54 protein-coding genes and 2 pseudogenes (1 of these 56 cut by a window edge) are annotated in these 56,482 nt (G+C 68.9%); 35 read left to right on the forward strand and 21 right to left on the reverse strand.

Features of this window, described 5'->3' with window-relative positions; all coding sequences use genetic code 11:
• Nucleotides 1-225, reverse strand: a pseudogene (locus GPY60_RS14545) (Cro/Cl family transcriptional regulator); the annotation flags it as partial.
• On the opposite strand from GPY60_RS14545, the gene GPY60_RS27430 reads away from it, so the two are divergent.
• The 3 genes from GPY60_RS27430 to GPY60_RS14560 all read left to right on the forward strand — a co-directional run bounded on the left by GPY60_RS27430 (nucleotide 151) and on the right by GPY60_RS14560 (nucleotide 6,653).
• A complete protein-coding gene (locus GPY60_RS27430; RefSeq protein WP_197283684.1) occupies nucleotides 151-4,833 on the forward strand; it encodes a PE family protein in 4,683 nt (1,560 codons plus the stop codon). The pseudogene GPY60_RS14545 and the gene GPY60_RS27430 overlap by 75 nt on opposite strands.
• A gap of 602 nt (nucleotides 4,834-5,435) precedes the next feature.
• The gene (locus tag GPY60_RS14555; protein ID WP_156688377.1) at nucleotides 5,436-5,825 is read left to right on the forward strand and encodes a hypothetical protein; all 390 of its coding nucleotides are present in this window, start codon (nucleotides 5,436-5,438) and stop codon (nucleotides 5,823-5,825) included.
• A gap of 183 nt (nucleotides 5,826-6,008) precedes the next feature.
• Nucleotides 6,009-6,653 carry a dihydrofolate reductase family protein gene (locus tag GPY60_RS14560; protein ID WP_156688378.1) on the forward strand — a complete coding sequence of 215 codons (645 nt, stop codon included), beginning with the start codon at nucleotides 6,009-6,011 and terminating at the stop codon, nucleotides 6,651-6,653.
• 16 nt (nucleotides 6,654-6,669) lie between these two features.
• On the opposite strand, the gene GPY60_RS14565 is transcribed toward GPY60_RS14560, so the two are convergent.
• From GPY60_RS14565 to GPY60_RS14575, 3 genes are all read right to left on the reverse strand, one after another.
• Nucleotides 6,670-7,161: a hypothetical protein gene (locus GPY60_RS14565; protein WP_156688379.1), complete on the reverse strand. Its 492-nt coding sequence runs from the start codon at nucleotides 7,159-7,161 to the stop codon at nucleotides 6,670-6,672.
• Between the two features lie 84 nt (nucleotides 7,162-7,245).
• A complete protein-coding gene (locus GPY60_RS14570; RefSeq protein WP_156688380.1) occupies nucleotides 7,246-8,058 on the reverse strand; it encodes a DUF1906 domain-containing protein in 813 nt (270 codons plus the stop codon).
• Between the two features lie 56 nt (nucleotides 8,059-8,114).
• Nucleotides 8,115-8,762 (reverse strand): TetR/AcrR family transcriptional regulator, encoded by a 648-nt coding sequence (locus tag GPY60_RS14575; RefSeq protein WP_255457245.1) that lies wholly within the window; start codon nucleotides 8,760-8,762, stop codon nucleotides 8,115-8,117.
• A gap of 175 nt (nucleotides 8,763-8,937) precedes the next feature.
• On the opposite strand from GPY60_RS14575, the gene GPY60_RS14580 reads away from it, so the two are divergent.
• Nucleotides 8,938-9,492: a pyridoxamine 5'-phosphate oxidase family protein gene (locus GPY60_RS14580; RefSeq protein WP_156688382.1), complete on the forward strand. Its 555-nt coding sequence runs from the start codon at nucleotides 8,938-8,940 to the stop codon at nucleotides 9,490-9,492.
• A gap of 110 nt (nucleotides 9,493-9,602) precedes the next feature.
• Here GPY60_RS14580 and GPY60_RS14585 read toward each other — a convergent pair whose 3' ends face one another.
• A complete protein-coding gene (locus tag GPY60_RS14585) occupies nucleotides 9,603-11,399 on the reverse strand; it encodes an acyl-CoA dehydrogenase (RefSeq protein WP_156688383.1) in 1,797 nt (598 codons plus the stop codon).
• 42 nt (nucleotides 11,400-11,441) lie between these two features.
• Nucleotides 11,442-12,722 carry a PE family protein gene (locus GPY60_RS14590; RefSeq protein ID WP_156688384.1) on the reverse strand — a complete coding sequence of 427 codons (1,281 nt, stop codon included), beginning with the start codon at nucleotides 12,720-12,722 and terminating at the stop codon, nucleotides 11,442-11,444.
• A 206-nt stretch (nucleotides 12,723-12,928) separates the two neighbouring features.
• Between GPY60_RS14590 and GPY60_RS14595 the strand changes: the two genes are divergently transcribed.
• From GPY60_RS14595 to GPY60_RS14605, 3 genes are all read left to right on the forward strand, one after another.
• Nucleotides 12,929-13,165, forward strand: a complete 237-nt coding sequence (locus GPY60_RS14595) for a hypothetical protein (protein WP_156688385.1) — start codon at nucleotides 12,929-12,931, stop codon at nucleotides 13,163-13,165.
• A gap of 11 nt (nucleotides 13,166-13,176) precedes the next feature.
• Entirely contained in the window at nucleotides 13,177-13,917 is a 741-nt protein-coding gene (locus GPY60_RS14600) for an SDR family NAD(P)-dependent oxidoreductase (protein WP_156688386.1), read from the forward strand.
• 166 nt (nucleotides 13,918-14,083) lie between these two features.
• Nucleotides 14,084-14,284 carry a long chain fatty acid-CoA synthetase Faa4p gene (locus GPY60_RS14605; protein ID WP_156688437.1) on the forward strand — a complete coding sequence of 67 codons (201 nt, stop codon included), beginning with the start codon at nucleotides 14,084-14,086 and terminating at the stop codon, nucleotides 14,282-14,284.
• A 14-nt stretch (nucleotides 14,285-14,298) separates the two neighbouring features.
• On the opposite strand, the gene GPY60_RS14610 is transcribed toward GPY60_RS14605, so the two are convergent.
• A complete protein-coding gene (locus GPY60_RS14610; RefSeq protein WP_156688387.1) occupies nucleotides 14,299-16,812 on the reverse strand; it encodes a glycogen/starch/alpha-glucan phosphorylase in 2,514 nt (837 codons plus the stop codon).
• A gap of 200 nt (nucleotides 16,813-17,012) precedes the next feature.
• Between GPY60_RS14610 and GPY60_RS14615 the strand changes: the two genes are divergently transcribed.
• On the forward strand, nucleotides 17,013-17,873 hold the full coding sequence (locus GPY60_RS14615; RefSeq protein ID WP_156688388.1) for an alpha/beta fold hydrolase: 861 nt from the start codon (nucleotides 17,013-17,015) through the stop codon (nucleotides 17,871-17,873).
• Here the strand turns inward: GPY60_RS14615 and GPY60_RS14620 are convergent.
• Both GPY60_RS14620 and GPY60_RS14625 read right to left on the reverse strand, forming a co-directional pair.
• Entirely contained in the window at nucleotides 17,863-18,567 is a 705-nt protein-coding gene (locus tag GPY60_RS14620; RefSeq protein WP_156688389.1) for a hypothetical protein, read from the reverse strand. The two genes, GPY60_RS14615 and GPY60_RS14620, sit on opposite strands and share 11 nt — an antisense overlap.
• A 39-nt stretch (nucleotides 18,568-18,606) precedes the next feature.
• The gene (locus GPY60_RS14625) at nucleotides 18,607-18,930 is read right to left on the reverse strand and encodes a DMT family transporter (RefSeq protein ID WP_156688390.1); all 324 of its coding nucleotides are present in this window, start codon (nucleotides 18,928-18,930) and stop codon (nucleotides 18,607-18,609) included.
• A gap of 100 nt (nucleotides 18,931-19,030) precedes the next feature.
• Between GPY60_RS14625 and GPY60_RS14630 the strand changes: the two genes are divergently transcribed.
• On the forward strand, nucleotides 19,031-19,453 hold the full coding sequence (locus tag GPY60_RS14630; protein ID WP_156688391.1) for a DoxX family protein: 423 nt from the start codon (nucleotides 19,031-19,033) through the stop codon (nucleotides 19,451-19,453).
• Nucleotides 19,454-19,469: 16 nt separating this feature from the next.
• On the opposite strand, the gene GPY60_RS14635 is transcribed toward GPY60_RS14630, so the two are convergent.
• Entirely contained in the window at nucleotides 19,470-19,715 is a 246-nt protein-coding gene (locus GPY60_RS14635) for a hypothetical protein (protein WP_156688392.1), read from the reverse strand.
• 120 nt (nucleotides 19,716-19,835) lie between these two features.
• Here GPY60_RS14635 and GPY60_RS14640 point away from each other — a divergent pair, with 120 nt between their 5' ends.
• Entirely contained in the window at nucleotides 19,836-20,636 is an 801-nt protein-coding gene (locus GPY60_RS14640) for an SDR family NAD(P)-dependent oxidoreductase (RefSeq protein ID WP_156688393.1), read from the forward strand.
• Nucleotides 20,637-21,578, forward strand: coding sequence for a phosphotransferase family protein (locus GPY60_RS14645; RefSeq protein WP_156688394.1), 942 nt, complete (start codon nucleotides 20,637-20,639; stop codon nucleotides 21,576-21,578).
• Nucleotide 21,579: 1 nt separating this feature from the next.
• Here GPY60_RS14645 and GPY60_RS14650 read toward each other — a convergent pair whose 3' ends face one another.
• Nucleotides 21,580-21,828, reverse strand: a complete 249-nt coding sequence (locus GPY60_RS14650) for a hypothetical protein (RefSeq protein ID WP_156688395.1) — start codon at nucleotides 21,826-21,828, stop codon at nucleotides 21,580-21,582.
• 224 nt (nucleotides 21,829-22,052) lie between these two features.
• Here GPY60_RS14650 and GPY60_RS14655 point away from each other — a divergent pair, with 224 nt between their 5' ends.
• A complete protein-coding gene (locus tag GPY60_RS14655; protein WP_231639661.1) occupies nucleotides 22,053-22,721 on the forward strand; it encodes an MspA family porin in 669 nt (222 codons plus the stop codon).
• 155 nt (nucleotides 22,722-22,876) lie between these two features.
• Here GPY60_RS14655 and GPY60_RS14660 read toward each other — a convergent pair whose 3' ends face one another.
• Nucleotides 22,877-24,172, reverse strand: a complete 1,296-nt coding sequence (locus GPY60_RS14660; protein ID WP_156688396.1) for an acyl-CoA dehydrogenase family protein — start codon at nucleotides 24,170-24,172, stop codon at nucleotides 22,877-22,879.
• Between the two features lie 12 nt (nucleotides 24,173-24,184).
• Nucleotides 24,185-25,015: an enoyl-CoA hydratase/isomerase family protein gene (locus tag GPY60_RS14665; protein ID WP_156688397.1), complete on the reverse strand. Its 831-nt coding sequence runs from the start codon at nucleotides 25,013-25,015 to the stop codon at nucleotides 24,185-24,187.
• A gap of 362 nt (nucleotides 25,016-25,377) precedes the next feature.
• Here GPY60_RS14665 and GPY60_RS14670 point away from each other — a divergent pair, with 362 nt between their 5' ends.
• A complete protein-coding gene (locus GPY60_RS14670) occupies nucleotides 25,378-26,334 on the forward strand; it encodes an LLM class F420-dependent oxidoreductase (protein WP_156688398.1) in 957 nt (318 codons plus the stop codon).
• On the opposite strand, the pseudogene GPY60_RS14675 reads toward GPY60_RS14670, so the two are convergent.
• A pseudogene (locus GPY60_RS14675) lies at nucleotides 26,331-27,167 on the reverse strand (oxidoreductase). The gene GPY60_RS14670 and the pseudogene GPY60_RS14675 sit on opposite strands and share 4 nt — an antisense overlap.
• 95 nt (nucleotides 27,168-27,262) lie before the next feature.
• Between GPY60_RS14675 and GPY60_RS14680 the strand changes: the two are divergent.
• Nucleotides 27,263-27,724, forward strand: coding sequence for a cyclic nucleotide-binding domain-containing protein (locus GPY60_RS14680; protein ID WP_156688399.1), 462 nt, complete (start codon nucleotides 27,263-27,265; stop codon nucleotides 27,722-27,724).
• A gap of 33 nt (nucleotides 27,725-27,757) precedes the next feature.
• On the opposite strand, the gene GPY60_RS14685 is transcribed toward GPY60_RS14680, so the two are convergent.
• A complete protein-coding gene (locus GPY60_RS14685; protein WP_156688400.1) occupies nucleotides 27,758-28,423 on the reverse strand; it encodes a nitroreductase family protein in 666 nt (221 codons plus the stop codon).
• Between the two features lie 4 nt (nucleotides 28,424-28,427).
• The gene (locus GPY60_RS14690) at nucleotides 28,428-29,927 is read right to left on the reverse strand and encodes an Hsp70 family protein (protein WP_156688401.1); all 1,500 of its coding nucleotides are present in this window, start codon (nucleotides 29,925-29,927) and stop codon (nucleotides 28,428-28,430) included.
• A 192-nt stretch (nucleotides 29,928-30,119) separates the two neighbouring features.
• Here GPY60_RS14690 and GPY60_RS14695 point away from each other — a divergent pair, with 192 nt between their 5' ends.
• From GPY60_RS14695 to GPY60_RS14755, 13 genes are all read left to right on the forward strand, one after another.
• On the forward strand, nucleotides 30,120-30,497 hold the full coding sequence (locus tag GPY60_RS14695) for an STAS/SEC14 domain-containing protein (RefSeq protein WP_231639666.1): 378 nt from the start codon (nucleotides 30,120-30,122) through the stop codon (nucleotides 30,495-30,497).
• Complete coding sequence (locus GPY60_RS14700) at nucleotides 30,494-31,003, forward strand: CAP domain-containing protein (protein WP_370462725.1); 510 nt, start codon at nucleotides 30,494-30,496, stop codon at nucleotides 31,001-31,003. Before GPY60_RS14695 ends, GPY60_RS14700 begins: the two co-directional genes overlap by 4 nt.
• 23 nt (nucleotides 31,004-31,026) lie before the next feature.
• The gene (locus GPY60_RS14705) at nucleotides 31,027-31,386 is read left to right on the forward strand and encodes a DUF732 domain-containing protein (protein WP_156688403.1); all 360 of its coding nucleotides are present in this window, start codon (nucleotides 31,027-31,029) and stop codon (nucleotides 31,384-31,386) included.
• Nucleotides 31,387-31,552: 166 nt separating this feature from the next.
• Complete coding sequence (locus GPY60_RS14710) at nucleotides 31,553-32,263, forward strand: MlaE family ABC transporter permease (RefSeq protein WP_370462728.1); 711 nt, start codon at nucleotides 31,553-31,555, stop codon at nucleotides 32,261-32,263.
• Nucleotides 32,260-33,117, forward strand: a complete 858-nt coding sequence (locus tag GPY60_RS14715; RefSeq protein ID WP_156688405.1) for an ABC transporter permease — start codon at nucleotides 32,260-32,262, stop codon at nucleotides 33,115-33,117. The genes GPY60_RS14710 and GPY60_RS14715 overlap by 4 nt, the downstream gene beginning before the upstream one ends.
• Nucleotides 33,118-33,126: 9 nt before the next feature.
• A complete protein-coding gene (locus tag GPY60_RS14720) occupies nucleotides 33,127-34,572 on the forward strand; it encodes an MCE family protein (protein WP_156688406.1) in 1,446 nt (481 codons plus the stop codon).
• Nucleotides 34,573-34,592: 20 nt separating this feature from the next.
• Nucleotides 34,593-35,621 (forward strand): MCE family protein, encoded by a 1,029-nt coding sequence (locus GPY60_RS14725; RefSeq protein ID WP_156688407.1) that lies wholly within the window; start codon nucleotides 34,593-34,595, stop codon nucleotides 35,619-35,621.
• Nucleotides 35,618-36,856 carry an MCE family protein gene (locus GPY60_RS14730; RefSeq protein WP_156688408.1) on the forward strand — a complete coding sequence of 413 codons (1,239 nt, stop codon included), beginning with the start codon at nucleotides 35,618-35,620 and terminating at the stop codon, nucleotides 36,854-36,856. The genes GPY60_RS14725 and GPY60_RS14730 overlap by 4 nt, the downstream gene beginning before the upstream one ends.
• Nucleotides 36,856-38,136 carry an MCE family protein gene (locus tag GPY60_RS14735; RefSeq protein WP_156688440.1) on the forward strand — a complete coding sequence of 427 codons (1,281 nt, stop codon included), beginning with the start codon at nucleotides 36,856-36,858 and terminating at the stop codon, nucleotides 38,134-38,136. The genes GPY60_RS14730 and GPY60_RS14735 overlap by 1 nt, the downstream gene beginning before the upstream one ends.
• A complete protein-coding gene (locus tag GPY60_RS14740) occupies nucleotides 38,133-39,266 on the forward strand; it encodes an MCE family protein (RefSeq protein WP_255457244.1) in 1,134 nt (377 codons plus the stop codon). Before GPY60_RS14735 ends, GPY60_RS14740 begins: the two co-directional genes overlap by 4 nt.
• Nucleotide 39,267: 1 nt before the next feature.
• Nucleotides 39,268-40,710, forward strand: coding sequence for an MCE family protein (locus tag GPY60_RS14745; protein ID WP_156688409.1), 1,443 nt, complete (start codon nucleotides 39,268-39,270; stop codon nucleotides 40,708-40,710).
• A gap of 71 nt (nucleotides 40,711-40,781) precedes the next feature.
• The gene (locus GPY60_RS14750) at nucleotides 40,782-41,246 is read left to right on the forward strand and encodes a mammalian cell entry protein (RefSeq protein WP_231639662.1); all 465 of its coding nucleotides are present in this window, start codon (nucleotides 40,782-40,784) and stop codon (nucleotides 41,244-41,246) included.
• Nucleotides 41,243-41,758 carry a hypothetical protein gene (locus GPY60_RS14755; RefSeq protein WP_156688411.1) on the forward strand — a complete coding sequence of 172 codons (516 nt, stop codon included), beginning with the start codon at nucleotides 41,243-41,245 and terminating at the stop codon, nucleotides 41,756-41,758. Before GPY60_RS14750 ends, GPY60_RS14755 begins: the two co-directional genes overlap by 4 nt.
• Nucleotides 41,759-41,917: 159 nt before the next feature.
• On the opposite strand, the gene GPY60_RS14760 is transcribed toward GPY60_RS14755, so the two are convergent.
• The 3 genes from GPY60_RS14760 to GPY60_RS14770 form a co-directional block, all read right to left on the reverse strand.
• Nucleotides 41,918-42,238, reverse strand: coding sequence for a hypothetical protein (locus GPY60_RS14760; RefSeq protein ID WP_156688412.1), 321 nt, complete (start codon nucleotides 42,236-42,238; stop codon nucleotides 41,918-41,920).
• A 72-nt stretch (nucleotides 42,239-42,310) separates the two neighbouring features.
• Complete coding sequence (locus GPY60_RS14765; protein ID WP_156688413.1) at nucleotides 42,311-44,593, reverse strand: carbon starvation CstA family protein; 2,283 nt, start codon at nucleotides 44,591-44,593, stop codon at nucleotides 42,311-42,313.
• Between the two features lie 40 nt (nucleotides 44,594-44,633).
• Nucleotides 44,634-46,157, reverse strand: coding sequence for an ATP-dependent DNA ligase (locus GPY60_RS14770; RefSeq protein ID WP_156688414.1), 1,524 nt, complete (start codon nucleotides 46,155-46,157; stop codon nucleotides 44,634-44,636).
• Nucleotides 46,158-46,263: 106 nt separating this feature from the next.
• Here GPY60_RS14770 and GPY60_RS14775 point away from each other — a divergent pair, with 106 nt between their 5' ends.
• On the forward strand, nucleotides 46,264-47,022 hold the full coding sequence (locus GPY60_RS14775) for an SDR family NAD(P)-dependent oxidoreductase (RefSeq protein WP_156688415.1): 759 nt from the start codon (nucleotides 46,264-46,266) through the stop codon (nucleotides 47,020-47,022).
• A 111-nt stretch (nucleotides 47,023-47,133) separates the two neighbouring features.
• Complete coding sequence (locus GPY60_RS14780) at nucleotides 47,134-49,299, forward strand: acyl-CoA dehydrogenase (protein WP_156688416.1); 2,166 nt, start codon at nucleotides 47,134-47,136, stop codon at nucleotides 49,297-49,299.
• A gap of 73 nt (nucleotides 49,300-49,372) precedes the next feature.
• Here GPY60_RS14780 and GPY60_RS14785 read toward each other — a convergent pair whose 3' ends face one another.
• Nucleotides 49,373-49,705 (reverse strand): Zn-ribbon domain-containing OB-fold protein, encoded by a 333-nt coding sequence (locus tag GPY60_RS14785; protein ID WP_156688417.1) that lies wholly within the window; start codon nucleotides 49,703-49,705, stop codon nucleotides 49,373-49,375.
• A 157-nt stretch (nucleotides 49,706-49,862) separates the two neighbouring features.
• Between GPY60_RS14785 and GPY60_RS14790 the strand changes: the two genes are divergently transcribed.
• The 5 genes from GPY60_RS14790 (at nucleotide 49,863) to GPY60_RS14810 (ending at nucleotide 54,476) form a co-directional block, all read left to right on the forward strand.
• Nucleotides 49,863-50,963 (forward strand): thiolase family protein, encoded by a 1,101-nt coding sequence (locus GPY60_RS14790; protein ID WP_231639668.1) that lies wholly within the window; start codon nucleotides 49,863-49,865, stop codon nucleotides 50,961-50,963.
• A 42-nt stretch (nucleotides 50,964-51,005) separates the two neighbouring features.
• The gene (locus tag GPY60_RS14795) at nucleotides 51,006-52,433 is read left to right on the forward strand and encodes a FadR/GntR family transcriptional regulator (protein WP_156688419.1); all 1,428 of its coding nucleotides are present in this window, start codon (nucleotides 51,006-51,008) and stop codon (nucleotides 52,431-52,433) included.
• A gap of 133 nt (nucleotides 52,434-52,566) precedes the next feature.
• On the forward strand, nucleotides 52,567-53,538 hold the full coding sequence (locus GPY60_RS14800; RefSeq protein ID WP_370462726.1) for an anti-sigma factor RsbA family regulatory protein: 972 nt from the start codon (nucleotides 52,567-52,569) through the stop codon (nucleotides 53,536-53,538).
• Between the two features lie 24 nt (nucleotides 53,539-53,562).
• Nucleotides 53,563-53,742: a hypothetical protein gene (locus GPY60_RS14805; RefSeq protein WP_156688420.1), complete on the forward strand. Its 180-nt coding sequence runs from the start codon at nucleotides 53,563-53,565 to the stop codon at nucleotides 53,740-53,742.
• Nucleotides 53,743-53,972: 230 nt separating this feature from the next.
• Nucleotides 53,973-54,476, forward strand: a complete 504-nt coding sequence (locus GPY60_RS14810) for a homocitrate synthase (RefSeq protein ID WP_156688421.1) — start codon at nucleotides 53,973-53,975, stop codon at nucleotides 54,474-54,476.
• Between the two features lie 9 nt (nucleotides 54,477-54,485).
• Here GPY60_RS14810 and GPY60_RS14815 read toward each other — a convergent pair whose 3' ends face one another.
• Complete coding sequence (locus tag GPY60_RS14815; protein WP_156688422.1) at nucleotides 54,486-55,967, reverse strand: cytochrome P450; 1,482 nt, start codon at nucleotides 55,965-55,967, stop codon at nucleotides 54,486-54,488.
• A gap of 117 nt (nucleotides 55,968-56,084) precedes the next feature.
• Between GPY60_RS14815 and GPY60_RS14820 the strand changes: the two genes are divergently transcribed.
• Nucleotides 56,085-56,482, forward strand: partial view of a TetR/AcrR family transcriptional regulator gene (locus GPY60_RS14820; protein WP_231639663.1) — the 5' portion only. 247 nt of this gene lie beyond the right edge of the window; only the first 398 of its 645 coding nucleotides appear in the window; it begins with the start codon at nucleotides 56,085-56,087; its stop codon lies off the right edge, out of view.

Raw genomic sequence — 56,482 nt, forward strand, 5'->3', positions numbered from 1 at the left:
GGGCCCGCCGGGCACCTCGGGGAGGCGGCGGGGGGGCTCCCGCGCGTGGTCGCCGTGGTGCAGCCGCGTCTTGTTGGTCAGCTCCTCGGCGGCGGTGTCCAGCTCGGGCGGGTAGTTCTGCCGCTGGTAGGAGTAGTCGCGCACCTCCTGGTGCGGCATGGGGAGGGACCCGGTGCCGCTGCCGTCGGAGCACCGCTCCTCGGTGGCGGCGGCCAGCTGGGCGGGAGCGGGGGCAGCGGCGGCAGCGCGACCACCTACGGCAGCGGCAACGCCCTCGGCGCCGCTGGACGCGACGGCACGATGGGCACCAGCGCGGGCGGGAGCGGAGGCGCGGGCGGCGACGCGACCATCAACAACACCACCTCGGCAGCGCACGCGATCGGCGGAGCCGGCGGCAATGGCGGCCCCGGCAACGAACAGTTCGGTAGCGGTTCGGGTGGTTCGGGTGGGCGCGCAACGAATTACGGACTGGGCGACGCCCACGGCGGAGCCGGCGGCGACGGTGGGTCCGCCGCCGCCGGCCCGACATGGAGCGCCGGTGGCGCCGGTGGTTCTGGCGGTGCCGCCTACGGTTACGGGACCGGGACCGCGGTCGGCGGTGACGGCGGGACCGGCGGTGAGGACACCGCTGCGACGGGCGGGCGCGGCGGTGACGGCGGTACGGCCTATGTCGGCGGGGATGGTTACCTCCCCTATGTCGGCCCCAACGGCGATGCCCCCTACGTAAACAACAGTGCCTCCACCGCTAGCGCGATTGGTGGCACCGGCGGCGCCGGTGGACAGGGCGCCCAAGGCGGTAACGCCGGCGCCGGCGGTAGCGCTTACAACTACGGGCTCGGACAAGCCACCCCCGGTATCGGCGGCAACGGTGGTGCCGGCACCGCACAGGGCGGTAATGGCGGCAGCGGTGGTAGCGCAGACATCGTTAACACCACGTCGACCGTCGATGCGGTGGGTGCGGCCGGTGGTGTCGCGGGCAGCGGTGGAGCGTCCAACGCTGGGTGGCAAAACACAGGCACTGGTGGTGTCGGTGGTAGCGGTGGCAGTGCTGTCACGTACGGCACAGGCAATGCTTACGGCGCCGATGGGCTCAACGGTTCCGACGGAATCAACGGTGGCGCCGGTGGGTACGGCGGCAGCGCAACCACGTACGGCACCGGAAACGTCCATGCCGGAAACGGCGCCAACGGTGGTAATGGCACCAACGGCGTTGGAGGAAGTGGGGGCGGCGGCGGTGGCGCCATCATCAACAACACCAACTCGACCGTGAGCGCCACCGGTGGCAACGGCGGGCAAGGTGGCAGCGGCACCTATGACGAGCGCTGGAGCGACTGGGGCATCTCGGGCCCGGTTACTGCCGGGGGCACCGGTGGTGGAGGCGGTTACGCCGCCACCACCGGCACCGGCGATGTCTACGGCGGCTTCGGCGGCGACGGTGGGACCGCCAACGGCGAAACCGTTGGCACTACCGCCACTGGTGGAACTGGCGGCTACGGCGGCGATGCATCCACGCGCGGCGCCGGAAACGTCACGGCCGGGGCCGCCGGCAACGGTGGCTACGGCACCACCACCGGTGGCGTCGGAGGGAATGGCGGCAGCGTCAGCATCACCGACACCGCCTCAAGCCGTGACGTATACGGCGGCATCGGCGGGTTCGGCGGAACAGGCGGAACCAACGGAGGCGCTGGCGGGGCCGGCGGGAATGCAGTCACTAACGGCTCTGGAAACGCCTTTGGCGGCGATGGACGCACTGGCACCGCCGGACCCAACGGGGGCTTCGGCGGAGACGGGGGCAACGCCACTATCTATAACGACGCTTCTACCGGACATTCGTTCGGCGGCGCCGGCGCCGATGGCGGCGCTGGAACGACCTCCGTTGGTGGTGCCGGCGGACGAGGTGGCGACGCTACTTCCAACGGTCTGGGGCAGGTCAGCGCTGGCGTCGGCGGCAATGGTGGCGATGGCACCTATCTTGGCGGTGCAGGTGGCCGCGTCGGCGATGCCTTGATCTCCAATAGTGCATCGGGCCACGACGTCGTCGGCGGTGCTGGCGGGTTCGGCGGCAACGGCCAGGCGGGCGGGCGAGGCGGTGACGGAGGCGACGCCGTCACCTACGGTTTCGGAACCGCAACCGGCGCCGATGGCCGCGACGGGACCATCGGCAGCAGTGGCGTCGGCGGCGGCGGCGCTGGGGGCAATGCGGTGATTGCCAACACCGGTTCCAACTCCAGCGCTGTAGGCGGTCACGGCGGATCGGGCGGCGGCGGAGGCAACGGCGGCGGCGCCGTCAACTATGGGTCTGGCTTGGCTTTAGGTGGTGATGGCGGTAGCGGCGCCAGCGGGACCGGAGGCGGCAACGGCGGTAATGCCGTTGCCCTCGGAATGGGAAATGCCGCTGCCGGCGACGGTGGAAACGGAGGAGAAGCACCCGGTGGCATAGGCGGACACGGCGGCACTGGCGGGAGCGCCTACGCGGGCAGCGCCGGAGGCGTCACCTACGACTTCGGCAGCCGCACCCCCTACGGCAGCCAAACCGCCACCAGACTTGACTACGGAAGCGACAGCTTCCAGTTCTACGCGCCTTATGGCAACTTCGATTACGTCAACCCCACATATCCCCGTCTCAACTCCACCGGGGGCATCGACTACTTCAACGGCAGTTCATCAACTGCGACTGCCGTTGCCGGGCACGGCGGTGCCGGCGGTGGCGGCTCCAGCGGGGGCGCTGGCGGCCCCGGCGGCACCGCCTACAACTACGGGCTCGGACAAGCCAACGCCGGAGTTGGCGGCAGTGGTGGGGACGGCTCGAGCGTTGGCGGCAGTGGTGGCAGTGGTGGTAGCGCATACATCGTTAACAGTGCGTCGACCGTCGATGCGGTGGGTGCCGCCGGCGGGTTCGCGGGCAGCGGCGGAGCGTCCAACGCCGGGTGGGAAACCCCGAACACTGGCGGTGCCGGTGGTAGCGGCGGCAGTGCTATCACCTACGGAACCGGCAATGCCTACGGCGCCGACGGGCTCAACGGTTCCAACGGGACTAACGGGGGCGACGGCGGGAACGGTGGCAGCGCAACCACCTACGGGACCGGACACGTTCATGCCGGAAACGGCGCCAACGGCGGCAATGGCACCAACGGGGTTGGAGGAAGTGGAGGTGGTGGCGGTGGCGCCATCATCAACAACAACGACTCGTCCGTGAGCGTCACGGGCGCCAACGGTGGGCAAGGTGGCAGCGGCACCCATGACGAGGTCTACAGCGACTGGGGCGTCTCGGGCCCGGTTACTGCCGGGGGCACCGGTGGTGGAGGCGGTTACGCCAGCACCACCGGCATGGGGCAGGTTACCCCTGGTGTGGGTGGCGACGGCGGTAGCGGCGGCGCTACCGGGACCGGCGGAGCCGGGGGGACGGGGGGCGGCGCCGTCATCGGCAATAGCATCTCTCCCGTCAACGCCGTCGGCGCCGCTGGCGGGAACGGTGGCACCGGCGCGACCGGTGGCGCCGGCGGTGCGGGCGGCAGCGCCATCACCTACGGCACTGGAAACGTCTCCCCGCACGCGGGGGCGACCGGTGGTGTCGGCAGTACCACGGGCGGCGCGGGCGGCACGGGTGGTACAGCGGTGATCGTCAACAGCGCGTCGGTAGCCGACGCACGCGGAGCAGATGGTGGGGCCGGCGGTTCAGGCGGCCAAACAGGTGGTGCTGGTGGGGCCGGCGGCGACGCGTACAACCACGGTAGCGGGCTGGCCATCGGAGCAGACGGCCACGAGGGGACCGCTGGAAACAACGGTGGCGCCGGCGGCGCCGGCGGGAGTGCGTACGCGTATGGCACCGGAGGGGTGATCGCTGGTGGGGGCGGTAACGGCGGAGCAAGCACCGGCACCGCCCTCGGAGTCAATGGGTTCAGCGGTGCCGGCGGTGCCGGCGGTGCCGGCGGCAACGCGGTCGTCAACAACACCGCCTCAACCGTCATGGCCCCTGGCGGCGACGGCGGACAAGGCGGCACCGGGGCCAGCGGCGGCGACGGCGGAGCGGGAGGAAACGGCACAACTTACGGGTTGGGCGCCGCCAAAGGCGGGGCTGGACACGGCGGCACCCCCGGCTCCGCCGAGTCCGGGGGCAGCGGTGGCAATGGCGGCAATGCCTACATCTACAACTACGCCTCCTCAGCGGACGCCACAGGCGGCCAAGCCGGCAACGGCGCCACAGGCGGCGACATCCCGCAAGGCTTTGCCAGTTCGGGCAGCAATGGTGGTAACGGTGGTTCGGGCGGAAGCGCAACTACCCAAGGCACCGGAAACGCCATGGGCGCCGACGGCGGCAGCGGCGGTGTTGGCATAGACGCGGGCGGCCGCGGAGGAAACGGAGGTGCGGCCAACGCTTCTACCGGAACCGCCCACGGCGGAGCTGGTGGTTCTGCTGGATGGGCAGGCCCTAAAGGGAGCGGAGGCTACGGAGGCAGCGGTGGAAACGCAACCAGCGGAACAGGAGACGCCATCGGCGGCCCCGGAGCGGACGGAGCTGCAGGTGGCGCGGCAGGCGGCTGGGGCGGAGCTGGCGGTTCTGCCATGACCGGCGGCGCAGGCAATGCCACCGGCGGTAATGGCGGGAACGGTGCTCCTGCGTGGTTACCTCCATCCAAGGCCCTGGACCTCACCGACCCTCAGTCGATCGCAGACTGGGCGAAGTTCGCGGCTGGACAGGGCATCGGAGGTGCCGGCGGAAGTGCAACGGTGACCGGCACCGGAACCGCCACTAACGGCACGGGTGGTGAGTTCGACGGCACCCTCAAGCAGGTTGCAATTAACGGCTTCAACCAAATCTTCGGTACCGACTGAGCATTGATGCCGCAACGGCCGCGCGAGCATCGTAGGCATGGTCGTAGGCGTGCAGGCACAGCTGCGTCTTGCCGCGCAGGCGCTGCTGGCACCTCAGCACTACATGATCCACGTCAGCACCACATGCTGACCGGTTGTCACCGTGGTGAGGTTGTCGCCAACATCGGTTGCGACCCCCGAGGTGCTGGGCTTTCCCGCGCCCGGTGGGTCGGACTGACGGGCGCTGGCGATATGTGGTGAAGCTCGGCGAGTATCCCGATCCGCGGAGTCAGTTCGACGCGATTTTGGACGTTTTGCCTAGCAACGATTCTTCGTAATAAAGCCGAATCATATTGCTAGGTAACCGTCTTGGTATGGTCGCTACGTAGCCGATGTTTCCCCGTATCGCCGGTGGGCTGGCTGCGGCCGGTGGCTCTTTCATGGTTGGTGGGTTCGCGAACCGGCGCGTCTCGAAACAATGATCTAGTCCGCGCCTCGCCGTCCGGACAATCTGGGATCCCCGGAGAGCGCCGCTCACGCGCTTGTCGAGTGCACCGCGTCCAGCGCAAGAATTTCGCAAACCACCGAAGCTAATCTCGCACCACCCGAGTAAGGAGCCAACGATGAGCACTTCTCAGCGTGCGAAGAAGATTATCGCCGGGGCATTGCGGTCGGGTGGTCTCGCGGTAGTCGGCCTGGCCATGGCCGCCGGCATCGCGCAGGCCCAGCCCGGTCCTGTGCCGCTCCATCCCGGCCCATTCCCCTCCGACGACAACGGTTGGGGTCCACCAAAAGAGTGGTGCCCTGGCGAACCCCTGCCGGCGACCGGCAATCACGTGACCGACCCGTTTCGTGGTTGGGATATGACGGTGTGTCACACCTATTACTACCTGTGGCCCGGGATGGGGAACGTGTCGAGCATGATTTGGGACGGGGATAACCCGCCGCCCAAGCCCCCGCCTCCGGTCGGCCTCTACTGCACCGATCACTGCTGGATCGGAAATCATCCCTGAGTCGCGTGTACTGAAAATCTTCGGCCACCGGCCGGGCTTCTTTCCTGAATGCTCATACAGCCGAACGTTCATGGCGAGCAAGCAGATCGCCGTGAACACCGGCTGGATGCGTCACGGCTGCGGCGATGAGTTTTCCCGGCTCGGAAAGTCTGACCACTGTCGTCGACAACATGGGAGGAACACGTGGGTCAGCTGCTCAGAGTGCAGAACTTCAACGTCTCGAGTGACGGAATTGGCGCTGGCGAGGACCAGAGCCTCGAGCGGCCGTTTGGCCACGTCGATCCCGAGAGGCTGTTCGCCTGGGCGGGGGCTACGGCGAGCTGGCCTACGCGCACGGACCCCGGAGGTAGCCGAGGCCTCGATGACTATTTCACCCGGGACTACGCACGCAACATCGGCGCCGAGATCATGGGCCGCAACAAGTTCGGGCCCCAGCGCGGGCCCTGGCAGGACCATGAGTGGCGCGGCTGGTGGGGTGACGAGCCCCCGTTCCGCACGCCGGTATTCGTCATGACCCATCACAACCGTCCTTCGTTCACACTCTCCGACACCACGTTCCATTTCGTCGAGGGCGACCCGGCTACGGTCCTCGATCAGGCGCGGGAGGCCGCGCGCGGCAAGGACGTACGACTTGGCGGCGGGGTGACGACAGTCCGGCAGTTCCTTGACGCCGACCTCGTCGACACGATGCATGTGGCAGTCTCGCCGGTCACGCTCGGGTCTGGACTACGACTCTGGGAGTCACCGGATGAGCTGCTCGACCGGTTTTATCTCGACGTGGTGCCAAGCCCGAGCGGGGTGACGCATCACCTGTTCTGGCGAAAGTGACACGGACCGTCGGGCCCTAGGCGCCGTTTTCCTCTTGCAGGGCTTGCATTGCCAAGTTGTCGATCAACTGCCGGCCCTCGGCGGTGCGTAACACAGGCAGCATCGCGGAGACCACACCGGCGGCGGTGAGCGCAAGGCGCACCAGACCGTCGGGCGGCCTGTCCGCTTCGCGGAGCACCGCATACTCCGCGCTGGGATCTCCCGAGTGTTGTGCCATCGCCATCCGGGCCACGAGCCGGTTGTCGCGGTCGAGGCCGATCTCCTCGTCGGTAGACGCCAGGGTGAACATTTCGCCGATTTCCGCGACCTCATCCGGTTCGCAGAGCTGAGCCACCAGCTGCCACAGGATCGAGATGGTGGCGCGGATCAGCTGTGGCAGCCGGTCGGCCGGGATGACTTCGTCGTCGACGATGACGCGCATGCCCGCTTCGTCGCCGCGCTCACCGTGCTGAATGAGTGCCAGTGCGCGACGGAAGTCCGCCGCACCCACGCTGTCGTCACCGCTCACCTTGTTCATCCTGCCGAAAGCATGCGACAGCAGCGAAAGTGGCTAGGGCACCGGTTTCCCACCGCGCGAAGGCCGGCTCCGCGCTCACGGGTGCAGGTTCCACTGGCCGCAATCCTCGGCGAGGACGTCGTTGACGTCGACTTCCTGTCCGCCGACGACGGGGCCCGGATTCGATGCCGTGCTGACGACGCGTTGGTAGAGCACCGCGGCGGGGTCGATCTGGCCGTGAGACCAGGCCTTGGTCTGCCACGCCCAGCGGTGGCCGGGGGTGCGCGAGTTCCCGATGACGCCGTCGGCGGCGGCCCATCGGCACACGTCGATACCGCCGTAGACGCCGGTGCGCTGCACCCCCAGCACCGAATTGATTCCGCGGAACCACTTGAGCGCCAGGTTGTTCCAGGTGTCGCGGCTGATGTCCTCGTCGATGCTGAAGAAGATCGGGGCGCTCTGGCCCCCGCCCGCCTCGGTATGCAGCTTCCAGGCGGTGTGGGCGTCGGCGACGCCGCCCTCGAATCCACGCCTGAAGTCCGAGGGTGCCGTGCCACCCGGCTTTCCGTATTGGTAATTGCTGACGATGATGAGCCCGGCCGCGGTCAGCTGCTCGGCGTAGGACCGCGTGATCGGCTTGGCGCCCATGGACGAGCCGGGACGCGACAGCGAGACGTAGTTGATGACCCCGGAGTGGCCGGCAGCTCGGATCTGCTGCGCCGGGATCTGGTGCATGGCGAAGTCGATCAACGTGGGGGTGGAGCCGACCGCCGCCCGGGCGGTGGCGGTTGCGCCCGCCGCGTAGAACGCGGGCAGGGCGGAGACGGCGATGGCGTATCGCAAGACGTCACGCCGGCGTATAGCGGGTGATTGCTGCTGAAGGCGCACCGTTACCGGCGAGTCGGGCATTGCGTGATGTTAAGTATGTGATTTTGTGCGCGAAAAGTAGCGTGTCGTACTCGATATCAAATCGGTTTTTGTGCTTCACCGGCCCGAGTCGTTGGCTGGTCCGCACGACCTCGTTCGCTGCCGCGTCGCTGCACCTCGGTCAATCCGAGAAGGATCAGGTCGAGTCCGAACTCGAATTCGTCCTCCAGAGGAACCGGCAGATGATCGGCGACGCGCGTGGTGGCCGGAAAGTCAACCGGGTTCAGGCCGCGAAATTCCTCCGACGCCGAGGCGTCCCCCGGCCCTGTCAGCTGAATGGCGAAGCCCAGTACGTGACGAGCCACCGTCGCGAAAGACCGCGCGGCAAGCGTCGGCGAGAATCCGTTGTCCAGGAGTAGGGCGATGACCCGTTCACGGCCCGCCACCGCATAGGGGCCCATCGGGACTTGCTCGACGAGTAGCGGAGCCACGTTCGGGTGGCGTCGCAGGGCGCCAAACGTCCTACGTGCGAACGCTTTACATTCCTCCTGCCACGTCATCGCACCAAGGTCGTCGTGGTCGACCTCGCTGAAGACGCGGTCGACCACCTGAGCCACCAGTTCCGAGCGGTTGCCGAAGTGCCGGTACAGCGTGGCGGTGCCCGAGTCCAGTCGCTGCGCAAGCGTGCGCATCGACAAGGCCTGCGCGCCTTGCTCGTCCACGATTCGCAAGGCAGCCGCGACGATGCTGTCACGGGGGACCGGCGGCCGTCCGGGTCCCCTCGACTGGTCTGCAACCGCGCGATTCGGCTCTGCCACAACCGTCAGTATGTCCGCGCTTGACGGCGGTCGCAATATCGGCAACACTGTATCCAATATTGCGGCGCCATCCGGCGTCGACCACAATCCAGGAGATCCTGCGATGTTGCTTCCACTCGCTACCGAGCCCTTCACGGCCCCCACCGACCGGGACATGCTTCCCTCAGAACGGCGAACGTTCGTTCGGACCCACCGAACCTGCGTTTTCGGCTACCGCCGTCGGCACGACGGCCCGGCGATGTCGATCGTGTACTACATACCGACCGACGACGACGAACTGTTGATCTCCACGATGGCGGGACGCGGAAAGGCGCGCGTCGTCGAACGTGATGGGAAGGTGAGCATTTGCGTGCTCGACGAACGCTGGCCCTTCGCCTACCTCCAGGTCTATGCGGACGCAATTATCGAGCGTGACCCCGAGCTGGTGGTCGATGTGATGATGGCCGTCGCCGGACGCATGTCCGGCCAGCCGCTGCCTGAAGAAGCTCGTCAGCAGGTCGAGAAGATGGCCGCCGAGGAAAACCGCGTTGTCGTTCGCTGTCGGCCGTACGCGACCTTCGCCCAACCGCCCCGCCACCTGCACCGCAATGACCAGGAAGAGCGGATCACCCACTGGACCTCGGGCGTTGTACCGTGGCACGCCCCCGACCCGGCGTAGGAGCGATGCGCACGCTGCTGCGCGATGCGCGGTTGATCTCGAGCACGTGACGAGCGAACTTGCCGAGTCGGGCGAGCGGCTCTTGCTGACGTGGGCGGCTCGACGGCGGACTAGAACCAGCCGTCGCGCATCTCCAGCGTGGTGCGGTCCAGGCTCTCCAGCAGGTCCAGCTGGGGACCGGTCTTCGGGAGCTCGTAGCGGTAGAAGTAACGCGCGGCCTGGCGCTTGCCGTCGTAGAACTCACCGTCTCGGCCGTGTGCGGCAAGCACCTGCTGCAGCCACATCCACGCCACCACGATGTGCCCGAAGGCCTCGAGGTAGATCACGCTGTTGGCCAGCGCCGCCTCGACGTCACCCGAGCCGAACATCGCGGCGGTGACCGACACCAGGCGCTGCCACGTGGCCTCGAGTTGGCCCGCCTGTTCGGCGGCGTCGCCGCCCGCGGCAACGGCCTCGGCCACGGTCCGGCCGATCTCCTCACCGATCGCCGCGAGGCCCGCACCGCCGCGCATCGTCACCTTGCGGCCCAACAGGTCGAGGCTCTGAATGCCGTGTGTGCCTTCGTGAATCGGGTTGAGGCGGTTGTCGCGATAATGCTGTTCGACGTCGTATTCGCGCGTGTAGCCATAACCGCCGTGCACCTGAATCGCGAGGTTGTTGGCCTCGAGGCACCACTGCGACGGCCAGCTCTTGCCGACGGGCGTCAGCATGTCGAGCAGCAGGGTCGCTCGCTCGCGCTCGTCGTCGGACTCCGCGCTGTGCTGGATGTCCATCAGCCGTGCGCAGTACAGCAGCAGGGCCATTCCGCCCTCGACATACGCCTTCTGCGCCAACAGCATTCGCTTGACGTCGGCGTGTTCGACGATCGGCACCTGCGGGGCCGACGGGTCCTTGGCCGTCACCGGGCGGCCCTGCGGGCGCTCGCGCGCGTATTTGACGGACTTGAGGTAGCCCGTATACCCGAGCGCCACCGCGCCCATGCCGACACCGAGGCGCGCCTCGTTCATCATCGTGAACATGTAGGTGATGCCGCGGTGCGGCTCGCCGACGAGATAGCCGACGGCTCCGGGCTTTCCGCCGGGCGTGAAGGTCCCGTCGCCCAGGCTGAGCACCGTGTTGGTGATGCCGCGTTGCCCCATCTTGTGATTGAGGCCGGCCAGCACCACGTCGTTGCGTTCGCCGATCGACCCGTAGTCGCCGACAAGGTACTTCGGGACGATGAACAACGAGATGCCCTTCGTGCCGGGCGGGCCGCCGGGGATCTTGGCGAGCACGAGGTTGACGATGTTGTCGGTGAGTTCGTGCTCGGCGCCCGAGATCCACATCTTCGAGCCGAACAGCCGGTAGGTGCCGTCTTCCTGCGGTTCGGCCCGGGTGAGGATGTCGGCCAACGACGAGCCCGCCTGGGTCTCGGAAAGCGCCATCGTGCCGGAGAACCGCCCGCTGAGCATCGGTTTGAGGAAAGACTCGACCTGCTCGTCGCTGCCGAAGTGCGAAAGTAGGTTGGCGTTGGCCATCGTCAGCATGAGGTACCCGGACGTGCTGATGTTCGCGGCGTAGAACCAGCCGATGCCGGCCTGGGCGACCACGGCGGGCAACTGGGCGCCGCCGAGCCGGTCGTCCAGCGCCATGGCCATCAGGTCGGCTTCGGCGAACGCGTCCCAGGCTTCCTTGACGTCGGGGATCAAGGTCACCTTTTCGCCGTCGAAGGTCGGTTCGTTGGCGTCGTTTTTCTTGTTGTGCGGCGCGAAGTAGCGCGTCGCCAGCTGCTCGCAGAGGTCGAGCACCGCGTCGAACGTCTCCCGCGAGTGCTCGGTGAAGCGTTCCCGCTTGGTCAACTCGTCGACCCGCAGCCACTCGAACAGGAGAAAATCCAGGTCGCGGCGCGACAACAGCACCGATTTCACGGTAGTGACTGTACGGCCGACGCCGACAGCGCGGAATCCGATCTACCCGGTGATGTGCAACGGGCCGATGCCGACGAGGTGGTCGCCGACCAGGCCGATACCGGTGTTGTAGTTGCCGAAGTTGAACAGGCCCTGGTTGAAGTTGCCGTGATTGCCGACACCCAGCAGGCCGAGCGGGCCGAGTGGGAAGCCGGAATTGCCTATACCGGCGTTGAAGAGGCCCACGTTGTCGATCCCAGTGTTGAACAGGCCGAGGTTCCCGAACATCGTGATGTTGTTGGGGTCGAAATCGAAGGTCGGGCTGACATTGCCGATGCCGATGTTGATATTGCCGGTGTTGAAGGCGCCGACGTTGTCGAGGCCGTTGTTGAACAGGCCGACGCCGCCGAAGAGGGTGACGGGGTCGGTGGGGGTGAAAGTGGGGCTGACATTGCCGATCCCGAAGTTGAGCGTGCCGGTGTTGAAGAAGCCGAAGTTCGCCTCGCCGACGTTGCCATAGCCGTTATTGGCCGCGGCCTGCGCTGCCGCCGCGGGCGACAGCCACGGGAGCCCGCTATCGCTGACGTGCAACGGCCCGATGCCGATGAGGTGATCGCCGACGAGGCCGGCGCCGAGGTTGTAGTTGCCGTAGTTGAACAGGCCCTGGTTGAAGGTGCCGTGATTGCCGACTCCCAGGAGCTGCAGGAAGCTCAGCGGCAGGCCGCTGTTGCCGACGCCGGCGTTACCCAGGCCGAGGTTGAGCGCGCCGGTGTTGAGAATGCCGACATTTTGCAATCCGCTGTTGAGGGCGCCGACGTTTTCGATCCCGGTGTTGAAGAATCCGAAGCCGCCGAAGGTGGTGACCGGGTTCGTGGGGGTGAAATTGGGGCTGACGTTGCCGACGCCGAGGTTGAGAGTTCCGGCGTTGTTGATGCCGAAATTGAGCGTGCCGGTGTTGAAGAAGCCGACGTTTCCCTCCCCGACGTTGCCGTAGCCATAATTCGGCAGGGCCTGCGCGGCCGCCGCGGCGACGCCCTGCGCCCCGCCCAGCAACGGCGCCACGTTGGCGGCCTCAGCGGCAACGTACGCCTCGGCGGCGCTGGTCAATCCGCCGACAAACTGAGCGTGAAACTCAGCAGCCTGGGCGCTGACCTGCTGGAAAGCCTCGGCATGCCCGGAGAACAGCGCCGCCACCACTGTCGAGACCTCGTCCGCGCCGGCCGCCGCCAGCGTGGTGGTCGGGCCCGCAGCCGCGCTGTTGGCCGCGCCGATCGCCGACGCGATTTTCGCCAAGTCTGATGCCGCAGATTGCACAATCGGTGGAATAGCAAATACAGCCGACAACGCAAAACCTCCCGCTTAACAGTGGTCCTTAGGAGCCCCCACAGTAGCGTTCGACACGTCTAATTTGGCGCGTGTTCACTTAGCCGTCCGCTGTGAATTGCTGTGAATTGCTGTGAAATTAGACCGACTCAGCAATGCGCGCATATTGACCGAGGTGTGCCCCGTGCGTGACCGCACCGCGACGGTGACCATGAACGCTCATCATCATGATGGTGCTGGCGGTACTCGCGGCCGTTCTGATGGCCGCAGGTGTCGGCTACTGCTGCGGCCGGCGCGCCGCGTCAACCCCGCCATCCTGGAAGCGGCGAACGAGCCGGGTCGCGCTCGGCAGACTCGCCCTCACCCTGCTCGTGTTGGTGACGGCGCGACGCGTCCGGCGGTACTTCCCGGCCGACGCGCCGCTGCTGCTGCGCGGGGGCCTGGCCCGGACGCGGTCCTACTGAGGCGGCGGAAGATGACAGCGCTGCAGGGCAAGGTCGCGCTGGTGACCGGTGCGTCGTCGGGCCTGGGCGCCGAGACGGCCCGGCTGTTCTCCCGCCAGGGCGCGACGGTGTTCGGCATCGGTCGCGATACCGGACGCCTGGCCGACGTCTTCGCCGACGTCGAACAGGGTTCCTACGCATCGGTGGATGTCGCGTCGGCCCACGCCTGCCGGGACGCGGTCGCGCAGTGCGTCGCGGAGTGGGGCGGGCTGGACATCCTCGTCAACGTCGCGGGGCGCCACCGGATGCGCCGAACCGAGTCCATGACCGACGACGACTGGGCCGAAGACCTCGCCGTCAACCTGAACGGGCCGTTCCATCTGTGCCGGGCCGCGTTGCCCCATCTGTTGGAGCGGGGCGGCAACATCGTGAACGTCAGCTCGATCGCCGGCGTCGAGGGCCAGGCCTACTCGGCGGGCTACTGCGCCGCCAAGCACGGCCTCGTCGGGCTCACCCGCGCACTGGCCGTCGAGTACACCGCGGATCGCTTGCGCGTCAACGCGATATGTCCGGGCGGCATGCTGACACCGCAACTCGAGCAGTTCAGCGCTCCGGAGAACCCGAACTACGACCTGATCATGCGCACCGCCGCGCCGCGCGGGATGATGGCGCCCTCTGACGTGGCGAACGTGATCGCGTTTCTCGCCAGCGACGCGGCGGCCGCCGTCCACGGTGCGGTCTATCGCGTCGACAACGGCAAGGGGGCGGGGTAGCCATGGCGAGCGGGGAGCCGCCGATTAGGTATCTGGGCCCGGGGCGCATTACTCTAGCCCGCGGTTCAACGTCGACTCAGGAATAGAGCCCATGCCTGTCCAGCCCACACTGCGGCACCCGCGAGCCCTGCGCAGCGGCCGTGCGCACCGCGTCCAATGCCCGACCATCGGTCAATGCTTCGACATCGAAATCAGTCGCGATCCGGTCGGCTGGCGCATCTGGATTCCCGAGATCGGTGGCGTCGCGCGCGCCGTCCGCCGCGACGCCGTCGAGTTGGCGGCGCGGGAATGCATCGCCGACCGCACCGGCATTCCGATCGGGTACGTCACCGTCTACGTAGCCCGCGAGACCGTCGGCGCCGAGTAGTTCCCCGAGCCGCCTCAGACCTTGACGGTCAGCGGCAAGACGTTCCAGATGTCGTCGCAGTACTCCGCAATGGCCCGGTCCGCCGAGAACTTGCCACTGCGCGCGGTGTTGAGGATCGATATCTTGGTCCACAGATCGCGGTCCTGCCAGGCGCCGCTGACCTGGTCCTGGCAATTCTCATAGGACGCATAGTCGGCGCAGACCAGGAACGGGTCGTCGTAGCGCAAGTTGTCCACCAGCGGCCGGAACACCTCGGTGTCGCCGTGCGAGAACTCCCCGCCGCCAATCAGTTCCAGCACCGTGCGGAGTTCATCGTTGGCGTCCACCCAGTCGGCGGGGGAGTATCCGCGTGCCTTGACCGCCACGACCTCCTGCTCGGTGAGACCGAACAGGAAGAAGTTCTGCGGTCCCGCCTCGTCACGCATCTCGACGTTCGCGCCGTCGAGCGTGCCGATGGTCAGGGCGCCGTTGATCATGAACTTCATGTTGCCGGTGCCCGACGCCTCCTTGCCGGCGGTGGAGATCTGCTCGGACAGATCGGCGGCCGGATACACCAGCTGCCCGTTCTGCACGTTGAAGTTCGGCAGGAACACCACTTTCAGGAACCGATTGAAGTCCGGGTCGGCGTTGACGGTCTCTCCGACCGCGGTGATGAGCTTGATGATCCGCTTGGCCATGAAGTAGCCGGGGGCGGCCTTGCCGCCGAAGATGAACGCCCGCGGCGGAATCGACAGGCCGGGGTTCTGCTTGAGCCGGTGGTAGAGCGCGACGATGTGCAGGACGTTGAGATGCTGGCGCTTGTACTCGTGAATGCGCTTGACCTGAACGTCGAACAGCCAGTCCGGGTCGAGGTCGACGCCCGTCACCGAGCGGACGTACTCGGCGAGGCGCGCCTTGTTGGCGCGCTTCACCTCGCGCCACTGCTGTCGGAAGGACGCGTCGTCGGCGAACGGCTCGAGCCCGCGCAGGCGCCCGAGGTCGGTGAGCCAGCCGTCGCCGATCGTCCGGTCCAGCAGCCCCCGCAGCCCGGGGTTGGCGAGCGCCAGGAAGCGGCGGGGCGTCACGCCGTTGGTCTTGTTGCTGAACCGCTCCGGCCACATCTCGTAAAAGTCTTTGAGGACGCTGTCTTTCAACAGCTCGGAGTGCAGGGCGGCCACCCCGTTGATGGCATGGCTGCCGACGGTCGCCAGGTGCGCCATCCGGACGTTCTTCTTGCCGTCCTCGCCGATGATCGACATCCGGCGGAGCCGGTCGCCGTCGCCGGGGAACCGGGCGTGCACCTCGTCGAGGAACCGGTGGTTGATCTCGTAGATGATCTGCAGGTGCCGGGGCAGCGACTCGGCGAACATCTCCAGCGGCCAGGTTTCCAGCGCCTCGGGCAGGAGGGTGTGATTGGTGTAGCCGAAGGTCGCGACCGTGATCTCCCAGGCCTCGTCCCACTCGAGGTGCCGCTCGTCGACCAGTAGCCGCATGAGCTCGGCAACGGCCACCGACGGATGGGTGTCGTTGAGCTGCAACGCGAATCGCTCGGGAAGCTCCCGGACCGACACGTCCGCGAGGTCGTCCACGATGTGCAGCACGTGCTGCAGGGAGCAGGACACGAAGAAGTATTGCTGCAGCAGGCGCAGCCGCTTGCCCGCCTCCGGCTCGTCGTTGGGATACAGCACCTTGGTGACCGTCTCCGAGGTGACCTCGTCCTCGACCGCCTTGTAATAGTCGCCGATGTTGAAGGCCTCCACCGCGAACGACTCGACGGCGCGCGCGCTCCACAGCGTCAGCACGTTGCACGTGTTGACCCCATAGCCCTGGATCGGCGTGTCGTAGGCGACGCCCTTCAGCACCCGCCCCGGGATCCACCGCACCCGGTCGTGGCCGTGCTCGTCGGTGTAGTGCTCGGCGAAGCCGCCCCACTTGACCAGGTAGCTGACATCGGGTTTCGCTATCTCCCAAGGGTTTCCCTTGGCCAACCAGTTGTCGGTCTTCTCGACCTGCCAGCCGTCGTGGATCTCCTGGTTGAAGATGCCGAATTCGTAGCGGATGCCGTAGCCGATCGCCGGCCGCTCAAGTGTGGCCAGCGAGTCCAGGTAGCAGGCGGCCAGCCGGCCGAGGCCGCCGTTGCCCAGCCCTGGTTCGTCCTCGCAGGCCAGCACCTCGTCGAGGTCCTGGCCCATGGCGGCCAAGGCCTCCCTCGCCGACTCCTCCAGGCGGAGGTTCAGCAAGTTGTTGCCCAGCTGCGGGCCCATCAGGAATTCGGCGGACAGGTAGCAGACGATCTTGCGGCCGAGGTCGAGTGAGGTCTGCGTGGACGCGACGCGGCGGTCCTGCATGCGGTCGCGCACAGCGAGCGCGAGCGCACGGTAGTAGTGCTCGGGCCGCAGGGCGGCGGCCGGGCGGCCGATCGAGTAGCGCAGATGGTCGGTGATCGCCCGCCGCAGCGCGTCCGCGCTCATTCCGGTGCGGGAGTGCTCGACCGGCCCGGCGCCCGTCGCGCCGATGCCGTCCGGGGCCGTCTGATCGACATCGGTCATGTGGAGTCCTCGTCCCTGAAAGCGGTGTCAGCACGTAACGCAGGGCGTCAGTCTGGCAGCGGTGCTTGCACACCGGGCGCGCAATTGACGTCCGAGACGTGAACGCCGAACCACGGGACGGCGTTGCGGTGACAGAAATAGAGTGCCGCCCGTCTCGGATCGTGGGGCTACGCGGGAGCCGCCGCGAATACATTCCGGTGATGAAACCGACCACGTTCGATGTCGACGGCCGGAAGGTTCACGCGATCGCCGCCGGCGACGGCGAGCCGGTGCTGCTCCTGCACGGCTATCCGCAGAGCGCGTCCTGCTGGCGCCACCAGATCCCGGCGCTGGCCGCCGATCATCGCGTCGTGGCGCCCGACTGGCCCGGCTTCGGGCGATCCGAGCCACCGGCCACGCCGCCGACCTACGACAACGAAGTCGACAGGCTCGAACGGCTCGTGCGGCGGCTCGGGTGGGAACGGTTCAATCTGTGCGCGCACGACTACGGCGGCTTCGTCGGGCTCGGTTACGCCATCCGCCACCCCGAACGGGTACTGCGGCTCGCGCTGCTCAACACCCGCGCGCACGGGATCTTCCGCCCGTCGTTCTATCGCTTCTCGGCGGGGCAGCACCGGATCGCGACGAGCCCCCTGCTGTCGGCCGCCGCGCGACGCCTGCCGCTGGCGGGGCTGCACCACGTGGCCCTGGCCCGCTACCGGCGGATCGGCTGCTTCGACACCGCGCTGGAAGGCGAATACCTGGGCTGGATGAGCACCCCGCGGGGGAGGCGCACGTACTGGGAGTTCTTCGCCCACTACCCGGTGCCCGCCGTCGGATGGCTGGGTGACGGGCTGGCGACCCTGCGGTGCCCCGTGTCGGTCATCTGGGGCGACCGCGATCCCTACATCCCGTTCGCCACCGCGCGCGAGCTGGCCGGCCGCATCCCGGGTGCGACGCTGACCCGCCTGGACGGCGCCGACCACTACGTCATGGAGGAACGCCCCCGGGAGGTGAGCGACGCGCTGACGAGCCTGCTGAGCCGCCCTGTCGCCGAGGACGCCGAATCCGCTAACCGGTGACGGTCATCTGGTCGTCGCCGCTGGCCCACGACCGGGTGAACAGATCGATCGGCACCCGCTCGTCGCGGCCGTCCTCGCTTCCGCTGTCGTTGAGGTGCACGAGGCCGGCCGCGGTGTCGACGCCCGTGACCACCACCGCGTGGTTGGCCTCGGGCTTGCCGTCGGGCGTCCAATCTTCGACCGGCTCACCCCAGATGACTTCGGAGTTGACCGCGACGATCACCTTGCGGCCCAACGCCAGATCCCGCTCGAGGGCCGCGATCCCCGTTGGGACGCCCGTTCGCGTGGCGCTGCTCCCGTCGGTGCTGACGGCATGAATGCCGTAGTGCCCCAACAGGACCGGCTCGTCGTCGAACGACGTGCCGCTTCCGGGCTTGCGCTTCTTCGGCTTGGTGTACACGGGACCGGGGTGGACGCTGCTCGGGATCGACTGCGCCACCCGGACGATGGCCTGCTCCGAGGGCTGGTGGCCGGTCAGTTCGCCGACCACGTCGGCGACCGCCATCTCGACGCAGTCGTCGTCGTACTGCTGGTAGCGCCAGAACGGGGCGGCCACGACGGGGTCCCCGTAGAGGGTGCCCGTCGGGCTCGGTGCGTCCGGAGCGGCGCGCGCCGCGCCCGTCACCGAAACGAGCGCCGCCGCACCGGCCAGCGCCAGCGCGCCGGCGGTTCCGATGAGGCGGGCGCCCGTCATGCGCTGTCTATCTGCGCAGCGCGGCCCCGCGTTACCCGCCTAGTGCGCGCCCGAGAGGTTCAGCGTGACGACGCCGGCGATGATCAGCGCCACGCCGACGACCTTGGCCACCGACACCGGGGAGCCCAGGAACACGACGGCGATCAACACGATGGCGGCCGTGCCGATCGCCGACCACAACGCGTAGGCGACATCGGTCTGCATCCCGCGCGAGATCGACCACGCCAGCAGCGCGAACGAGACCGCGTAGCCGGCCAGGCAGATGACGGTCGGCCACAGCCGCGTGAACCCCTCCGTGCGCTTGAGCAGGCTGGTGGCCGCAACCTCGGCGAAGATCGCACACAGGAGGAACAGATAGGTCAACGCGACTCCTTGGTCGAGAGGTACAGCTACGTATCTACACAACCGCGGTCGACTTCTGCCCACGGGCCGATCGACGGAGCCGCACCGTAACGTCTGACCGGTGACGGAAACTCTCGAACGTCGCCTCGGGCGCCTGGCCCCCGTCGTCGTCAGCCTGTTCCGGTCGGTCTACGGCTTCCTGTTCGCCGCGTGCGGCTCGATGATCCTGTTCGGGTGGCCCCTTCGGCCGCCGGCGCCCGTCGCGGCCGGAACCTGGCCCGTTTGGTACGCCGGCCTGATCGAGTTGGTCGCCGGCGCGCTGATCGCCGTGGGGTTGTTCACCCGCGCCGCGGCGTTCGTCGCCTCCGGTGAGATGGCGGTCGCGTACTTCTGGATACACCAGCCGCGGTCGCTGTGGCCGATCGCGGAGCCGCCCGCCGGCAACGGCGGGCTCCCGTCGATCCTGTTCTGCATCGGGTTCTTCCTGCTGGTGTTCGCCGGGGGCGGCAGTCTGGCGGTCGACGCCCTGCGGCGACGCCGCTGAGGCGAGCCGCGGGTCGCTACAACTCGCAGTGTTGGTGCGGTTCGGCATCGAAGCATGTCACCGTCCCGTAGGGGCACCGGGGCAGCTCGTCATGGCCGTAGTTGCGCCAGCCCTTCCGGAGCAACTTCCTGGCGAGGTAGCGCGCCGCCGTCACCGCCCTGGCCTTCTCGGGGGCCGGGTAGAGGCGGGGGTTGTCGTAGGCGTCGTAGATGTCCTCGGCGAGCCTGTCGATCAGTTCGATGACGATCGGTGGTGTGGCCATGACATCGGGGATTCCCGGTCTTTGGGCCCGCGGAAACTCCGGCGTTCCTCCGCGTGCCTATACTCCGATAACCGCGTTCTCCGATTAGGAGAGGCCATTTCCGGCGGGAAGGATGTGGACATGGGCGCTGGCCGGCCGTGCGACGGAATGGTGGCGCTGGTGACCGGAAGCAGCAGGGGGCTGGGGAAGGCGATCGCCGCCCGGCTCGCCGCCGCCGGCGCCACGGTGGCGCTGACCGCCCGCACCATGGATCCCGATCCCAAGTACCAGGGCTCGCTGAGGCAGACGTGTGACGAGATCGTCGCCGCCGGCGGTCGCGCGGTCGCGGTCCAGGCCGACCTGTCTCAGTCAGAAGACCGCGCAAGGCTTTTCGTTGATGTGGTGAGCGCCGTCGGCGCCCCCGACATCCTGGTGAACAACGCCGCCGTCACGTTTCTGCGGCCGCTCGACGGCTTCCCCGAGCGCCGGGTGCGGTTGATGATGGAGATGCACGTCATCGCGCCGCTGCACCTGAGCCAGTTGGCGATTCCCGCCATGCGCGAGCGGGGACGCGGCTGGATCCTGAACCTCACGTCGGTCGGGGGTGACCTGCCGCCCGGCCCGCCGTTCTCCGACTTCGACCGGTCCGCGGGGTTCGGCGTCTACGGGACCGCCAAGGCCGCCCTGAACCGGCTCACGAAAAGCCTTGCGGCCGAACTGTACGACGACGGCATCGCCGTCAACGCCGCGGCCCCGTCGAACCCGGTCGCGACCCCCGGCGCGGGCGCCCTCGACCTGGCCAAGACCGACACCGAGGACATCGAACTGATCACCGAAACCGCCTTCCGGTTGTGCACGGGCGACCCGAAGGTCATGACCGGGCGCATCGCGCACACCCAGCCCTTCCTCGCCGAGGTGGGCTGGTCCGCGGCGGCCCGCTGAATGGCGGGGATCGCCGGGCTGCGCCGCAGGCTCGCGGCCGCCGGCGTCACCGATCTGTCCCCGATGCCCGGGGGCGCGTCCAGCCTGACGTTCAAGGGTTCGCGCGACGGCCGCGCCGTGGTGATCAAGGTGGCTCCGCCCGGCGTCGAGCCGATCGGGCACCGCGACGTGTTCCGTCAGGCCCGCATCATGAAAGCCCTTGCAGCGACGCCGGTTCCGGTTCCCGAGGTGCTCTGGGAGGACGCGGGAAGCCCGCCGCTGTTCGTGATGTCGCGCGTCGAGGGGGAGTGCACCGAACCGCTATTCGACGGGTGCGTGCCCGGCGAGGTTCTCGCCGACCGCTACCGCGAGGCGTGCCGGACCATGGCCACGCTGCACAACCTTTCTCCGGCCGGCCTGGGCCTGGGTGACGAACCGGTGATCGACCCGGCGGCGGAGGTGCACCGCTGGTGTGCCACGCTGCGGACCGTCGACCCGGCGCTGGTGCCGGGATGGGAGAGCGCGCGCGACGCGCTATTGTCCTGCGCGCCAACGGCTGTCGGGCCGAGTGTGGTGCACGGCGACTTCCGGCTGGGCAACCTGATCGCCGTCGGGCCGCGCGTCGCTGCGGTCATCGACTGGGAGATCTGGTCGATCGGCGACCCGCGCATCGACGCGGGCTGGTTCCTCATCAACTGCGATCCCGAGACCTATCAACGGGTTCCGGAGTCGGCCGGCCTGGCGCCACCGACGGCCGAGCTCGCCGAGGACTACCGGGGCGCGCTGGCCGCGGACGTCGCCGACCTGGCCTGGTTCACCGCGTTGGCGTGCTTCAAGTCGGCGGCGACATGGTCGCTCATCGTCAAGCACAACAGGCGACGGCCCGCCCCGAGAGAAGATCTGGAGGCCATGGCCGCCACCCTGCCGACGCTGTTGGACCGCGCGCGGTCGACGCTGGATTGAGCTAGTGGCAACGCACGTACGTGTTCTCGCAGTACATCCCGGTACCGCCCCAGGCCTTCGAGGGGCGGCCTTCGTCGTGCGTATCGACGAATGTGTCCGGCGTCTCGGTCAACACATTGTCGATGATGGGGCTGGCGGGGCCGACAGGGTTGGCGGGGTCGTCGGCCCTCGCCATGCCGGAGCCCGCGGTCAGGGCCAGCACGCCCATCGCACCGGCCAGGATGCCGGATCCGAATGTCTGACGCTTCATCGCGCGCTCCCTGCCGTTGATGTCAGTGCGAGAAGTCTAGCGCCGGCCGGGCCCTGCCGGGCTCACGATTTGATCGCTTGCCGAGCGGCATCGCGTAACGATCACGAACCGGCAACGAGTTCGGTTTGTGTGCAGGCAAATTCCGCACCGCTGTCTGCGCGGCGCTTACGGTGTCGCGCGTGAGGCCGATAGCCGGGGTCGTTCGTCGCGCTGCGGTTGTCGCCGTGTGTGTCGTGCTGTCGGTCGGCCTCTCGGTCGGCAAAGCGCCGGCGACGGCCGCTGACCCGGAACCCGACATCGTCGCACCGGCGGCGTCCACCCAGGCCGAGGGCGGCGTGGCGTCGAATCCCCCCGCGATCCTCAACACGCCCGACGGGTGGACCCTGGGCCTGGGCGCCAAGGACGAGGCGCAACTTCCCGTGGCGCCGCTGACCACCGCCCTCTCCTCCCGCGAATACTTGGCCAGCGGCACGTTCGTCGGCTCGCTGATAGGACCGGAGCAGCCCCGGGGCGTCCTCGAGGTGGGCTATGAGATCGGCTGCGGCATCGACATGAGCACGTCCAACGGCGTCACCATGGGTGGTAGCGCCGGCGTCACCCCGGGCCTCGGCCTGGCGGGTGCGTTCACCGGCACGCTGACCCCAGTGCCGATCATCACGACACCGGTCAACGGGGTGATCACCGTGGGGCTCAAGCCGGGCATCGTGGTCGTGGTGCCGGTGGTCAAGAAGGACTTCAAGGGCCCGAGCCCCTGGGTGATGATCAGCAACTTCCACGTCAAGATCGACGGGTGCGTCGGCCAGTCGTTCATCCGCTCGTACGCGACCTTGACGCGGGTGACCGACCAATCCGACGTGGTGCTCTCCTACGTCGGCGTGACGAAGGCCGTCTGACGAGCCCGATGGTGGCGACCCACCGCGCCCGGTCCCCCGCAAGCGGGTGGGGTCCCCGCGGAGCTGGGGAGTGCCCCCAACGCCTTGCTTGTGATCGCCGCTGGCCCGATGGTGGCGACCCACCGCGCCCGGCTACGCCGCGCTTGTGATCGCCACTAGCGCGGGATGCCGGCCAGCCTGTCGGCGAACTTCGCCTCGGCCGCGGCCCGCAACCGGAGCAGGTGTTCGGAGGGAAACAGGTCGGGGGCGGGTGAGCGGTCCTTGAGCAGGAGCCGGGCCAGCGTCACCTTGTGCACCTCGGTGGGGCCGTCGGCCAGGCCGAGCACGAACGACTCCACCAGGTACTGCACGAACGGCATCTCGTGCGTGGTGCCCAACGAGCCGTGCAGTTGCAGCGCCCGCGCCGACACGTCGTGCAACACCTTCTGCATCATCGCCTTCACCGCGGAGATGTCGGCCCGTACCGCGTGATAGTCGTTGAATTGGTCGATCTTCCAGGCGGTTTGGAGCGTGAGCAGCCGGAAGGCCTCGATTTCCATCCACGAGTCGGCGACCACCTCCTGGACCAGCTGCTTGTTGGCCAACACCTCGCCCTGGGTGTAACGCGACACCGCCCGCTCGCAGATCATGTCGAAGATCCGTCGCACCAGCCCGACGGTGCGCATCGCGTGGTGAATCCGCCCGCCGCCCAGGCGAGTCTGCGCGACGACGAAGGCCCCGCCGCGCGGGCCCAGCATGTGGTCGGCGGGCACCCGGACGTTGTCGTACCGGACGTAGCCCTCGCGCCCGCCGCCACCAAGCGGCTGGTATCCCAGGCCGACGTCGCGCAGCACGTTGATGCCCGGGGTGTCGCCGGGAACGACGAACATCGAGTACCGCTCGTACGGCGGCGCCTCGGGGTCGGTCATCGCCATCACGATGAGGAACGACGCCATCGACGCGAACGACGAAAACCACTTCTCCCCGTTGATGACCCAGTGATCGCCGTCGGGCACCGCCGTGGTGGAGAACACCTTGGGGTCGGCGCCGCCCTGCGGCTCGGTCATCGAAAAACACGACACGATGCGGTTGTCCAGCAGCGGCTCGAGGTAGCGCGCCTTAAGTTCCGGGGTGCCGTAGTGGGCGAGGATCTCGCTGTTGCCGGAGTCGGGCGCCTGGGACCCGAACACGATGGGCGCGCATTCCGACCGGCCGAGAATCTCGTTGAGCAGCGCGAGCTTCACCTGACCGTATCCCGGGCCGCCCAGGTGCGGGCCGAGGTGGGTGGCCCACAGGCCGCGCTCCTTGACGACCCGCTGCAGCGGCGGGATCAGCGCCTGACGCACCGGGTCGTTCAGGTCGTGGGATTCCTTGACGATCAGGTCGATCGGCTCGCACTCCTCGCGCACGAACTCCTCGACCCATTTCAGCTGCGCCGCCCACTCCGGGTCGGTGGAGAAGTCCCACGACATGTTTCGTCCCTTTCAGCCTCGTGACCAGGTGGCCCGGCGGGCCGCCGCCTCGTCGGTCGCGTGCGCGATCACCTGGTTGCGGTTCTCCAGTTCCAGCGCCGACGCCAGGCTCGCGGCGTCCGTGTTCACCTGCAGCGCGCGCTTCGTCAATTGGGCGCCGAGCGGGGCCAGGCCCGCGATCAGCGAGGCCAGCTCGAGCGCGCGGCCTTGCAACCCGTCGGGAGCGGTGACCTCGCTGACCAGGCCGCGCCGATCGGCCTCGGCGGCCGACACCGTGCGCCCGGTCAGCATCCAGTCGGCGGCGACGCTGGTTCCGACGACGCGGGGCAGGTGATAGCTCATGCCCATCTCGGCGCCCGAGAGCCCCAGGAGGATGGCGGCGTTGCCGAAAGAGGCGGCGTCCGAACAGATCCTGATGTCGGCCGCGAGGCACAACGCGAAGCCGGCGCCGACGCACGGTCCGTTGACCGCGGCGATCACCGGTTGCGGCATCGCGCGGACGGCCTCGGTGAGGCCGGCCATCGCCTCCTGGAAGCGCATCCGGTCGAGCGCGGGGGCGGAGGCCTCCGGCACGCCGGGCCCGAAATCGCGCAGATCGATCCCCGCGCAGAAACCGCGGCCCGCCCCGGTGAGCACGACCGCGCGCACCGATGGGTCGCGGCCCAGTTCGCCGCAGGCGCGCAGCAGTTCGTCGCGCATGGCCTCGTTGATCGCGTTCAGCCGTTCGGGCCGGTTCAGGCGTGCCACGACGACGCCGTCGCGCGGCCGTTCGAGTTCCAGCGGGTTGGGCACGGTCGACGGTCTCCTTCGATCCGCCCCCGATCGTAATGCGTCTCTCCACATCGGAGAACTGCCCTCTCCGAATTCGCGAAGGCAGGCAGGGAAGAGGTGGCTACGACTCCAGGTCGAGCGCGGCGCCCACCAGGGCGAGGTGGCTCAGGCCCTGCGGCAGGTTGCCCATGAAGGCGTGCCCGTCGCGGTCGAACCGTCTTCGGCGACCAGCGCCACCGTGCGGCCGTCGCCGATCGGCGCATAGCTGCGCATCGCGACGAAACCGTCTGTGCGATAGGGTGATTCGTTCGGCGCCGATGTTTCCGGGTCTAGCTCGGGGACCGACACAACCGGACGTGTTCCGGGCGGTCACCGCAGGTAATCAGTTTGCGGACCGGCGCATAACGGCGCGCGCAGCGGGTAGCCCGCGGGTCATGACGAAGATCGGATACTTCCTGTCCTGCGAGCAGTACAGCCCGAAAGAACTTGTGGACCAGGCCAAGCGCGCGGAGGCCGCCGGCTTCGACGCGCTGTGGATCTCCGACCACTTCCACCCGTGGAACGACGAGCAGGGGCAGAGCCCGTTCGTCTGGGGTGTCATCGGCGCCCTCTCCGAGGCGACCTCGCTGCCCGTCAGCACGGCCGTCACCTGCCCCACCTTCCGGACGCACCCGGCGATCATCGCGCAGGCGTCGGCCACGGCGGCCGTCCAGTTCGACGGTCGCTTCGTGCTCGGCGTGGGCAGCGGCGAGGCGCTCAACGAGCACATCCTGGGCGACCCGTGGCCGTCCGTCGGCGTGCGCCTGGAGATGCTGGAGGAGGCGGTCGAGGTGATCCGCAAGCTCCACAAGGGTGGCGAGGTCAGCCACCACGGCGAGCACTACGAGGTGCAGGAGGCCCGCATCTACACGCTGCCCGAGCAGCCGGTGCCCATCTACGTCTCCGGGTTCGGCCCGCAGGCCGCCGAGCTGGCGGGACGCATCGGCGACGGGTACGTCCTGGTGATGCCGGAGGCCGACCTGGTGACGGCCTTCCGCGAGTCGGGCGGGGGCGACAAGCCGGTGCAGGCCGGCGCCAAGGTCAGCTGGGACACCGACGCCGACGCGGCGCTGAAGGTCGCCCACCGCCTGTGGGGTAACGACGCGCTCCCGGGGCAGTCGGCGCAGACCCTGCCGCGGCCCAAGGACTTCGAAGCCCTCATGTCGCTCGTCACGCCGGAGCAGGTGGCGCAGGCCATCACCTGCGGGCCCGATCCGGACACGCACGTCGCGAAGGTGCGCGAGTACATCGACGCCGACATCGACGAGGTCTACGTGCAGCAGATCGGCCCGGACAAGGAGGGCTTCTTCGCGGCGTACGAGCGCGACGTGCTGCCGCAACTGCGCGGCTAGGAGTCTGACTCGAAGTCGGTCCCGCTGGTGAGCTCCTCCCACTGCGCGATCTCGTTCGCGCGTTGCTCGGTGACGTACCGGTAGATCGCCAGCGCGTCGGGTCCCAGCAGCAGGAAGCCGGGCGGCTCGGGCGCCTGGACGGCCGCGATGATGGCGGCAGCGGCCTTGGCGGGGTCGCCGGACTGCGTGCCGTGCATCGTGTCGTGCTCCTTGCGGCGCCGCCCGGCGGTGCCTGCGTAGTCGTCGATGACCGTCGCCGACTACGCGAGCGAGCGCCCGGCGAAGTCGGTGCGGAAGGCGCCCGGCTCCACCACCGTCACGGAGATGCCCAGCGGCGCAACCTCACCGCGCAGCGCGCCGCTCATGCCTTCCATGGCGGCCTTGGCCGCTGCGTAGTAGCCGGATCCCACCGGCGTCACCTGCGCCCCGATCGACGAGATGTTGACGATCGCGCCGCTGCGGCGCGCCCGCATGCCGGGCAGCACGGCCTTGATCATCGCGACCGTGCCGAAGAAGTGCGTGTCGAACAGGGCGCGGACGTCGGCGTCGGCGCCCTCCTCCACCGCGGCGCGATACCCGTAGCCGGCGTTGTTCACCAGCACGTCCACCCCCTCGAACCGCTCGTGCGCCCGCTGCAGCGCCCGGGCGACCTGAGCCGGTTGCGTGACGTCGAGCGCGACGGCGAGTGCCCGTTCGGGCGCCGTTTCGGCGAGGTCCGCCACCGTGGCGGCGTCGCGCGCCGTCACCACCGCGTTGTGGCCCGCGCCCAGGACGGCCTCGGCCAGCGCGCGCCCCAGCCCGGTGGAGCATCCGGTGATCAGCCAGGTCGACATGGCGGTGTCCCTTTCTTTCGATCGCAGACGAACGGCTGCATCGTCAACTATCGTCGATCTCGGCAATGATCAGGCACTGGTGAAGGGAACAGACGGTGAGGACGCTCGAAGGCGTTCTGGTCCGGCACCCGTTTTTCGCCGGGATGGACCCGCGCTACCTGCAGTCGGTGGTCGGATGCGCGGCCAACGTGCGCTACGCCGCCGGTGAACTGGTTCTGCGCGAGGGCGAGCCCGCCGATCACTTCTACCTCATCCGGTCCGGCAAGATCGCGCTCGAAACCCACGTGCCGGGCCGCGGCGGCCTGACGGTGCAGACCCTCGGAGAGGGCGACATCCTGGGCTGGTCGTGGTTGGTGCCGCCGTACAACTCGCGCTTCGACGCGCGCGCCATCGACCCCACACGCGCGATCGGCTTCGACGGAAAGTGCCTGCGCGGAAAGTGCGAACAGGACCACGAACTCGGTTACGAGCTGCAGAAGCGGGTCATCGCGGTCCTCGGCGAGCATCTCGACGCGACGAGGTTCCGGCTGCTCGACATCTATGCCGACGCGATCTGACCGCTCGCGCGGCCAAAAGCGTTGCGCGGCAAGCTAACCGGAGAACGCCGGGCCGTCGAAGCGGTCGCGGGTGACGAACTCGCCGACCGGCCGGCGGCGCAGCTTCGTCAGTTGCCGCACCGGTCTTCCGAGCGGGACCACCGCGGCGACGGCGTGGCCGTCGGGAATGCCCAACAGCCCCCGCACTTCATCCTCTTCGGCGATGGCCATGGTGGTGATCGTTCCGCCGAAGCCCTCGTTGCGCGCCGCCAGCAGGACGTTCCACACCAGCGGATACACCGACGCCCCGCCGGCCAACCCGACGCGGTCCAAGTCCTGGTCGATCGCGGCGACCACGCTCAGGTCGACCGAAAACACAAGCACCACAGCGGCATTCACGATCGGCGCGACGAACGTGTCGGGGACCTGCGTCTGGTCGATGACGTCCTGTGGCACGCCGGTGGGATGGACGGAGTTCCAGGGGTTCTCGCCGGCCTGCAGCTGGGCGAAATAGCGCCTCGCGGCCCCGGCGCCGAGTTCGGCGAGCCGGCGGCGGTCCTGCGGATCGCGCACCACGGTGACGTGGACGCCTTGGCGGTTGCCGCCGCTGGGAGCGAACCGCGCGTTGTCGAAGATGCGCCACAGCACGTCGTCGGGCAGCGGGTCGCCGGTGAACTCGCGCGCGGCGAAGGTCGTCCGCATCACCTCGTAGAGGTCCATCGCGTCAGGCGCTCGCCGGGGCGCACCGCTCGAGGCGGAAGGTGCGCTCGTATCCCGCGGGCCGGGTGGTCAGCGTCACCTCGACCGCGCCGGTGGGGGCGATGACGTAGCGCTCCTCGACGTCGGGTCCGTCGTTCCAGCGGCCGACCGGCTGACGGCGCAGGTCGTCGCGGTCGGCCAGCGTCGGGTCGAACGGGAACAGCACCGGGTCGTACGGGGTGACGTCGCCGTCGGGCCGCCCGTTGACGAGCCGGCTGCACTCCACGAAGCGGAAGTGGCCGATGTTGTGCGCCGCCCGGTAGGTGCGCCTGACCACCAGGGGCGCCTGGCCGTCGGCCGGGAGCGCGACGTCCTTGCACACGATCGGGTCGAACACCACATCGGCGCCGGCCTCCGCCTCGCGGAAAACCCCGAAGTTCCGCGAAAAACGTTCGGACAACGCGAAACCGGCTTCCTGGTCGAGGAACACGGCCAGCCCGATGGCCGTCGCCGCGAAGGGGTGCGGCGAGCGTTTCACCCGCTTGTCGCCGAAGGCGCTGCGCAGCATCCGGGAAACCAGCGGAAAGCTTCCGGCGCCGCCCACCACGTAGATGCCGGCGACCTCCGCCCAGGTGACGTCGCGCAGCACCCGATCGAGCAGGCGCGCGGTCTTGTCGACCAGCGGCGCGCAGACGGCGTAGACGTCATCGACCGGGCAGGAGAACGGCGGCCGGTCCACCGCCGAGAGGTCCATGAGGAAGCGGCGGGTCTGCGGGCCGATCGCCTCCTTGCGGGCCGCGCATTCCTCCCGCAGCACCTCGCGGGTTGCGGCGTCCACCTCCGGCACCCCGGAGCGCGACAGCGCGAGCTCGAGGATCGCCTCGTCGAAATCGTCGCCGCCGAGGCGCTGGATGCCCTCGCTGACCACGACCTCGTGGGCGTGGCCGGTCATCCTCAGCAGGGACGCGTCGAACGTTCCGCCGCCGAGGTCGTAGACCAGGACGTGCTCCCGCCTGGCGGTGATGGTCGAGCGGTACCGGTGCGCGTACTCCAGGCTGGCGGCGGAGGGCTCGTTGAGCAGCGCGACCACGTGAAAACCCGCGGCCAGGAAGGCATCCAGCGTCAGGAGGCGCTGGGCGCTCGAGGCGTTGGCCGGCACGCTGATCGCGGCCTCGAGGGGCTCACCGGGGGAGAGGATGGCGTTCGAGCGACGCTCGAGGTCGTCCTTCAGCGCGGCCAGAAACCCGGTGAGGAGCTCGGCCAGCCGATGACTGCGCCCGGCAAGCGTCACCTCCGTCTGCGGCCCGGCCTCGTTGAGCAGGCGCTTGAACGACCGCAACACCGACCACCCCGGCTCGTGCCGGACGGCCGCGGCGTCCGGTCCGAAGCGCAGGTCCCCGTCGGCATTGGCGGCGATCAGCGACGGCCACGTGTCCGCACCGTCGAAGGACACGACGGGGTAGTTGCCCCGGTCGACGGCCGCGACGACGGTGTGGGTGGTGCCGAAGTCGATACCGACTCTCATCGCGCAATCTTAGGACCGCGGCGCGGCGTCGGAACAAGCTTTCTTCCCGGCGCGCCGCGGGTCGAGCCTGTCCGGGTTGACGACCTCCGGTCGTATCGGTCGGGGACTTTGGCCCCTAGGCCACCACCCTCGCCGCGAACACGATGACCACACGGGAGAAATTCCATTTCTTCAGGAGGGCTCGTGATCGAAATGCTCGACGGCTTCCCGGATGAGGTTGCCGCGTTCGCTTTCCGCGGTCGGGTGACCAAAGCCGATTACGACGCGGTGCTGGTGCCGGCCTTCGAAGAAAAGCTGACCAGGCACCAGAAATTGCGCATGTATTGCGAGATCGACGCGACGAGCCTGGAGCCGGACGCCGTCTGGGCGGATTCGAAATTCGGTGTGGCCCATTACTTCGACTGGGACCGGTGCGCGATTGTCAGCGACCTGCCATGGGTCAGGCACGCGGCAAAGTTCAGCGAGCTCCTCGGCTTTCTGTGGCCGGGAAAATACCGCACGTTTGCCGCGGCCCAAGCCGAAGAAGCGCGCCGATGGATCGCGGAAGACGGCAAGCGCGGGGCCGCATGAAAACGCGAGACGCGATATGTTGCGGCACGCCGGTGGTGACCGCCGTCGTGGCCGGTGTGGTAACGGGCTGCGCCGCACCGGCCAACGCCGACAACAAGCGGCTCAACGACGGCGTTGTCGCGAACGTGTACACCATCCAGCACAACGCCGGTTGCACCAACGACGTGCGGATCAATCCGCAACTGCAGCTGGCGGCCCAGTGGCACACCAACGACGTGCTCGGCAACCGCGCGCTCGACGGGGACATCGGCTCCGACGGCTCGACCCCGAAGGACCGCGCGACCGCCGCAGGGTATCGGGGCGGCGTCGCGGAAACCGTCGCGATCAACCCTGCGCTGGCGATCAGCGGTCTCGAGGTCATCAACCAGTGGTACTACAACCCCGGCTACCTGGCGATCATGCGCAACTGCGCGTACACGCAGATGGGGGTGTGGTCGGAGAACAGCCTGGACCGGAGCGTGGTTGTCGCCATGTACGGCGCGCCCGACGATCCGGCGCCGCGATGAATCACCATGGGACCTCCCGGAGAATGCCGCGGCTGGCGGCGGCGGCGACCGCGGCGTCGACCGGAGTCCTTCTGTCCGGCAACTTGTGCGGCAACCCGGCCCTTGCGCGTGCCGATGCGGTGGCCTACCTCGTCAACGTGACGGTCCGGCCGGGCTACAACTTTCCGGACGCGGGCGCCGCCCTGGCGTACGGGAACGGCATCTGCGAGAAGGTGCGCGAAGGGGAGCGCTACGCGCAGATCGCCGCGGACGTGAAAAAAGACTTCGGCCCCGCCGAATTCCAGGCGTCATACCTGATAGGGCAGGCGGTCGGGGAATTATGCCCGGCCTTGATCTGGCAGCTACGTCAATCGGCCGCCGGATACATTCCCGGCGGGTCGTGAGCACAATGACGCCGGCAACGCACATCGGGGGACGCCCGGCACCGCCCGGAAAGCGGTCCAACGAATGGCTTTTGACGCGCGGCCGGCACGTGTGGCGAAGGACTTCGCCGTGATTTCCGCCGACGCGCTTTCCAGGCCCCTGCGCTCGCTCGGTGAGTTCTTCGCCATGACACTCGACACTTTCGTGGCGATGTTCAAATTCCCCTTCCCCTGGAAGGAATTCCTGCTGCAGACCTGGTTCGTCGCGCGCGTTTCCATCATTCCCACGCTGTTGCTGACGATTCCGTTCACCGTGCTGGTCGTCTTCACGATGAACATCCTTCTCGTCGAGTTCGGGGCGGCCGACTTTTCGGGCACCGGCGCTGCGACCGCCTCGGTCACCCAGATCGGGCCGGTCGTGACCGTGCTCGTCGTCGCGGGCACCGGAGCGACCGCCATGTGCGCCGACCTCGGAGCGCGCGCCATCCACGACGAACTCGACGCGTTGCGGGTGCTCGGAGTCGACCCGGTCCGCCGGCTGGCGGCGCCGCGGGTGCTGGCCGCCACGGTCGTCGCGGTGTCGTTGGTGTCCCTGGTGACGCTCGTGGGTCTGGCCGGCTCCTTCTTCTTCTCCGTGTTCGTCCAGCACGTCACGCCGGGCGCCTTCGCCGCGGGTCTGACGCTGCTCACCCACCTGCCCGACCTCATCCTCGGCCTGGTCAAGGGCGCGCTGTTCGGGATGGCGGCCGCGCTGATCGCTTGCTACAAGGGCATTTCCGTCGGCGGCGGCCCGCAAGGCGTGGGCAATGCCGTCAACGAAACGGTCGTGTACTCCTTCATCGCGCTGTTCGTGATCAACATCGTCGCGACGGCCGTCTACTACACGGGTCCGCAATGAGCGCCAACGACGAGGCCCAGTCGCCGCTCGCGTGGATCCGGGACGCCGCGAGCGGCGTCGCCGACGGCTGGAATCACGTTGGCCGGCAGGTGAAGTTCTACTCCCTCACATTCGCCGAGATGCGCACGGCCTTCGCGCGGTACGGGAAGGAGATCGTCCGGCTGGTCGCCCAGATGAGCCTGGGCACCGGCGCGCTCGCGGTGATCGGCGGCACGGTGGTGATCGTCGGCTTTCTCACCCTGTCGACCGGCGCGGTGATCGCGGTGCAGGGCTATAACCAACTGTCCGGCATCGGGGTCGAGGCGATGACGGGATTCATCTCCGCCTACGTCAACGTGCGGATCATCTCGCCGGCGGTCGCCGGCGTGGGCCTGGCCGCGACCATCGGAGCGGGCGCGACCGCCCAACTGGGGGCGATGCGGATCGCCGACGAGATCGACGCGCTCGAGGTCATGGCCGTCCGGTCGGTCGCCTATCTGGTTTCCACCCGGGTGGTGGCCGGGGTGGTCGTGGTGATCCCGCTGTATTGCATCGCGGTGGTGTGCGCATTCCAGGCGGCCCGGTTCGGCACGACCGGGATCTACGGCCAGTCCACCGGGGTGTACGACCACTACTTCCGCACCTTCCTCAACTCGACCGACCTGCTGTGGTCCTTCGCGACGGTGATCACCGCGGCGGTGGCCGTCATGCTCGTCCACACCTACTACGGCTACAGCGCCTCGGGCGGACCCGCCGGGGTGGGACGGGCCGTCGGTCACTCCGTCCGCACCTCGCTGATCGTCCTGACGCTGATCGTGCTGGCGATCTCGCTCTCCGTGCACGGTCAGTCGGGCCACTTCAATCTGTCGGGATAGGGATGCAGAATGTCGGAATCGCGCTCGGAGGGAATGCATCCCGCGTGGTGGACGATGATCCTCCTCGTCGCCAGCGTCGGCACGGTCGCGCTGACGTCCGCGTTCTTCTCCGGGACGTTCACGTCGTACGTGCCGGTGACGGTCGTATCCGACCGGGCCGGGCTGGTGATGGACCGCGGCGGCAAGGTCAAGCTGCGCGGAGTGCAGGTGGGTCGGGTCGGCCAGGTCACCATCGACAAGAACGAGGTGCGCCTCAAGCTGGACCTCTACCCCGGCCAGATCAGGTACATCCCGGCGAACGTGGGGGCCCGCATCCGCGCCACCACCTTCTTCAGCGCCAAATATGTCGACCTCGTCTACCCGAGCCGGCCCAGCCCCAAGCGCCTGACCGCCGGAGCGGTCATCGGGGTCGACAGCGTCGGCACCGAGGTCAACACGCTGTTCACCACCCTCGTCAACGTGTTGAACGAGATCGACCCGGCCAAGCTCCAAGGCGTGCTGTCCGCGCTCGCCGAGGGTCTGCGCGGTCAGGGAGCCGCCATGGGGCGGGCGATCACCGATACCGACGAGGTGCTGCGTGCGCTCAACCCGCGCGGCGACACGATCAGGTCGGACATCCGCGCGGTCAAGGGGTTCAGCGACACGTATAGCGCTGCGGCGCAGGACATTCTGCGCGTGCTCGATGCGGGCGCCGTCACCAGCGGCACCGTCAGCAGCGAATCCGCCGCGCTGGACTCGCTGCTGACCGGCGTGGTCGGGCTCTCCCGCAGCGGCACCGCCCTCCTCGGTCCCAGCAAGGACAACCTCATCCAGGCGGTGAACCTGCTCGATCCGACGACCAGCCTGCTGATGAAGTACAACCCCGAGCTGACCTGCATGCTGGTCGGCGCCAAGACGGCCCTGGACACGGGGTACCGGGACGCGATGGGCGGCGCCAACGGCTACTCGCTGATCATCGACAGCACACCGTTGTTCGGGGCCGACCAGTACCGGTATCCGCAGAACCTTCCGATCGTCGGCGCCAAGGGCGGACCCGGCGGCCAGCCCGGCTGCGGTTCCCTGCCCGACGTCGCCGCCAATTGGCCACTGCGTCAACTGATCACGAACACCGGATGGGGCACGGGTCTCGACATCCGGCCCAACCCCGGGATCGCCTTCCCGGGTTACGCCGACTACCTGCCCGTCACTCGGGGAATTCCCGAACCGCCCAGCATCAGGTATCCGGGCGGCCCCGCGCCGGGGCCGATCCCGTACCCGGGCGCCCCGCCCTACGGCGCCCCGCAATACGCCCCGGACGGCACCCCGCTGTACCCGGGCCTGCCGCCGGCGCCACCGCCGGGAGCGCCGCCGGAACCCGGGCCGCCGCCACCGGGATCGGAGCCGCCCGTGATCCCGGCCCCGGCACAGCTGCAGCCCACGCCCGCACCGCTACCGCCGTGGGCGCCGGCCGACTGACACAGCGACGAGGAGTCACCGTGAGAGAAAACCTGCCGGGCGCCATCTGGCGCCTGGCCGCGTTCATGGTCGTCTGCGCGTTGGGCCTGGCGGCCATGCTGGCGATCTTCGCGCAGCTGCGGTTCGGCGACGAACTGCCGTACAAGGCGCGGTTCAGCAACGTCTCCGGGCTGGAAGCCGGAAACTTCGTCCGCATTGCGGGAGTCGAGGTCGGCAAGGTCACCAAGATCGCGATCCAAGACGACGGCACCGCGGTCGTCGACTTCAGCGTCGACAACACCGTGGTGCTCACCGAGGGCAGCAAGGCGGTCATCCGCTATCAGAACCTCATCGGTGGCCGCTACCTGGCGCTGCAGGACGGCCCGGGAGCCACCCGTCAACTCAGGCCCGGGGACGCCATTCCGCTGTCGCGGACGTCGCCGGCGCTGGACCTGGACGCACTCATCGGCGGCTTCCGCCCGTTGTTTCACGCACTGAACCCCGAGCAGATCAACACCTTGTCCAGCGAGTTGATCAAGGCGTTTCAGGGCGAGGGGGCCACGATCGGCTCCGTGCTGGCCCGCACCGCCGCGTTGACCAACACGCTGGCGGACCGTGACCAGCTCATCGGGCAAGTCATCGTGAACCTCAACGCCGTCATGGGCTCGCTCGGGGGTCAAAGCGCCCAGTTCGCCAAGTCCGTCGAATCGCTGTCCGGATTGCTGACCACGCTGGCCGACCGCAAGCGGGACATCGGCACCGGCATCGCCTATGCCAACGCGGCCGCCGACTCGGTCGCCGACCTCCTCGCGAAAGGCCGTGCCCCGCTGGCCAAAATCCTGCGCGAAGGCGACCGGGTGGGCAAGCTGATCCTCGCCGATCGCGACTATTTCGACGACTTTCTCAACACCCTGCCGGACGCGTATCAGATGCTCAACCGGCAGGGCCTCCACGGGGACTTCTTCAGCTTCTATCTGTGCGACCTGCTTCTGAAGCTGAACGGCAAAGGCGGGCAGCCGGTTTACGTCAAGGTGATCGGCCAGCCCTCGGGAAGGTGCACGCCGCGGTGAAGTACTTCTCCGAACGCAATCCCCTCGTCGTCGGCGCGATCGGCATCGTGGTGGTCGGCGCGGCGGTGGCGGCGTCGCTCACCTACAGCAAGTTGCCGTTCTTCAGGGCGGGGGCGCAGTACTCGGCCTATTTCGCCGACGCGGGCGGCCTGTTGACCGGCGCGGCAGTGCAGGTGTCGGGCTTGAAAGCGGGCACGGTGAACAGCATCTCGCTCGACGGTCCGAGGGTGCTCGTCACGTTCGAGGTGGACAAGCACATCCGGCTCGGCGACCGCACCGAGGCGTCGATCAAGACCAAGAGCCTGCTGGGCGCCAAGATCCTGGAAGTCACCACTCGCGGTGACGGCAGGATGTCCGGGCCGATCCCGCTCGAGCGCACGCATGCGCCGTACCAGCTTCCCGATGCGCTCGGAGACCTCGGCGCCGCCATCAGCGGGCTGGACACGAAACGCCTGTCCGAATCCCTCGGCGTGCTGGCCGACACCTTCGCCGACACCCCGACCGACCTCAAGCTCGCGGTGGCCGGGGTCGCGCGGTTCTCCCGGACGCTGAGTGACCGGGACGCGCAGTTGCGAACGCTGTTGACCAACGCCAACAAAGCGACGGCCGTGCTGTCGGAACGCAGTGACCAGATCGCCCGGCTGGTCGCCGACAGCAACGCGCTGCTCGTCGAATTGCGGAGCCAGAGCCGGTCGCTCGACCAGATCTCGGGCAACATCGCCGCGGTGAGCCGACAGGTCAGGGGGCTCATCGACGACAACCGGCAGACCCTCAAGCCGACGCTCGACAAGCTCAACGAGGTCTTGGCGATCCTCGACACCCGCAAGGATCGAATCCGTCTCGCGATCAAGAAGTTCGACGACTATGCGCTGTCGCTCGGCGAGTCGATGTCGACGGGTCCGTGGTTCAACTTCTACATCGCCAACCTGATACCCGGCCAGTTCATCCAGCCCTTCGTCGACGCCGCGTTCTCCGACCTCGGGCTGGATCCCAACGTCCTGCTCCCGTCCCAGCTCACCGATCCGCAGGTCGGGCAGCCGGGAACACCGGCCCTGCCGGTGCCGTTCCCGCGCACCGGTCAGGGGGGCGAGCCGAGGCTGAACCTCCCGGACGCGGTCACCGGGAAGCCCGGGGACCCCCGCTATCCCTACCGCGAGCCACCCCCGGCGCCACCACCGGGTGGGCCGCCGCCGGGGCCACCACCGATTGCGCCCGAAGACAAGGCCGGCGAATGATGAACCGCCGCAACGTCAGGGTCGGTTTGGCCGCCGTGCTCGTGCTCAGCTTCCTTGCCGGCCTCGCGACGGTCTGGCACTCGTCCGCCACGAACCGCAGGACGACGGTGGTCGCCTATTTCCTCAACAGCAACGGCATTTTCGTCGGCGACGAAGTCCGCATCCTGGGGGTGGCCGTCGGCCGCATCGACAGGATCGAGCCGCAGCCCGAGCGGGTCAAGATCACCTTCTCCTACGAGGCCCGCTATCACGTGCCGGCCGACGCGAAGGCGGTGATCCTGTCGCCCTCGCTGGTCACGTCCCGGGCGATTCAACTGACGCCGGCCTACACCGGCGGACCGCAGCTGCAGAACGGTGCCGTGATCCCGCAGGCGCGCACCGCGGTTCCGGTTGAGTGGGACGACCTGCGTCAGGACCTGGAGAAGCTCACCGCGATGCTGCAGCCGACGCGCGGCGGCGTCAGCCCGCTCGGGGCGCTCGTCAGCACCGCCGCGAACAACCTGCGCGGGCAGGGAGCCAACATCCGGGACAGCATCGTGCAGCTCTCCCAGGCGATTTCGGCACTGGGCGACCACAGCAACGATCTATTCGGGACCCTGAAGAACCTGTCGATCCTCGTCTCGGCGCTGCAGAGCAGCGGCGACCTGATGCGGCAGCTCAACGAGAACCTGGCCTCGGTGACCGGTGTGCTCACCAACGACCCGAACGAGGTGGCCGGCGCGGTCGCCGCGCTGTCCGACGCCGTCGGCGAGATCAGAAGCTTCGTGGCCGACAACCGTGAGGCGCTCGGGACGACGTCCGACCGGCTGGCATCGGTGTCGACGGCGCTGACCAACAGCCTCGACGACATCAAGCAGGGGCTGCACACCGCCCCCACCGAACTGCAGAACTTCATGGACATCTACCAGCCCGCACAGGGAACGCTGAGCGGTGCACCGGCTTTCGCCAACTTCGCCAATCCGGTCGCCTTCCTGTGCGGTGCGATACAGGCCGCATCCAGACTGGGCTGGGACCAGTCCGCCAAGCTGTGTGTCCAGTACCTGGCGCCGATCATCAAGAACCGCCAGTACAACTTCCCGCCGCTGGGCGAGAACCTGGTGGTGGGCGCCACGGCGCGCCCGAACGAGGTGACCTACAGCGAGGATTGGCTGCGGCCCGACTACGTTCCGCCGCAGCCGAATCCGACCGGCTTGGACGGGCCGGCGTCGGCAGAGGTGCATTCGGCCGACCCCGCCGATGGCCTGCGGGGCTTGTTGCTACCGAGCGGAAGCGGATCGTGAGGCGCGGGCGACGTGTCGCGGGGGTCTTGTTGGCCGCGGTGGCGATGCTCGCGCCGGGCGGCTGCGGCTGGCGGGGGCTGAATTCGGTCGCCCTGCCGGGAACGGCCGGCCGCGGCCCGGGTTCGTTCACGATCCAGGCGCAGCTGCCGGACGTCGGCACCTTGGAACAGAATTCCCGCGTGCAGGTCGGTGACGTCACCGTCGGCAACGTCACCAGGATCGAGCGGCAGGGCTGGCACGCCCTGCTGACGATCCGGCTCGACGGCGGCGTGGATCTTCCCGCGAACGCGACCGCGACCATCGGCCAGACCAGCCTGCTGGGTTCGCTGCATGTCGAGTTGGCCGCGCCCAAAGGTGTCCCGCCCGCGGGCAAGCTGGGGGAGGGGTCGCTGATCCGCCTGGAGTCAGCCGGCGGCTACCCCTCGACCGAACAGACACTCGCCGCTATCTCGTTGTTGCTCAACGGCGGCGGCATCGGGCAGATCCAGGACATCACCGAAGCGCTGAGCACCGCGCTCTCCGGGCGTGCCGACGACCTTCGGAGCCTGATCACTGCGCTCGACACCTTCACCGGACAGGTGACCGCACAGACCGACGACATCGTCGCGGCGGCCCAGAGCCTCAACAACCTGGTCGGCCAGTTCGCCGACCAGAAGCCGGTGGTGGACCGGGCGTTGCACACCATCCCGGCGGCACTGCACACCCTTGCCGACGAACGGCAGACACTCGTGGATGCCCTCGATCAGTTCGGCAAATTCAGTGCGCTGGTTGCCGATTCGACACGGCAGACGAAAGACAGCGTGGTCAAGGAGCTGACGGACCTGGCGCCGGTGCTCGAATCCCTGGCCAACGCCGGCCCCGCAATGACGCGCGCGCTGAGCCTGCTGGCCACCTATCCGTTCCCGAAGGAGACCATCAGCAAGTGGGCGCGGGGCGATTACGCCAACCTGACCGCCATCATCGACCTGACGCTGAGCCGGCTGGACGCGTCGTTCCTCACCGGGACCCGGTTCGAGGGCAATCTGACCGAACTCGAGCTGCAGTGGGGGCGCACGATCGGCCAGATGCCCAGTCCGTACACCGCCGGCAATCCGCTTGTCGCGCCGTATCACCGGGATCAGGGGCGCTGACGTGCCGCCGTTGTCGAGACGCGTACTCATCCAGTTGGCGATCTTCGCGATCGTCGCGATGGTCGGTGGCGCCGTCATGGTGTTCGGCTACATCCAGCTTCCCGCCATGTTCGGCGTCGGTCGCTATCGGGTCACCGTGGAGCTGCCGCAGGCGGCCGGCCTGTATCCCAGCGGCAACGTCACCTATCGCGGTACGGAAGTGGGCCGCGTCGACAGCGTGCGTCTTACCGACACCGGCGTGGCGGCGGTGCTGTCGCTGAAGTCGGGTATCGACATCCCGTCGGATCTCGATGCCGAGGTGCACAGTCAGTCGGCGGTGGGCGAGCAGTACGTTGCGTTGTTGCCGCGCAGGGACTCTCCGCCGCTGCGAGACGGGGACGTGATCCGCGCGGACCGCGTGTCGGTGCCACCCGACCTGGACACCATGCTGGACGCGGTGAACCGCGGCCTGGAGTCGGTCCCGCGGGAGGACCTCAGGACCGTCGTCAACGAGGCCTCCACCGCCGTCGGCGGTCTCGGGCCGGACCTCTCCCGGTTGGTGACCGGCGCCGGCTCGTTGTCCGCCGACGCCCGCAAGAACCTGGAGTCGCTGCTCGTACTGGTCGACCGCTCGAAGCCGTTGCTGGATACGCAGACCGATACGCCCGACGCGGTGCAGGCATGGGCCGCGCACCTGGCGGACCTCACGCGCGGCCTGCAGAAGAACGACCCGGCGGTTCGGACGGTGCTGGAGCAGGGCGGCCCCGCCGCTCTGGAGGTGAGTCAGCTCCTCGACCGAGTGAGTCCGACGTTGCCGGTCCTGCTCGCCAACCTGGTCGGTGTCGGGCAGGTGGCGCTGACCTATCACGCCGGCCTCGAGCAGCTGCTGGTCCTTCTCCCCCAGGCGGTGGCCACGATCCAGGCGATCAACGTGCCGAACAGGAACACCAAACAGGGCTACAAGGGTGCCTTCCTCAGCTTCAACTTGCGGCTCAACCTGCCGCCGCCGTGTCTCACCGGCTTTCTGCCCGCCCAGCAGCAGCGCGTTCCGTCGTGGGAGGACTTTCCGGACCGCCCCGCGGGCGACCTGTACTGCCGTGTGCCGCAGGACTCCCCGCAAAACGTCCGCGGGGTCCGCAACACCCCGTGCGTGGGCCGTCCCGGCAAACGCGCGCCGACGGTGCAGATGTGTGACGGCGACGAAAGCTACGTGCCGCTCAACGACGGATACAACTGGAAGGGCGACCCCAACGCCACGCTGTCGGGTCAGCCCGTTCCGCAGCCGCGTGCGCCGGCGGGTCCGCCGCCGGCGCCGGAACCGCTGCCCATGCCCGCCGCCGAATACGACCCGGCCACCGGCACCTACCTCGGTCCCGACGGGCACGTCTACACACGATCCGATCTGGCCACGCCCGGGGGAAAGGGGGAGCGCACATGGCAAACGATGCTGTTACCGCCGAATTGATTTCACATCAAGGGGATTCCCGCGACGGCGCGGACGCAGCCTCCGCGCCGCACTGCCTTCCCGTTCGTCGGATGGTGATCGCCGGCGTGGTGATCGTGGCGGCGCTCGCCGGCCTGGTCGGGTGGGTCGGACTGCGCGCCCACGAAGCCCAGCAGGTGCGGGAGCGGCGCGCCTTCTTCCTGCAGGCCGGTCGCCGAGAAGCGCTGAACCTCACCACCGTCGACTTTCGTCAGGCCAACACCGATGTCCAGCGCATCCTGGACGGCGCGACGGGCCAGCTTCTGGACAACTTCTCCCAGCGCTCTCAGCCGTACATCGAAGTGCTGTTGCGGACGCGATCGACGTCCGTCGGCACGGTCACCGAAGCCGGTGTCGAATCGCAATCCGGTGACCGGGCGCAAGTCCTGGTTGCCGTGACCGTCCGGACGTCGAATGCGACTGCGGCCCAACAGGAACCGCACGCCTGGCGGATGCGCCTGTCCCTCCAGGAGGTCGGCGGCGTGGCCAAGGTGTCGAATGTCGAGTTCGTGCCATGACGAACCGTTCGCACAACGGGCCGCGTCGACCCGACCGGTCACGAGTGCTGGCCCAGGGGGTGCTGCCCGGGGTGGCATTGCTGCTCGCGTCGGCGGCCGGCTTCCTCGACTGGGTGGGCTCGACGGTCACCGAGGCCGACCGCGCCGGCATGGAGGCAACGCGGGCGGCCCACGATGCCACGGTCGCCATGCTGACCTATCAGCCTGACACGGTCGAGCGCGACGTGGGCGCCGCGCGGGATCGGTTGACCGGCCGGTGCAAAGACGCCTACACGTCGCTGACCCGCGACGTGGTCGTCCCCGGCGCGAAGCGCAGGCATATCTCCGCGGTGGCGACCGTCGAGTCCGCGGCGTCGGTGTCGGCGGGACCCGACCACGGCGTCGTCCTGCTCTTTGTCAACCAGACGACGATCGTGGGCACCGATGCGCCCGCCTACACGTCGAGCAGCGTCCGAGTCACACTCGACAAGGTCGGCGGGCGCTGGTTGATCTCGGGTTTCGATCCGGTTTGATCGGACGGGATCAGTCCCGCGCAGGTGCCTACCGGTCGAAGGGCGGTCAGTCCTCGAAATGGCGCCGGTAGCTGGCGCGCTCGAGCCACCACTGCAGGTCGTGAATGCCCTTGGCGAAGATCAGGATCGCCACGGCGGACGCCGCGGCGACGAGCACGCTCACAGCCGATCCATTTCGCGGGCCATGAGGGCCTGCTCGAGGAATCCGTAGTGCTTCGGGTAGGACGACGCCCGGCGCGGGCGCGATCCTTCGGCCGGCGCTACCCACATCCGCCGCACCGCGGCGACGAACCGGCCGCGCGGGCTTTGGCGGCGGCCGCCGAGCGCGACCGCGGTGCCGAAGACCACCTGCTGCGTGGTGATCAGCACCGCGGCATCCGGCGCCTCCTTCTCGGGTGGCGCGGGAGAGGTGGACGCGGGAGAGGCGATGGTGTCGGCGGCGTCCGCCGCGCCGGCGATTTCCGCTGATGAAACCAACATGAGGGGCACCCCGTTCGGTCGATGGTGCGACCAACGTATGGCCGGGCGGGGCCCGCAGTCGTGAGTAGTCGACTACTCCTTCGGGTGCGCCCCGGCCGGCGTTCCGATCAAGTTCTCCGAACGCGGCGACGCGGCGCCCCACTGTCGTTGCAGGTCCCGTTCTGCCGCGGTGGGAATCAGGCCCGCCGGCGCGAACCGCTTCGACGGCACGGGGGGCTCCTCCGCCAGCGGCCTGCCGCCCCCGCGGCTCGCCTTGACCGCCACGAAGACCCCCGCGGCCACGACGATGACGACGACGAGCGCGAACAGCACCGACAGGGTGCCCTGGATGAAGGTGTTGCGGATGACCGCGTCGATCTGGCGCACGGTCTTCGCCGAGCCGAACGCCGTCTTCCCGGCGTTCCTGGCGGCCACGTACAGCGAGTGCTGGGTCCAGTAGCCGACGGCCGGGTCGCCGGAGAAGATCTTCTGCCACGACGCCGTCAGCGTGACCGCGAGGTCCCACACCAGGGGCACGCCGGGGATCCACGCCCACCGCAGCAACCCCTTCTTGATGACCACCACGGTGACGACGGTGAGCGCGATCGCCGCCAGCAGCTGGTTGGCGATCCCGAAAAGCGGAAAGAGCGTGTTGATGCCGCCCAGCGGGTCGGTCACGCCCATCAGCAGGATGCTGCCCCACGCGGCGACGACGGCCACGCTGCACACCCACACGCCGGGGCGCCAGCTCGGGTTGCGCAGCTTCGCCAGCGGGCCACCGAGGTTGCCCAGCGCATCCGAGAGCATGAAGCGATTGACCCGGGTGCCGGCGTCGACGGTGGTGAGGATGAACAGCGCCTCGAACATGATCGCGAAGTGATACCAGAAGGCCTTGAGCCCGGCGCCGCCGAACACCCGTTGCAAGACCTCCGACATGCCGAACGCCAGGGTCGGGGCACCGCCGGTGCGCGACACGACGGACTTCTCGCCGACGCCGGCGGCGGCCTGGGTGATCTGGTCGGCGGTCGCGGGCGCGCCCGGCAGGCCGAGCGAGTTGACGTAGCGGGCGGCGCTCGCCGCGGTGCCGCCGGTCTGCGCCGCCGGCGCGTTGAGGGTGAAGTACAGGTGCTGGTTGATGATCGACGCGGTGATGAGCGCCATGACGGCCACGAACGACTCGGTGAGCATGCCGCCGTAGCCGATCAGCCGCATCTGGCTTTCCTTCTCCAGCAGCTTGGGCGTCGTTCCCGACGAGATCAGCGAGTGGAAGCCGGACAAGGCGCCGCACGCGATCGTGATGAACAGGAACGGGAACAGCGAGCCGGCGAACACCGGGCCATTGCCCCTTGTCGCGAACTGCGAGATGGCGGGTGCCTGCATCTCGGGGCGCGCGATGCAGACGCCGAGGGCGATCAGACCGACGGCGCCAACCTTCATGAACGTCGAGAGGTAGTCGCGCGGCGCCAGCAGCAACCACACTGGCAGCACCGAGGCGGCGAAACCGTAGCCGATGAGACACCAGCACAGCGTCACCGGGGACAGGGTGAACAGCCTTGCGCCCCAACTGGTTTCGGCTACCCAGTTGCCCGAGGCCACGGCGAGCAGCAGCAGCGCGAACCCGATCACCGACACCTCCGACACCCGCCCGGGGCGCAGGAACCGCAGGTAGCAGCCCATGAACAGGGCGATGGGGATGGTCATGGCGATGGAGAACACGCCCCACGGGCTCTCGGCCAGCGCCTTGACGACGATCAGCGCCAGGACCGCGATCAGGATGACCATGATGACCAGCGCGCCGATCAGGGCGGCGGCCCCGCCCGCGGCGCCCAGTTCGTCGCGCGCCATCTGGCCGAGCGAACGGCCGCGGCGGCGGGTCGAGATCCACAGGACGAGGTAGTCCTGTACGCAGCCGCCGAACACCGCCCCGATGACGATCCAGATGCTGCCCGGCAGATAGCCCATCTGGGTGGCCAGCACCGGCCCGACCAGCGGTCCGGCCCCGGCGATGGCGGCGAAATGATGGCCGAACAGCACGCGCCGGTCGGTGGGCACGTAGTCGGTACCGTCGTCGAGAACCTCGGCCGGACTGGCGTGGTCGTCGCGCGGTCGGACGATCTTCATCTCGACGAGCCGGGCGTAGAACCGGTAACCGATGACGTACGTGCAGATCGCGGCGATGACGAACCACACCGCGTTCACCGTCTCGTGGCGTGCCGACGCGATGACGGCCCACGCGACGGCGCCGATCACGGCGATGATCGCGAAGACGACCTTGTGCCGGGCGGTGATGGGGGAGCGGTCGATGATCGCGACCGGCGGGAGGTGTTCGTGGGTGCGGATGAAGCTGACGTCTTTGTCGTGCTCGTTGGCTGCCACGGCGAAAAACCCTACGCCCGCCGAATGGACAATGCGCGTTTTAATACAGCGCCCGCACCGCGTCGATGGTGTCGGCCTCGGCTGGGGGCTTGTCGTCGCGGTAGCGCACCACGCGGGCGAATCGCAGGGCCACCCCGCCGGGGTACCGCGACGACTTCTGCACGCCGTCCAGCGCCACCTCCACGACCTGTTCCGGGCGCACGCGCACCACGTAGCCGTCGGTCGGGCCGGCGGCGAGTTCGGTGAACCGGGCCGTCTGCCAGTCCAGCATGGCGTCGGTCATGCCCTTGAAAGTCTTTCCCACCATGACGAATTCGCCGCCGGCCGGGTCGCGCGCGCCCAGGTGGATGTTGGAGAGCTTGCCGCGGCGACGCCCCGATCCCCACTCCACGGCCAGCACCACGAGGTCGAGCGTGTGCACCGGCTTGACCTTGAGCCAGCCCGCGCCGCGGCGCCCGGCCTGGTACGGCGCCGCCGGCGCCTTGGCCATCACCCCCTCGTGGCCGGCGGCCAGGGTGGCCTCGAGGAAGCCGGCCGCGGCGGCGGGGTCGGCGGTGAGGAGCCGGTCGACCCGCTGGGTGGGCGGCACCAGGGCGTCCAGCGCTTGCAGCCGGTCGGCGGTCGGCGCGTCGAGCAGGTCGGTGCCGTCGCAGCGCAGGACGTCGAAGAAGAAGACCGAAAGCGGTTGCGCGGCAACGGCGGCGGCGACGTCGACGGAACGCCCGAACCGGGACGCGGTGACCTGGAAGCGGTGCGGCCGGTTGTCGGGCCGCAGCGCGATCGCCTCGCCGTCGGCGATCAGCTCGTCGACCGGGAGTGCCAGCGTCGCTTCCACGACCTCGGGCAGGCGGGCGGTGACGTCGTCGAGGCTGCGGGTGTAGACGGCGACCCGGTCGCCGGCGCGGTGGATCTGCACCCGGGCGCCGTCCAGCTTGGCCTCGAAAATGGTTGGGCCGCCGTGACGTTCGATGGCTTCGGACACGCTCGTCGCGGTCTGCGCCAGCATCGGCCCGACCGGACGGCCGACCGTCAGCGTGAACGCCGCCAGAGCTTCGGCCCCGCCCGACAGCGCCGCCGCCGCCACGGCGGGCAGGTCGCCGGCGAGCATCGCCGCGCGCTGCACGGCAGCGGCGGGAAGCTCCGCGGCCCGGGCGACGGCGTCGGCCATGACGCCGGCCAGCGCGCCCTGGCGCAGCTCGCCGCCGAGCAGCCGCAGCAGGAAGGTCTGCTCGGTGTCGGTGGCGGCGCCGAACAGCCGGGTGAGCAATTCGGCGCGCCGCGCCTGCGACCCCTTGCCGGAGACCGCGCCGATCTCGGAGAGGGCGGCGTCGACGCCGGAGACGGTGAGCGCCGGGTGCGCCGCGGCGGGCGGGCGCGTGCGCAACGACGCCCAGCCGACCCCGATCTGGCGTTGCCGCAACTCGCCGGAGAGCCACGACACGACAACCGCGACCTCGTCGGGGGCGGCCCGCCGCAGCAGGTCAGCGATGCGGGCCACCTTGGTCAACCGCGACGACGTCGCGCCCACGTCACCCGAGGCGGTCGCCACGTCGAGGAGGAGCACGATGTCAGCTTGGCACGGCTCGCCGACAACCCTCGGCGTAAGAAGCGCTAGCGTGCTGCGTACCGTTACAGTTTTCACCGATTCTGACAAGCGAGGAGAGGTCCGGATGGAGATCAACGGGAAGAAGGCCGTCGTCATCGGCGGCGCGTCGGGGATGGGTCGCGCCACCGCCGAGCTGCTGGCCGAGCGCGGCGCCGAGGTCGTGGTGCTCGACCGGGAGAATTCCGACGGCAAGACCGTCGCCGAAGGTATCGGCGGCGCGTTCTATCCCGTCGACGTCACCGACTTCACCGGCACCGAGGAGACCCTGGCCACCGCGGTCGACAAGCTCGGCGGGCTGCACGTCGTGGTGACCACGGCCGGCGGCGGCATCGCCAAGCGCACCCTCACCAAGTCCGGCCCGCACGACCTGGAGTCCTTCCAGTCCGTCATCGACCTCAACCTGATCGCCACCTTCAACATCAGCCGGCTGGCCGCCGCGCACATGGCGAAGAACGAGCCCGAGGACGAGGAGCGGGGCGTCATCATCAACACCGCGTCGATCGCCGCGTTCGAGGGCCAGATCGGGCAGGTCGCGTACACCGCCGCCAAGGCCGCCATCGCCGGCATGTGCCTGACCATGGCCCGCGACCTGGGGTCGATGGGGATCCGGGTGCTGGCGATCGCGCCAAGCCTGTTCCTGACCGGGTTGACCAACATGGTCCCCGACGAGATGGCGGCCATGCTGACCAAGGACGCGGCCTTTCCGAAGCGGATGGGCCGGCCGATCGAGTACGCGAAGCTCGCGGCGGCGATCGTGGACAACCCGATGCTCAACGGCCAGTGCATCCGGCTGGACGCCGGCCAGCGCTTCGCGCCGAAATAGGGCCACCCGGCCCGTCGGCCTTCGCCGCATTAAGTACACTCTTTAGCAGCCGCCCCGCTCCCCCTCGGAGCGGGGCTGGCGGTCAGCCCGGCGAAGCGCGAGGAGGGTCCCATGGGGATCGCACTGACCGACGACCATCGCGAACTCGCCGAGGTGGCCCGCTCGTTCCTGACGTCGCAGAAGGCCCGCTGGGCGGCGCGCTCGCTGCTCGACGCGCCTGACGAGGGCCGGCCGGGCTTCTGGCAGAACCTGGTCGAGCTCGGTTGGCTCGGCCTGCACATCGAGGAGGAGCACGGCGGCTCCGGCTACGGCCTGCCCGAACTCGTGGTCGTGATCGAGGAGCTGGGCCGCGCGGTGGCCCCGGGCCCGTTCGTGCCGACCGTCATCGCGTCGTCGGTGATCGCGAAATCCGGTACGCCCGAACAGAAGTCACGCCTGCTGCCGGGCCTGATCGACGGGACCGTGGCTGCGGGCGTCGGTCTGGGGGGCGAGGTGCGGGTGGCCGACGGAGTCGCCGACGGCGAGGCCGGGATCGTCCTGGGCGCCGGCCTGGCCGAGCTGTTGGTGGTGGTCGCCGGCGACGACATCCTGCTGCTGGACCGCGACCGCGAGGGTGTGACGGTGGAGGTGCCGGACAATCTCGACCCGACGCGGCGCTCGGGCCGCGTCCGGCTGAGCGGTGTCGGCGTCACCGCCGACGACATCCTTTCGGGGGCGCGCGAGTCGGCGCTGGCCCGGGCGCGCACGCTGCTGGCCGCCGAGGCGGTGGGCGGGGCGTCGGACTGCGTCGAGTCGGCCGTCGGCTACGCCAAGGTGCGCCAGCAGTTCGGCCGCACGATCGCCACGTTCCAGGCCGTCAAACACCACTGCGCGAACATGCTGGTGGCCACGGAGTCGGCGGTCGCCGCGGTGTGGGACGCCTCGCGTGCGGCGTCGGAAGACGAAGACCAATTCCGCTTGGCCGCAGCGGTGGCCGCCGCGCTGACCTTCGCCGCGTACGCCCGCAACGCCGAGCTCAACATCCAGGTGCACGGCGGCATCGGCTTCACCTGGGAGCACGACGCGCACCTGCACCTGCGCCGGGCGCTGGTGACGACGGCGCTGTTCGGCGGCGACGCGCCGGCTCGCGACGTCTTCGACCGCACCGCCGCGGGAGCCACGCGGGAGAACAGCCTGGACCTGCCGCCCGAGGCCGAGGAACTGCGCACCCGGATCCGGGCCGACGCCGCCGAGATCGCCGCGCTGGACCGCGACGCCCAGCGCGACAAGCTGATCGCCACGGGCTACGTGATGCCGCACTGGCCGAAGCCGTGGGGGCGCGCCGCCGACGCGGTCGAGCAGCTGGTGATCGAGGAGGAATTCCGCGCGGCGGGCATCAAGCGACCCGACTACGGCATCACCTCCTGGGTGATCCTCACGCTGATCCAGCACGGAACCGATTGGCAGATCGAGCGTTTCGTGGAGAAGGCGCTGCGCAAAGAAGAGGTCTGGTGCCAGCTCTTCTCCGAGCCCGAGGCGGGCTCGGACGCGGCCTCCATCAAGACCCGGGCCACCCGGGTGGACGGCGGCTGGAAGATCAACGGGCAGAAGGTGTGGACCAGCGGGGCGCACTACTGCGCTCGGGGTTTGGCCACCGTGCGCACCGACCCCGAGGCGCCCAAGCATGCCGGCATCACGACGGTGATCGTCGACATGAAGGCGCCCGAGGTCGAGGTGCGGCCGCTGCGGCAGATCACCGGCGGGTCGGACTTCAACGAGGTGTTCTTCAACGACCTGTTCGTTCCCGACGAAGACGTCGTCGGGGCGCCCAATTCCGGATGGACCGTCGCGCGCGCGACGCTGGGCAACGAGCGCGTCAGCATCGGCGGCAGCGGGTCGTTCTACGAGGGGCTGGCGGCCGGCCTGGTGGCGCTCGCGCAGCAGCACGGGGATCGGCTGGCGGGCGCGGACATTCGGGTGGGGAACTACCTCGCCAACGAGGCCGCCCTGCGGCTGCTCAACCTGCGTCGCGTGGCGCGCAGCGTCGAGGGCACGGGCCCCGGACCCGAGGGCAACGTCACCAAGCTGAAGCTGGCCGAGCACATGGTCGAGGGGGGCGCGATCATGGCGGCCCTGACCGGGCCGGAGGTCGCACTGCTCGACGGCCCCGGCGCGGCACCGGGCCGGCTGATCATGGGCGCGCGGGGCATGGCGATCGCGGGCGGCACGTCCGAGGTGACGCGCAACCAGATCGCCGAGCGGATCCTCGGCATGCCCCGCGACCCGCTGATCAACTAGCGTTCTTCCGCCGAGCAGACGCAAAAGCACCGCAACACGCCGTAAAAGGTGTGCTTTTGCGTCTGCTCGGCGATCAGGCCGGGGCGAACTGCGGCGCGCCGGCGCCCGCCCGGTCGGGCCGCAGGGCGACGGCCATCCCACACGTCACCGAATCGGGTTCGCAGTCAACGATGTTCGCGGCCACCCGCAGCCCAGCCTGCTCGGCGAGTTCGACGAGCGCGATCACGTAGGGGACCGGGATCTCCGGGTTGTACCGGTGGTGATTGACCGTGTAGGTGAACACCGTGCCCCGACCCGAGACCGGGCGCTTCTGCAGCGCGTTACCGCAGTCGCGGCATTCGCCCGCGGACGGATGCACCCAGTGCTCGCACTGGTCGCAGTGTTCGATGAGCAGCTCGGCCGGCACCCGGAATACAGTACACTCATTCGGTTCGGGCGGGCTGCGATGGCGGGTGGTGGCTGTGACGCAATTCGAGACTCACTTCGAGAAGGACGCGATCCTGTCGGGCGCCGGGATTTCGCGCATCGGCCGTCGCACCGGCATCGCGGGCCTGGAGCTGACGATGGAGGCGGTGCGGGGCGCCATCGAGGACGCCGGCCTGCGCGCAGGCGACGTCGACGGCATCGCGACGCTGGGCGACACCCCGGCCCAGGACGTAACCGCCGAACTGGGCATCGACGCGGCGGACTGCGGGTCGGGGTTCGGCACCGGAGGCCTGCTGAGCCCGGTCATGTCGGCGTGCCGTGCGGTGTCCGAACGGCGCGCCCGCCACGTGGTGGTGTACCGGACGATCCAGATGCTGGGCGGCACCGTCCTGCAGCAGGACGAGAACGCGCCCGCCCCGCCGCTTGCGCGGATGTTCGACACGCCCGAGGGTGAGCCGAAGCCGGCCGTCGGCGCGATGGACGACATCAACGATCTCGTTGCTGCACATGCCTATTCGGCCGCGAACTGGCTGGCGCTGAACTGCCGCCGCCACATGGAGCTGTACGGGACCACCAAGCAGCAGCTGGGCTGGGTGGCGCTCAACGGCAGACGCAACGCCGCGCTCAATCCCCTTGCGGTGTACCGGGATCCCATGACGATGGCGGACTACCTGGGCGCGCGCCCGGTGTCGACGCCGTTCGGGCTGCTGGATTGCGACGTGCCGATCGACGGCTCGATCGCGGTGGTGGTCTCGCACGCGGACTACGCCCGCGACTGCCCGCACCGGGCGGTGCGGGTGGAGGCGATCGGCGGGTCCGACGGCGCGGGCGGCTGGTTCCACCGCGACGACTATCCGAAGATGGCGATGTCGGACGCCGCGGCGCAGATGTGGTCGCGGACCGAGCTGAAACCCGCCGACCTCGGTGTCGCCGAACTGTACGACGGCTTCACGTACTTGACGATCGCGTGGCTGGAAGCCCTGGGCATCTGCGGCGACGGCGAGTCCGGGCCGTTCGTCGAGGGCGGCGCGCGGATCGCCCGCGACGGCCAACTGCCGCTGAACACCTACGGCGGTCAGCTCTCGGCCGGGCGGATGCACGGGTACTGGGCGCTGCACGAGGGGTGCCTGCAGTTGCGCGGCGACGCGGGGGAGCGCCAGGTTTCGCGGCGCCCGGAGGTCGGCGTCGTCTCCGTGGGCGGCGGTCCGGTCGCGGGCTGCATCTTGCTGACATGCTGAAAATGCTTGGCGGGGAGCGCCATTGAAATGCCCGTGTTGCCCATGAGCACGGCACCGGAAGCCGGCACGCCGGGCAAGCTGGCGTCGAAGATCGCCCGCGACATCGAGGCGGAGATCGTCCGCCGCGGGTGGCCCGTCGGCGAATCGCTGGGTTCCGAACACGCCCTGCAGCAGCGCTACGGCGTGAGCCGATCGGTGCTGCGCGAAGCCGTCCGCCTCGTGGAGCACCACCAGGTGGCCCGGATGCGCCGCGGCCCGGGCGGCGGCCTGCTCGTCTGCGAGCCCGACGCCGGCCCCGCCACCCGCGCCATGGTGATTTACCTGGAATACCTGGGCACCACGCTGGTGGACCTGCTCAACGCGCGGCTGGTCCTCGAACCCCTGGCGGCGTCGCTGGCCGCCGAGCGCATCGACGAGGCGGGCATCGACAAGCTGCGCGGCGTGCTGCACGCGCAGGAGCACTGGCGTCCGGGCCTGCCCGCGCCGCGCGACGACTTCCACACCGTGCTGGCCGAACGGTCGAAAAACCCCGTCCTGCAACTGTTCGTCGACATCCTCATGCGGCTCACCACCCGGTTTGCGTTGCGGTCGCGGGCGGGCTCGGAAACCGAGGCCATCGAGGCCGTCGACCAGATGCACGGCGCCCACACCGCGATCGTCGCCGCCGTCACCGCGGGCGACGCCGCACGGGCCAGGACCGTCAGCGAGCGGCACGTCGAAGCCGTGACCGCCTGGCTGCAGGAGCACCACCGCGCGGCGGGGCCCGGGCCGCGGCGACTCGATCCGCAAGCCCCGGAGGCACCGGGCGGCAAGCTCGCCGAGATGCTCGCGGAAAACATCGGTGACGACATCGCCGCCGACGGTTGGCGGGTCGGTTCGGTGTTCGGCAGCGAGGCGGCGCTGATGGGGCGGTATCGGGTCAGCCGCGCGGTGTTCCGCGAAGCGGTGCGCCTCCTCGAGCACCACGCCATCGCGCAGATGCGCCGCGGCCCCGGCGGGGGGCTGGTGGTGACCACACCCCGGGCCCAGGCCAGCATCGACACGATCGCCCTGTACCTGCAGTACCGCAAGCCGAGTCGCGAGGACCTGCGCTGCGTCCGCGACGCGATCGAGATCGACAACGTCGTCAAGGTGGTCAAGCGGCGGGCCGAACCGGAGGTCGCCACCTTCCTCGCGGACAACCGGGGCGGACCCGCGGCCGACGTGCCTGCCATCGACGAGTTCCGCTTCCATGTCGGCCTGGCGCAATTGGCCGGCAACGCGCCGCTGGACCTGTTCCTGCGGATCATCGTCGAACTGTTCCGCCGGCACTGGTCCAGCACGGGCCAGGCGATGCCGACCCCGGACGAGGCCGTGGCCGTCGAACACGCGCACTCGCGGATCCTGGAGGCGATCGCGGCCGGCGACGACAGCCTGGCGCGGCACCGCGTCCGGCGTCACTTGGACGCCGCCGCCTCCTGGTGGGTCTAGCCGCGGTAAGCGGCACGGTGTGTCGCGTCTCACGGGTATAGCGGAGGCGCCGGGAGGGTATTGGGAGTGGTACGTAGGCGGCCGGTCCGGCATGGGGGGGTTGGCATCGATGATGATGAGCGAGAGGTCGCATATGACCGCGGGCACCGATGTCAGGGAGCCCGGGTTCGTGCACTCCGCCCTCTTCTATCGGTCGCAGCGGGAGTACGTCGAGTTCGTCGAACGGTTTGTGGTCGACGGCCTGGCGATGGACGAGGCGGTCATGGTCGCGGTGCCCGGCGACGAGCTGGAGCTGCTGCACGACGCCCTGCGCAGCGGGGGCTCCGGGTTACCGCCCGAGTTGCGCATGGCCGACATCACCGACGTCGCACGCAATCCGGGCCGCTTCATGGCGATGGAGGGCTCGTTCGCCGACGAACACCGCGATCGCCGGGTGCGCATCGTCAGCCAGCTCGCCTGGCCGGGCCGCACCGATGACGAGATCGTCGCGTGCGTCGAGCACGAGGCGCTGGTCAACGGGGCGCTCGAGGGCTACCGGGCGACGGGGTTGTGCCTGTACGACGCCGGCCGGCTCGACGACGACGTGCTGGCGGACGCCCGGGCGACCCACCCCCTGCTGTGGAGCTGCGGCGAGCTGCAGCGCAGCGACGAGTACGCGCCCGGCGACGTGCTGGAACGGTGCAACCAGCCGCTGCCCGCGAATCCCGGTGCCGTGACCTACCAGGTCCGCACGTCCGCGGACCTGTCCCCGGCGCGCTCCTTCGCCGTCAAGTACGCCGGCTGGGTGGGGATGTCCCAGGAGGGCATCGAGGACCTTCAGCTGGTCGCCACGGAGTTGGCCACCAACAGCCTGATGTACACCGATGGCGCGTGCCGGCTGGCGTTCTGGCGAGACGACGACCACCTCGTGTGTGAGGCCCGGGACACCGGGTGCTTGGAGGACCCGCTGGTCGGCCGGCTCGACCCGGGCCCCAGCGGCCCCGCGAGCCGCGGGTTGTTCCTGGTGCACGCCCTGTCCGACCTCGTGCGGACCCACACGGCGGCGACGGGTACCACCATCCAGGCATACCTGCGAGTCGAGCCCTCGTCGCGGCCCAACGGGTAGGCGGACGCCGCTTAGAAGCCCGGAGTGCTGGGCCTCGTCATGAGCGGGTTGGCGGGCGAATCGATCCTCGATGAGCAACCCGTCGCCGCCGCCGCGAACACGGCGAAGAGCGCCGCGGCCACCGCCGCGACCAACCGGGTCCAATACTTGCTTTTCGCGTTCATTGCCGGTGCCTTTCGGTGGGCTGGTGACCTCAGATCGTAGCCCCGGCGCCGCGGCGCACCATGGCTTTCGCAGCATCGGTGCGGTGGCCGTCGGCCCGTAATGAGTTTGCGTCCACCGGGCGATCGGTCTAACCTCGGCGCTCGTGCGTCTTCTTCAGCGTGCCGTAGTAGCCAGCACCCGCAGCGGGGTCTGATCCGAGACCGACCCCCCGCTGCGGGTCGGATGCTACTGCCGTCGGTCGCTCCTGCTGATCAGAGAAGACCGAATTCATGCCTCTTGCAAAGCCGCTCAGCCCTTCACCGCCGGATGCCGAAACCTGGTTCCGCGCCCGATTCGGTGCGCCGTTGCCGCGCGGCGTGCGCGATATGGCCGACGGAATGTCGTGGGCCGACTTCGTCGCCGCATACGGACCCGCGCCCGGCCCGCTTCGCCTCGGTCACTGGGCATGCGCCGACGCCGAGAGGCCCGCGACGCGACTGGGGCCGCAGGCCCGGGAGTTTCGGGCCGTGATCGCGGTCGGCGACCGCATCACCACCTCGACCGCGGCCGCCGGCGGCCCGATGGCCGCGCTCACGGCCATGCTGCACGAGCGGGGTTTCGCCTTCGAGACGGTCGGCTTCCATCAGCTCCGATCCCCCGAGGGCACAGCGACTTTCGTCCGCGGAACAGACGGCGCCGGAGACCAGTGGGCGGTCGGCTTTGCGCAGGATCCGACGCAGTCGGCCCTGCGCGCCGTGATCGCCTGCGCCAACCGCCTGGCGTCGCGCGCCTGACGCGCCGGCTTACAGCGGGCGCAGCACGATCGGCATGCCGTCCTTCGGAACCGGCATGCCGCCGTAGTCCCACTCGGCGCGGTAGCCGGGGTGCGGCAGTTCGAGTCGGTACCTGCGCAGCAGGCGGTGCAGGATCGTCTTGATCTCCAACTGGCCGAACACCATCCCGATGCACTTGTGCGCGCCGCCGCCGAACGGAGTCCAGCCGTAGCGGTGCCGCTTGTGCTCGTTGCGTGGCTCGGTGAACCGCTCCGGGTCGAAAGTCATTGGGTCGGTCCACAATTCGGGCAGGCGGTGGTTCATTCCCGGGTAGGCGATGACGTTGGTGCCCTTGGGGATGTAGTAACCCAGCAGGTCGGTGTCGCGGACCGTCTGGCGCATCGCCCACTGCACGGGCGTCACCAGCCGGATCGACTCGTTCATCACCAGGTCCAGCGACTCCAGCTTCTCGAGCGACTCGATGTCGAGCGGGCCGTCGCCGAGCCGGTCGGACTCGTCGCGGCACCGCTCCTGCCACTCGGGGTGCGCGGCCAGCTGGTAGACCATCGTCGTCGCCGTCGATGTCGAGGTGTCGTGCGCGGCCATCATCAAGAAGATCATGTGGTTGACGATGTCCTCGTCGGAGAAGCTGTTGCCGTCCTCGTCCTCGGTGTGGCACAGCACGGACAACAGGTCGTTGCCGTTCTTGGCGCGCTGCTCCTTCACGCGCTCGCGGAAGTAGTTCTCGAGCAGCTCGCGCGCCTTGATGCCCCGCCACCAGGTGAACGGCGGGACCGGGGTGCGGATGATGGCGTTGCCCGCGCGGGTGGTGACGGCGAACGCCTTGTTCACCTTGGTGACCAGGTCGTGGTCGGTGCCCGGCTCGTGGCCCATGAACACCATCGAGGCGATGTTCAGCGTCAATTCCTTCATCGCGGGATACAGCAGGAAACGCGCGTCGTTGACCACCCAGTCGTCGACGACCACCTGCGAGACGACCTTGTCCATCTGCTCGACATAGGACACGAGCCGGGACCGGACGAACGCCTCCTGCATGATCCGCCGGTGGAACATGTGCTCTTCGAAATCCATCAGCATCAGCCCGCGCTTGAAGAACGGGCCGATCACCGGCACCCAGCCCTGCTGCGAATAGTCCTTGTTGCGGTTGGAGTAGATGACCTGGGCGGCGTCGGGACCCAGCGCCGCCACGCCCGGCAGCACCGGTGAGTCGCCGAAGACGACCGGACCCTTGGTCTCATACAGGAACATCAGGTAGTCCGGGCCGCCGCGCAACATCTCGATGATGTGTCCGAGGACGGGCAGCCCGGCGTCACCCAGGACGGGTTTCAGCCCGCTGCCGGGGGGCGGATCGGCCAGCTTGTGCTCCGGGAAGTTCGTGTTCAGCAGCTTGCGTTCGACGAGCCCCATGCCGGGGAAGTTGTTGAACGACGGCGTGAGCCGGCGGCGCGCCTGGTCGATCAGGTACTGCGGGGTGCTGATGGTCGCGGTCATTCACGCTCCTTTGCGAACCCGGACATGGGTGACAACGGTCACTGTTCCTCATCCTTCGGGACAAACTTGACGGCTGTCAAGTTTGCTTTTCGCGCGTCGTGGTGCACCCTCGGTTGGGTGAGCAGCCAAGCCGCCAAGCAGGAGCCGGCCCTCCGGCGCGGCGACAAGCAGCGCCAGGCGATCCTGCAGGCGGTGCGGGAACTGCTGCAGGAGAAGCCGTTCGCCGAGTTGTCGGTCAGCACCATCAGCCTGCGCGCGGGCGTGGCCCGGTCCGGCTTCTACTTCTACTTCGACTCCAAGTACGCCGTGCTCGCGCAGATCCTGGCCGAGGCGGCCGAAGAACTCGAGGAGCTGACCCAGTACTTCGCCCCCCGCCAGCCGGGGGAGTCGCCCGAGCAGTTCGCCAAGCGGATGGTGCGCAGTGCGGCGGCCGTCTATTCGCACAACGACCCGGTGGTGGCGGCGTGCAACGCCGCCCGCCACACCGACGAGGAGATCCGCAACATCCTCGAGCA

The organism is Mycobacterium sp. Marseille-P9652 (genome assembly GCF_902652685.1).
In the GTDB taxonomy this organism is placed as follows: Bacteria; Actinomycetota; Actinomycetes; order Mycobacteriales; family Mycobacteriaceae; genus Mycobacterium.

Coding starts and splice junctions, on each gene's coding strand:
- GPY60_RS14705 (WP_156688403.1), top strand. CDS start 31,027: ATGCCGCGGCTGGCGGCGGCGGCGACCGCGGCGTCGACCGGAGTCCTT.
- GPY60_RS14775 (WP_156688415.1), top strand. CDS start 46,264: ATGGAGATCAACGGGAAGAAGGCCGTCGTCATCGGCGGCGCGTCGGGG.
- GPY60_RS14815 (WP_156688422.1), bottom strand. CDS start 55,967: ATGACCGCGACCATCAGCACCCCGCAGTACCTGATCGACCAGGCGCGC.
- GPY60_RS14710 (WP_370462728.1), top strand. CDS start 31,553: ATGACACTCGACACTTTCGTGGCGATGTTCAAATTCCCCTTCCCCTGG.
- GPY60_RS14650 (WP_156688395.1), bottom strand. CDS start 21,828: ATGAAGCGTCAGACATTCGGATCCGGCATCCTGGCCGGTGCGATGGGC.
- GPY60_RS14580 (WP_156688382.1), top strand. CDS start 8,938: ATGTTGCTTCCACTCGCTACCGAGCCCTTCACGGCCCCCACCGACCGG.
- GPY60_RS14640 (WP_156688393.1), top strand. CDS start 19,836: ATGGGCGCTGGCCGGCCGTGCGACGGAATGGTGGCGCTGGTGACCGGA.
- GPY60_RS14800 (WP_370462726.1), top strand. CDS start 52,567: ATGACCGCGGGCACCGATGTCAGGGAGCCCGGGTTCGTGCACTCCGCC.
- GPY60_RS14780 (WP_156688416.1), top strand. CDS start 47,134: ATGGGGATCGCACTGACCGACGACCATCGCGAACTCGCCGAGGTGGCC.
- GPY60_RS14635 (WP_156688392.1), bottom strand. CDS start 19,715: ATGGCCACACCACCGATCGTCATCGAACTGATCGACAGGCTCGCCGAG.
- GPY60_RS14555 (WP_156688377.1), top strand. CDS start 5,436: ATGAGCACTTCTCAGCGTGCGAAGAAGATTATCGCCGGGGCATTGCGG.
- GPY60_RS14720 (WP_156688406.1), top strand. CDS start 33,127: ATGTCGGAATCGCGCTCGGAGGGAATGCATCCCGCGTGGTGGACGATG.
- GPY60_RS14595 (WP_156688385.1), top strand. CDS start 12,929: ATGATGGTGCTGGCGGTACTCGCGGCCGTTCTGATGGCCGCAGGTGTC.
- GPY60_RS14570 (WP_156688380.1), bottom strand. CDS start 8,058: ATGCCCGACTCGCCGGTAACGGTGCGCCTTCAGCAGCAATCACCCGCT.
- GPY60_RS14665 (WP_156688397.1), bottom strand. CDS start 25,015: ATGTGGAGAGACGCATTACGATCGGGGGCGGATCGAAGGAGACCGTCG.
- GPY60_RS14700 (WP_370462725.1), top strand. CDS start 30,494: ATGAAAACGCGAGACGCGATATGTTGCGGCACGCCGGTGGTGACCGCC.
- GPY60_RS14790 (WP_231639668.1), top strand. CDS start 49,863: ATGGAGGCGGTGCGGGGCGCCATCGAGGACGCCGGCCTGCGCGCAGGC.
- GPY60_RS14610 (WP_156688387.1), bottom strand. CDS start 16,812: ATGACCGATGTCGATCAGACGGCCCCGGACGGCATCGGCGCGACGGGC.
- GPY60_RS14615 (WP_156688388.1), top strand. CDS start 17,013: ATGAAACCGACCACGTTCGATGTCGACGGCCGGAAGGTTCACGCGATC.
- GPY60_RS14600 (WP_156688386.1), top strand. CDS start 13,177: ATGACAGCGCTGCAGGGCAAGGTCGCGCTGGTGACCGGTGCGTCGTCG.
- GPY60_RS14795 (WP_156688419.1), top strand. CDS start 51,006: ATGAGCACGGCACCGGAAGCCGGCACGCCGGGCAAGCTGGCGTCGAAG.
- GPY60_RS14750 (WP_231639662.1), top strand. CDS start 40,782: ATGGTGATCGCCGGCGTGGTGATCGTGGCGGCGCTCGCCGGCCTGGTC.
- GPY60_RS14670 (WP_156688398.1), top strand. CDS start 25,378: ATGACGAAGATCGGATACTTCCTGTCCTGCGAGCAGTACAGCCCGAAA.
- GPY60_RS14810 (WP_156688421.1), top strand. CDS start 53,973: ATGCCTCTTGCAAAGCCGCTCAGCCCTTCACCGCCGGATGCCGAAACC.
- GPY60_RS14735 (WP_156688440.1), top strand. CDS start 36,856: ATGAACCGCCGCAACGTCAGGGTCGGTTTGGCCGCCGTGCTCGTGCTC.
- GPY60_RS14755 (WP_156688411.1), top strand. CDS start 41,243: ATGACGAACCGTTCGCACAACGGGCCGCGTCGACCCGACCGGTCACGA.
- GPY60_RS14715 (WP_156688405.1), top strand. CDS start 32,260: ATGAGCGCCAACGACGAGGCCCAGTCGCCGCTCGCGTGGATCCGGGAC.
- GPY60_RS14685 (WP_156688400.1), bottom strand. CDS start 28,423: ATGGACCTCTACGAGGTGATGCGGACGACCTTCGCCGCGCGCGAGTTC.
- GPY60_RS14760 (WP_156688412.1), bottom strand. CDS start 42,238: ATGTTGGTTTCATCAGCGGAAATCGCCGGCGCGGCGGACGCCGCCGAC.
- GPY60_RS14620 (WP_156688389.1), bottom strand. CDS start 18,567: ATGACGGGCGCCCGCCTCATCGGAACCGCCGGCGCGCTGGCGCTGGCC.
- GPY60_RS14690 (WP_156688401.1), bottom strand. CDS start 29,927: ATGAGAGTCGGTATCGACTTCGGCACCACCCACACCGTCGTCGCGGCC.
- GPY60_RS14645 (WP_156688394.1), top strand. CDS start 20,637: ATGGCGGGGATCGCCGGGCTGCGCCGCAGGCTCGCGGCCGCCGGCGTC.
- GPY60_RS14660 (WP_156688396.1), bottom strand. CDS start 24,172: ATGTCGTGGGACTTCTCCACCGACCCGGAGTGGGCGGCGCAGCTGAAA.
- GPY60_RS14695 (WP_231639666.1), top strand. CDS start 30,120: ATGCTCGACGGCTTCCCGGATGAGGTTGCCGCGTTCGCTTTCCGCGGT.